This window comes from Amycolatopsis sp. TRM77291 (genome assembly GCF_054166285.1).
In genome coordinates, this window is the sequence record NZ_JBSZHF010000001.1 from 1,034,290 (window position 1) to 1,091,960 (window position 57,671).

Below are 57,671 nucleotides of genomic sequence, written 5' to 3' on the forward strand. Positions count from 1 at the left end.
ACCTACACGATGGTGGCGCGACGTGGAAAAGATCCTTCACTGTCAGTACTTTTCCCTCGGCGCAGGGCAAACCCACCGGTACCGCCCTGCTGTCCGACGAGAACGTCGAATCAAGGAGCTCACAAATGTTGAAGAAGATCGGTTTCGTCGCGGCCACGGTCGCCGCCGGAGCCTTCATCGGTGGCGGTGTCGCCTCCGCCGACTCCCCGGACGACTACGACCACGGCTACGGCTACGACCACAGCGGTCAGGTCGGTCTGGTCAACTTGAACAACATCGACGCGCTGCACAACGTCAACGGCACGCTCGGTGTGTGCGGCAACGACGTGAACGTGCTGGGTGTCCAGGTGCCGATCCGCGACTCGCTCAACGGCATCGGCGTGCCGATCCTGTCGCCGGGTTCGCACGAGGCCGAGGGAGACTCGCCGTACAACTGCGCCGCGGGTGCCATCACCGACGGTGGCACGGTCCAGGACAACTGACCTTCCCGTCGTCAGCACGACCGACACCACCGGACGCGGCGAGCAAGGTGCCGCCGGTCCGCAACACTCACCCGCCGGCCCGTCCGGCGAGGTATTCCTAGGAGTCTTTTCAGTGATCAAGCAACTCGGATTCGTCGCCACCGCTCTCGCCGCCGGCATGGCGATCGCCGGCGGATCCGCTTCCGCCGCCGTCGCCGACCAGCCGGTCGACCACAACGGCCAGCTCGGGCTCGGCAACATCCAGAACGTCGACGCGGTCCACAACCTCAACCTGGTCGGCGGCGTCTGCGACAACAACGTCAACGTGCTCGGCGTCCAGGTTCCCGTCCGTGACGTCGCCGAGGGCATCGCCGTCCCCGTGCTTTCGCCCGGCGAAACCGAGGCCGAGGGTGCCACCCCCGACAACTGCGCCGGCGGCATCATCGAAGACGGCGGGACCGTCCAAGGAAACTGACCGACCCCGTCGTACGGCCGCCGCGCGGAAACCTCTCCGCGCGGCGGCTTTCGTCGTGCCTCGGTCCGCTGTGGCGTGGGATGAGGCCGGGCGCCCGGCACGGTCCGGGTAGCCCGGCCCCATCGTCTCGCCGCCCCGATCGGCGACTGGAATCGATCTTGTCAGAGATCGTGATCGCCGCCAGTCGGTGACGTTCCCGCCTCAGTCGCAGTGTGCCTGCCCGGGGCAACTCCGGAGGAACTTGACGACGGGACCGCGAGGGAGAACTCCCGTCAGGCCGGGTGAGCCGTCCGGCCATTCGATCGACAACGCCACCGACGAGGAATTGTTGGCGTAGTCCTTCTCCGCCAGCGTGCGATCCCCGTTCACCGTGTTCACCAAGGTGTAACGGCCGGACGGCACATGGGTGATGTCCAGCCACTGGAAATCGACGTCGTACTTGTAGTCGTCGCCGTATCCGACGGAGATCCCTTCGAGGACGTCGAGCGCGTCCGGTTCGTGGTGGCGGCAGTTGTTCGCGCGCAGCCGCCGGGCCAGTTCCGCGTCCGGGCCGCCTGCCCCCGGGACCCGCGCCGGTTTGACCGTGTCGGCGATGGGGAACCGATCCCCGAGACAGAAGCCGTTCTTGCGGTCGGTGACGACGACGTCGCCTTGTTTCGAGATCAGCGAGAAGTGTTCGAAGTTCATCAGGTGCCAATGCTGATGAGCCATCGCCGGTTCGTAGTAGGTGAAGGTCCGGGTCGGTCGCTGCGCGGCGGCGTAGTCGGCCGGGATGGAGCCGTCCTTGGCGTCGCGCAAGGCCTGCCGGACCGACATGCGAGGCTGCTTCACATCGTTCCGCCGTCCGTAAAGAAGCAAGGGGCCGTCGCCGATGTTCTCCTCCGAGCTGGTGAACCGGATCCTGAAGGCTTTCGCCGCGGTGGGAGGAACACAGCGCCCGTTCGGCGCCGCGGGGTCGACCACCGGGCACACGTCCCAGGCGGCGCAATCGGGCAAGGCGCCGGCGAATCCGCCCGGGCATCCCGGTGGCGCTTGGCGCAGATCGGGCAGCAGGAGGTTCGGCGACGCGTCGGAGCGGGGGACGGGCATGGTCGTGGCGGCGGCGAGTGCCACCGCCGCGAGAGCGAAGTACTTCTTGAACAAGAGAACCTCATTCCGGGTGAGCCTTGGGCCTGCTCGCCCTGTTCGAGTGGGCCGTTTCCGGTGGACGGTGCGACGGGGTCACACAATGGATTGATCGTGGCGACGCCGATGGCGACGATGGGTAGCGTGCGTGCAGGCCGAGCTGAAAGGACTTCCGTATGTCGATCGCCATCGGTGTGGGCACGCCATCCGAAGAACGCACGGACGTGCCCCGCCGGTCGTCGCGGCGAGGGGTGGCAGGCAGCGTGGTACTCGTCTGCGGCACACGGCCGGAACTCATCAAACTGTCGCCGTTGACCCGATATCTCGGTGACGACTGCGCGATCGTCTACACAGGACAGCACTACGACGACTCCTTGTACGCGCGTATCCGGGCGGATCTGCCGTCGTGCGGGCGATTCCGGGAACTCGGCGTCACCGCCGACGGCCGGGGCGCGCAACTCGGCAAGGCGATCGGTGCCGTCGATGAAGCCCTGGCCGACTTTTCGAGTCCGGTGGTCCTGGTCCAGGGGGACACCACCTCCGCACTCGCCGGGGCGCTGGCGGCGAACGCGCGCGAAATCCCTCTCGTGCACATCGAAGCCGGGTTGCGCAGCCACGACCGCGCGATGCCCGAAGAGCACAACCGGGTCCTCATCGACCACCTCGCCGATCTCTGCTGTGCTCCGACCCGGCTCAATCATCGGAACCTCCTCGCCGAAAACGTGTCGCCTTCCCGGATCACGGTCACCGGCAACACCGTCGTCGAGGCGTTGTCCGCGGGTCTTCCACCCGCCACGGCCCGCGCCGAGCTCCTGAACGCTCGCGGCCTGCGGCGGGACGAGTACGTTCTCGCGACCTTCCACCGGCCGGAGAACGTCGACGACCCCGACAGGCTGGCGGAGATCCTGCGCGAACTCGGCAGGCTTCCGCTCCCGGTAGTGCTCCCTCTGCATCCCCGTACGAGCCGGTGCGTGCAGCGGTTCGGTCTGTCCCGGCTTCTGATTCCCCTTCTGGTACTCGAACCTCAGGCTTATCCCTCCTTTCTCGCGCTCGCCGCCGAGTCGGCGCTCCTGATCTCCGATTCAGGCGGCATCCAGGAAGAAGCGAGTGTGCTGAAGCGGCCGGTGGTCGTGGTCCGCCGGAGCACCGAGCGGCCGGAGATCTCGGGGGTCTTCGGCACGCTCGTACCGCCCGGCCCGAGGATCGGCACGGAGACCGACCGGTGGCTGGACGACGTGGCGGGACACCGCGAACGGCTGCGGGGCCTTCCGTCGCCGTACGGGGACGGTTCCGCTTGCCGGCGGATCGTGGAGGCGGTCGAGGCGATGTTCCCAGCGGAACGTGGCTTCACGGCACCGGTTCACCGGCCCTCCGGCGGCTGAGCTCGCCGAGAAGCCCGTCGGCCACGTGGTTCGCGAGTTTGACGCTCGAGTTCCAGCTCGTGACATCCGGGTACACGTGGGCGGTGGTCGCCAGGAGCAGGCGCGTGCCGGGTACCGCGACCGGCGGCCGGGCGGACAGGTATCCGAGGGGATACACCGGTTCGACGAACGGTGCCTTGAACACCCGCACGGACTCGATGTCCTCCGCGCGAAGTTCGGGGAACAGTTCCCTGAGCTGAACCGTCCACCGGGTGGCGATCCGGTCCGGCTCGTCGCGGTAGAGGCGCGAAGAACGGCCGGTGTAGCGCATGACGTAGACGAGATGCGCACCTCCGTGTACTTCGGTACCCGTGAGCGAGGACATCTCCACCACGCCGTCGAATTCCGTACCCGAGCGCAGGATCGGCGTCCAATAGTGCCCGCTCAGCCGTCGGCGCAGGAAGTACACGCCGGTGACCACACCCTGGTAGCGGAGGTCGCCCGGCGGCAGGCACGGCGCGAGGTCGGCGTCGGCGAGCCGGCGCAGTTGCGGCAGCGGCACGGTCGACACCACGTCGTCCACTTCGAGCACGGTATTGTCCGCCAAGGTGAGAGAGCATCCCTCGGCGGTGCTGCGCAACCGATGGACCGGCGACGACGTACGGATCGTCGCCCCCGCGTCCTCGATCGCCACCCGCAGCGCGTCGATGATCGCCTTGTAACCGCCTTCCGGGTAACCGCGCGTCGCGACATTGCGTTCACGCCCGAGCCGCTGCCACAGATACAGGGCGGGGACGTCGCCGAAGGACGGCCCGAACTTCGAACCGAACATCGGAGCGAAGAACTCTTCCCAGATGTGGCTGCCGTAGAGCCTGCGGAGCCAGTCCTCGGTGCGGAGCACGTCGAGGTCCCGTCCTGCTCCCAAGTGCCGTAAGAGCAAGGACACGGCGCCGAAACGGAGTCGCTCGTGAACGCGCAACGGCGTGAACCGCAACAGGTCGAGAGGGGAGTTGAACCGGTGACGGCGGGAGCCGACGATCATGCCCATCGTCGTTTTCCGCCAGCGCACGGCGTCACCCAGGCCGACGTCGTCCAGCAGGGCGAGGAGATCGTCGTCCGTCGGCATGACACAGTGGTAGAACCGTTCCACCGCCTGATCTCCGTAGGTGAAGAAGGTCCCAAGGCCGCCGAGCTGCTCACCGGCTTCCAGCAGGGTGACGCGGACCCCGTTCCGGGCGAGCCGGTGCGCCGTGGCCAGACCGCAGATCCCGCCCCCGATCACCGCGGTGTGCGGGGAATACGTGGTCGTCACCGGCGGATCACAGCTTCCGGTACGGGGCCGGGCTGAGCCGGTCGCGGACGAGTAGTTTGAGGTACTGCACGAGGGTGCGCCGGAGTTTCAGCTTGCTCGGCCCCTGCTTGCGGTCGTAGCACAGCACGAGCGGGATCTCCTTGATCACCGGGCCGCAGTGGCGGAGCTTCAGCAGAAGTTCCACCATGCAAGCGAAACCCTGCTCTTCGATGAGCCGGTCGCCCCAGTGCGCCGAAGCCCTCGCCAACAGCGAGGCGCGATACGCGCGATAGCCACTGGTGAAGTCGCGGACCCCCTCGACGGCCAGCGCGTGCTGGAACAGCCGGGCGGCGCCGCGGGAAAGCAGCCGCCTGACCGGCGGCGCGGTCCGGTCGTCGCCGCCCGGCACGAAACGTGAGCAGATCGCGACATCCGCCCCGGCAGCGATCTCTTCGCGCAATCGGCGGATCAGGCCGGGATCGTGCGTGTCGTCGGCGTCCATCACGACGACGATGTCGTCGGTGCCGGATTCCTCCAGTGCGGCGCGGAGACCGGATTGCACGGCGCGCCCCAGGCCCAGATTGACGTCGTGCCGGACGACGCGTACCTCGAGCCCGCCGTAGCCGGATTCGGCCACCGTCGCGGAGCGGTCGGACGAACCGTCGTCGACCACCCAGACGGTGAGCCGCTCGGTGAGCGCGGTCTCGGCGAGGCGTTCCAGTAATACCGGCAAGGCCTTCTCTTCGTTGAACGCGGGCAGGACCACATGCGCCCGGCCGCCCGTCCGCACCTCTCCGCGGTCAGGGTCCGCCCTCGTGGCCAGGACGGTTTCATTCACTGCCACGTTTCCCCTTCGACTCCTTGAAATGGTCGCGGGCCGTAAACCTCGGTTCGGCCGCCTGCTCATTTTCGGCTATGTTGATCCCTTTCTTTAGTGGCGTCCCACGTCCCCCGAAAGGAGGGGTGGTCCTGAAAACACAATGCGCTCACCGGTATCCCCTGAAAGGTGCATTCGCGGCGTTCGTCCGATCGGGTCGGCCGCGCGGAAAGCAGGGAAGAAGGCAGCGGACCGAATCGGACTTGGTTCGATCGGCTGGTTTGTGATGAAGGTGGAAAATATCGTGATGACGAAATCGTCCCGTGGCGTTCACCGGGGAGAGTCGGCGCGGTGACCGAGCTGAGAACTCCGTCGCTTCCCCGGCCGGCCCGTGCCCGGTCGTACCGGCGACTCGCCGCCACACGCCGGAGACGGCCACTGCTGGCGCGGGTCAATGCCGTCATGGTGCTGCTCGTCGCCGTCGACGTCGTCGCCTGGCTGGTGGCCGCGCGGACGGCGGACGTGACCGTGCCGGAAGCGTTGCTGGCCGGAGGGATTCTCGGCGGCGCACGGGTCGCCGGACGGGTGCACCGGCGCCGGTTGTGGTTGTCCTGGCTACAGGATCTGCCGCGATCGGTGGCCACTTCGGGGATCGCGTTCCTGGTGGTCTCGTGTCTCGAGCCCGCGACCCGGCCGGAGATCTCGGGAATGCACGGACTGGTGGTGGGGTTCGCGGTGCTGAGCGAATGCGCCCGGCCGTGGGTCTTCGCCTTCGGACGGTGGGGGCGCAGACGGTTCCGCCGCTGCGACCGCGCCATCGTGGTAGGTGACGGCGACAGCGGCGGCGAACTGGTCCGCACCATGTCACGGCATCCGGAATTCGGCCTCGTGCCGGTGGGATTCGTTCCCACGGGCCCGGTCACGGAACCGTTTCCCTTTCCGGTGGAGCTGATCCGCGACGGACTGGCCGAAGCCATCATCCGCCACGGCGCGGGCACGGTCGTGCTCGCGCACGACGGGGAGGGCGACGGTTCCACCGTCGACGCGGCCGTCACCGCGCATCGGCTCGGCTGCGTCACCCTCGTGCTTCCCCGGTTGTTCGCGCTCTGCCCGGACCGGTTCGGAGTGGACCGGCTTCGCAGCTATCCGTTGATGCGATTGACGGGCTCGCCGACGCGCCGGCCGAGCTGGCTGGTCAAGCGGGTGATCGAGACGGTCCTGGCCGCCTTCGCGCTCGTGGCACTGGCGCCGCTCATCGCGCTGTGCGCGTTGGCGGTCGTGGTGGAAAGCGGGTTCCCGGTCATCTTCCGTCAGGTACGCGTCGGCGTGGACGGCCGTACCTTTCTGCTCTACAAACTCCGCAGTGTCCGGCAGGAGTCGGTCGACGACTCGGCGACGCGCTGGTCGGTGGCGGGAGATCACCGCGTCGGGCCGGTCGGCCGCTTCCTGCGGAAGTCCTCTTTGGACGAACTTCCCCAGCTGTGGAACGTGGTGCGCGGCGACATGGCGCTGGTCGGTCCGCGTCCGGAGCGGCCGGTGTTCGTCGAAGAGTTCTCCGCCGTCCACGATCTCTACTGGGCCCGCCATCGGGTACCGACCGGGTTGACCGGTCTCGCCCAGGTCCACGGCCTGCGCGGTGACACCTCGATCGCGGACAGGGCCCGCTACGACAACTACTACATCGCCAACTGGTCACTCTGGCTCGACCTCAAGATCGTCATTCTCACGGTGGGAGAACTGTTTTGCCGAAGGCAGCGCTGAGGCGCGCACATCCGGTCGCCGTCCGGCTCGCCGTCGGATGCGCCACGCTGGTACTGACCGCGGGATGCGTGACCAGCTCGGCCGGAGAAAAGGCGGCTCCACCGCCGAAACCACTGGCACCGTGCGCCTGGTGGTACGGGATCGGGCAACCGCCGACCGCGCGCGAACTGGAACTGGCCGCCAAACGATACGACGTGGTGGTGCTCAACGCGGACCAAGGCGCGGCGATGCGGAAGCTGCGCGAGCTCAATCCGCGCATCAAGGTGCTGGTGTACAAGGACTTGTCCAGTACACGCAACTACGCGGGAGCGGTGATCGGCGGCGAGGACGCCGAGTTCCTGCCGAGCGGGATCGGGTACGTCGCGGCCCAGCGCACCCATCCCGAATGGTTCGCGACCGACACGCGCGGACGGCGGATCGAGTGGCAGGGCTACCCGAAGCACTGGCAGATGACGGTCTGGGATCCGGCCTACCAGAAGGCCTGGGTCGACGCCGTGGTGGCCGAGGTGACCAGGGAGGGCTGGGACGGGATACTGGCGGACAACGATTTCAACTCCTTGAGCCACTACTCGGCGGCGCTCCTCGCCGGCACCACGACCGCGGCGGAAACCGACCGGAAGCTGCGTGACGGGCTCGACGCCTTCCTGTCGCTGATCGGGGAAGCCGTGCAGAAGACGGGGAAGTTGTTCGTGCCGAACGTTTCGGAGACTCATCTCATGCCGGGACGGTGGACGGCGCATTCCCGCTTCGGTGGCGCGATGGAGGAGAACTTCGGCTTCCGCGAAGACGGGGGGACCGGCGGCCTGCTCACCTTCCGCGGTAACGAGTTCCAGGAGCTGCGTGCCCAAGCCGCGCTCGGGGAGTCGTTGCTGCTGCTGGTCACCCGGACGAGATCCGCCCAGCAGGCCCGGGCAGGGTACGCGAGTGCCGCTCTGCTGGCGGGTCCCCGGACGTGCTGGACCCCGGCCACCACGGACGACTACCGCGACCCCGAGTGGTCCGCCCTGCAGGACAGCGGCCTCGGCGAAGCCGTCGACGCCGCGGGGCGGCAGCCCAACGGGGTGTGGACCCGGACGTTCACCAACGGCTGGGTGGCGGTGAACCCGACGGCGGCGACACAGACCGTGACGCCTCCCGAAGGTCTCGTGGTGGTGGGTCCGCGGACCGCCGCGACTTCTCCGGCCAAGGCTTCGTCGACCGCGCCACCTTCGTCCCCGGCACCGCCCGCTCCGATCTCACTGGCCGCCGCCGACGCGGTGGTGATGGTCGAACCCGGTGAGGGATAGGGCGGATCGGTGGAGCAGCGACGCGTACAGGTCGAGGTGCCGTCGCGCGCAGACCTCCGGCGTGTACCGCCGGGCCCGGGCGGCGAGAAGCACGCCGGTCCGGGCCGGATCCGGATCGGCGAACAACGCGCGCAGCCGTTCGGCGAGCGCGGGGACGTCACCCGGTGGCGCCAGCGGTGCCGAGCCGAGCATGTCGGCCACCCCGCCGGTGTCCGTGGCGACGACGGGCTTTCCGGCGGTCATGGCCTCGGCCACGACCAGCGGCTGCTGTTCCATGGCCGAGGGCAGCACCAGTGCGTCCGCCTTCGCCAGCAGCGCGGGGACGTCCGGGCGGAATCCGAGGAAGGTGACCCGTCCCCGCAACGAAGGCGCTTGGGCCGCGCGCTCGGCGTCCGCCCGTTGCGGGCCGTCACCCACCACCGTCAGCCCGGTGCCGGGCGGGAAGGCGCCCGGCTCGGACAATGCGGCGAGCAGGTTCAGGATTCCCTTCCGCTCCACCAAAAGGCCCACGAAGATCAAGTGCCGGACCGGACCCCGCGGGGGTTTCGCTTCGGCAGGCTCGACACAGTTGTCGATCCGCGCCAAACGGCTCTCGGGGATCCTCAGCCGGTCACGGAGGAACCGCCCCATCGGCTCGGCGGGCACGACGGTGTGGTCGAGCACGCGGGCCACGGTCGCGTCGCCCGCCAGAACCGCCCGGGTGTAGGCGGACGGCCCGGCCGCTCCGCGCTCGCCGCGGAACCACGGCTCGGTCACGTCGTCCGGAACGCCGTGGTAGGTCTGCACGAGAAGTGGCCGTGGCCCGCGGGAGAAACGCATACCCGCGAGGATGAGGCCCGAGCGGCGATCCTGGGCGTGCACCACGTCCGGCCGCCACGCGCGGATCGCCGCTCGCGCGCGACCGGCGGCCGCGAGATCCCGCTTGTCCGCGACGAGAAGCCGTTCATGGTCGCCTCCCAGCAGGCCGGCGTCCCTGGCGGGGACGGGGCCGAAGACCCGCACCTGGACATCCTGGCGGGGCATCGTCGCGGCGAGCCGCACGGTGACGTCGACCGGGCCGCCCCGGTCCTGGGTCAGCAGATAAGCGACGCGTTTCACCGGATTCGCTCCTTCGAGGCGAGTTTTTCGACGAGGACGGAGATCTGGTCGGTCATCCGGCCGCGGTCGAAGGCCAGTTCGGCCCGCCGTCTCCCGCGTTCGCCTTCGAGCCGGGCGGGTCCGGGTTCGGTGAGCCGGACGGCCACCGCGTCGGCGAGCAGGCTCAGGTCGCCCGGAGGCAGCACGACTCCGGCGCCGTCGACGCTTTGGCGCATTCCGCCGACGTCGAAGGCCACCACCGGCCGTGCGCAGGCCATGGCCTCCAGGGAGACGAGTGCCATACCTTCGGCACGGGAGGGGAGCACGACGACGTTCGCGGACGCGTAGAACGCCGCGGGGTCGTCGGTATGGCCCGCCCACCGCACCGATCGGTGGGACGCGACGGGGTGACGGTCGCGCCACACGGCACCCATCGGCCCGTCCCCGGCGAGGACGAGCAGCGCGTCGGGCACGCGGCGCAGCACTTCCGGCCAGGCCGACAGCAATTGGTCCTGTCCCTTGAGTTCGGCCAACCGGCCGAGGCAGACCGCGATCGGGGCCCGGTCGGGCAGACCGAGCCGTCTTCTCGCGGCGACCCGATCGCGTGGAGCGAACTTCGCCGTGTCGACGCCATTGCAGACGACTTCCGCGTCCGCGGTGATCCCCGCTTCCCGGCCGGCGGCGAGTTCGTCGTCGCTGACGCACACGACGAGGTCGGTCCAGCGGGCGGCGAGCCGTTCCCACGCGGTGGACGCCTTCCGCAGGGGCCCGCGGACGGTTTCGAAGGACCACAGGTGGGGTTGGAACACCGTGGGCCGCGACCCGCGCAGGGCCAGCCTTCCCGCCAGCCCGGCCTTCGAACTGTGCAGGTGCACGACATCCGGCCGCAGTTCGGCGAGAACGCGACGCAAGCTCGCCGTTTCGTCGATCACTCGCGGGCCGGGAGAACGGGTCGCCTCCCAGGCGCGTACCGCGATCCGGTGCGACCGCGAGTGTTCGGCGAGCCAGCCCGACGGCGGGCAGACCACGGTCACCGACCAGCCGCGATCCCGTTGGGCCACCGAGAGTTCGAGGACCACCGCCGCCACTCCCGCGGTCACCGGCTGGGAAACATGCACGATCCTCACCGCGGCCGTCCCCGGCGCAGCGCGAGAAGTTCATGGCGGTGGAAGGCCAGCGTCGCCGCCGTGTACCCGGCCATGAGCACCAGTCCCTCGCCCAGCGCGCCCGGCACCGAGTCCGCGGGTCCGAACGATCCCGCCTGGTCCAGGAGAACGGCGGGCAGCGCGCCGAGCACGCACGCGGTCAGGACACGCGACACGATCCCGGTGAGTTCCTGCACCGGCGGCGCGGCTTCGAGCCGCGCCAGGACGTGCCAGGCGATGGGGAGCATGAGCCAGGCCGCGGCGAACTGGACCGCGGCCACCGCTTCGATTCCGAAGGGGGTCAGCAGGGCCAGCCCGGCGACCAGCAGCCCCAGATGAGCGCTCTCCAGCGCCAGGTACCGCCGGGCGTGGCCGGTCGCCTTGACCGCCTGGTACCAGATCTGCAGCAGGCAGATCCCCAGGCCGTAGCCGCAGAGCAGGACCAGCGGCCCCGCCGCGTCCGCCCATCGCGCGCCCAGCAGCACGACACGGTCGGCGAGCACGGCGAGGGCGAGATACAGACCGCCGGTGAGCACGAGGACGGCGCGGGTGAACCGGGAGACCATCTCCCGCAGCGGACCGTCTCGACGGCACAACCGCGTGAACACCGGGAAGGCCACCGCCCCCAGAACGATCGCCACGGTGATGTAAGGAACCCAAGCCAGCCGGTAGGCCAGGGAGTAGACGCCGACCGCTTCCGGCCCGAGGAGACGTCCCACCGCGAGGTAATCGAGGTTCACGAGCAGTGCCGCCACGACGGCGGCCGGTCCCACGACCGCCACCCAGCGCAGCGCTTCCACCGCCGCGCGGGAGTCCCAGCACGGCCGGATCCCGCCACCCATCAGCGTGCCGAGCAGGGGCTGGGCGACCGAGGCACAGACGAAACCGGCCACGAGCGACATCGGCCCCGCGCCGCCGAGGGCGAACACGATCGTCACGGCCGCCCCCAGCACCGCGCTCCCGCCGTCGGGCACCATCCGCCGCCGGAAGTCCAGCTCCCGGTGCAGCAGAGCCAGCTGGACCCCGCCCGCCGCCGCGAACGGCAGGCCGAGCGCGGCCAGGCGGACCGGACCGGCCGCGTCCGGGACGCCGAGCGCCTCCGTGACAGGACCCGCGACGGCGACGAGGAGGACCCCCAGTAGCAGGCCGGCGCCCACGCTCAGCGTCAGCACGGTCCCCGCCATCCGGCGGGAATCCCGTTCGGTACGGCTGATCACGTCGTACACGCCGATCGACTGCACCACCTGGCCGAGGTTGACCAGCGACACCGCCAGCGCCACGACACCGAGTTCGCCCTCCGTCAGCAGCGCCGCCAGTACCAGGGTGACCAGCATCTGACTGCCCTTGCTGACCAGGTTGACCGCGCCGAGCCACAGCGAGCCGCGGGCGGCCTTCGTACCGAGCCCTCCGGTCATCGGCCGCCACCGGCCGCGATCGGCGGGGCGAGGCGCGACCGGGACAGCCGCGCCGCCGCGCAACTCGACGCGCACCACGCGAACACCACGGCGAGACCGTCGACCGTGACCGCCACTCGCGGTCCGAACAGCGTCACCAACGCGGAGTCCACTGTGTACAGATGCGCGAACGGAACCGCCACCGCGAGCACCGCGAGCCCGGCCGTGCCCCACCCCGGCTCGGACCGATGGCGCCACCACAGCACGGCCACCGCCGCCGTCGCGGGTACGGCGATCAGCACGTCCCCTGGCTGGTGCACCACGCAGACCACCACGGCCAGACACGTCAGAAGATCCGCGACCGGCGACGCCCGGTCGAGTCGCCGTACGAGCAGCACGCTCGTGACGAGCACTACCGCCAGAACCGCCAATTCGATGCCCGCGGGCGCCCAGCCGGTGACCCGGAACAGCACCGCCGCGACGTCGATCCGTTGCGCGGTCGGGGAATCCACCGCGCCGTAGGCGGTACCCCTGGCATGGGTGAGGTTCGCGGCGACGACGTCGGCGAACGCGCCGATCCCGCCGGCCCTGGCCACCAGCAGCACCACGACCGGCAGGCTCGCGACCGCCGCGATCGCGGTCCCGGCCAGCGCCACCCGCCGAGAGCCACGGGCGAACAGCAGGATGGCGAGTGGAAACCCGAACTGCGGTTTGAGCCAGGCGAGCGCGAGCGCCGCCGCCGCCCAGCCCGGACGGTCCCGGCAGAAGAGCAAAGCCCCTGCCACACCGACGGCGATCAGCGGATTCACCTGGCCGACGTAGAGCTGGGCCTTCCCGACCTGACTGGCCACCAGCAGGGCCGCGACCACCACCGTCGTGACCACGAACGGGACGGTGACGAGCCGCCGGACGGCGTACGCGGTCAGCGCGGCCAGCGCCACCAGCAACAGCAACGAGAACACCGAGAAGGCCACCGCGCCAACCCGGTAACCGGGCAGCGCGAACGGTAGGTGCGCCACGAGGTGGTAGGGCTGGTAGAGGTTGAAATCCTGCCGCACCGGCCAATGCGCGAACATCGCGGCGGGGTCGTAGGGGACGCCGCCCGCGAGGAACTCCCGGATCGGGTAGTACAGCGCGTCGCGGAAGTCTTGCGTGCGTTGCTCGGCGGGATCCGCTCGCCCCGGCACCGGCACCTGCCACGACGGCGCGAGCGCGTGCCAGGCGCACAGCGACCCGGCGATCGCGGCGACGATGAGGACCGACCGCTCTCTCGCGGTCACGTCAGCACCACCGCGACGAGTACGGCGTCGGCGGGCAGTACACCGGCCACCGAGGTCAGCTCGTCGTGCCGTCGTCGTCCGGCGACGGCCACCACCGAGGTGCCGTCGCGGTCCGCCGAAAGCGTGGCCGCCAGCTTGGCGGCCGCCTCACTGAATTCCGGGGCGACCGGGACCACGCGGAGCGGCCGGCCCGTCGCGAGACCGAGAACGGCCAGCCGGTCGGCGGCCGCCGGATCGTCACCGCGCAGCACCGCCACCGGCCGGTGGATCCCCGCGGCGAGCAGCGCGCGGCGGACGGACCCCCGTCCACCACCGAACCGCGGCGAAGGAAGCCGGCAGAGCGCGGCCACCGCGAGTCCGGCCGCCACGGCGGCGACCAGGGCGAGCCCGGTCACCAGCGAACCGTCGGGCGAGACCGCGGCCACGTCGGCCTTGGCGTCCAGTGGCCGCAGCCTGCCGGCCGGAGCGAGCAGGCGCGCTTCGGCCAGCGCCTTGCCCAGCGCCGTGACCGTGGCACCGGCCTGCTCCGGTGACGCCGCCCGCACCGACAAGCGCGCCAGACCGGACGCGGGCACCAGTTCGACCGAGACACGCCGGCCGAGTTCCTCCGGCGAGTGACCGGAGAGCGGCGCCACCGCCTGAAGCACCGAGGGACTACGGGCGAGTTCGACGAGTGCGGGCAGGGTCAGTGAGACGACTTCGCCGTACTGCGCGGCCGAGCCCTCCGCCTCGATCGCCGGTTCGGCCAGCAGGCTCATACGTCCCTGGTACTGCTCGCCGCGCGACAAGCCCACCGTCAAGACCAACGAGCCGATCAACAACCCCGCTGCGGCGCTGAAGGCCACGGTACGCGGGATCCTGGTCAGAAGCTGTTTCACCGCTTGCCTTCCAGCGTCGTGCGGAGCAGTTCGTCGTAGGCCTTCATCACCGTGTGCGGGTCGTACTCCCGCTGGATCTTCCGTTGGCCTTCGGCGCCCAGGGAATCCCGAGTGGACTTGTCGCGCAGCAGCGGCCGCAGAGCCTCCGCGACGGCTTGCGGATCACCGGGCGGCACCACCACCCCGGCCCCGCCCGACAGCACGTCGCGGACGCCGCCGACGTCGGTCGCGACCACCGGGCGACCGGAGGCCATCGATTCGAGCACGGCCAGTGGCAGGCCTTCCCAGTCGCTGGTCAGCACCGTCAGATCGGCCGCCGCGAGAAGATCGGGAACGTCTTCGCGGGTGCCCAGGAACCTGACCTTTCCGCCCACCCTCTCGTGGTGCTCCTCCAGCGCGGCGCGAAGTTTCCCGTCTCCGGCCAGCCACAGCACCGCGTCACCGTCGAGCCGTGCCCAAGCGTCCAGCAGCACGTCGTGACGTTTCTGCGACTCCAGCCGGGCGAGGCAGAGCGCCACCGGAGTCCCGTTCGTGACGCCGAGCGAGGCCCGCACCTCCGCCCGGCCGAAGTGGGGACGCCTGGTGAACACGGCGTTGCGGATCACCACCGGCCGCCTCACCCCCGCTCCGGCCAGCTGGTCGGCCGTCGCCGGGGAAACGGCGACCACCCGGTCCGAGGTGCGCCGGACGATCCGCGCGGCCACCGCCACTTCGTCGTCCGCGACGCCGTGGAAGACGGTCACCAGCGGCCGCCGCCGTCCAGGGGCGAGGGCGAGGCGGGCGACCAGGCTCGCGCCGACGTTGTGCGCCACCACTATGTCCGGGCGGAACCGGGCGATGGCCCGCCGGACCGCCCATGCCGCCCGCAGCACACCTCGCCTGCTGCGCAGGGCGAGCGGAATCGGGAAAACCGCCACGCCCTGCGCGGCCAGCTCGTCGGCCCGGAACCCGCCACCGCTGGCGACCGCGGACGTCCAGCCGTACCCGGTACCGCGGCCCGCCATTTCCGCCACCAGGGTTTCGGCCCCGCCGGCGCCCATCTCACTGATCACGTGCAGGATCCGCATCGGAACCGCCTTTCCTTCCGTGAACCCGGTTCTCGGCCGCCACGGCACACGCGGCCAGTGCCCACAACGGCAGGTAGTACTGCTCGGAGAGGAAGGTCGAGGTGACCAGCACGGCCAGCAGCGACGCCTGGATCACGACCGCTTCCGTCCGGGCGGAGGGGGTGCCCGTCCGGACGGTCCGTTCGCTCGCCGTCACGGCGATCCCGATCACCGCGGCGAACAGCGCGAAACCCGGCAGGCCCAGCTCGGCGGCCACCTCGAGATACATGTTGTGCGCCACCGGTGTCTGCTCGTCGAGCTCCGCGTTGTGCGACGCCGCGGCGTACTCTTCACGGAACCCGCCGGGGCCGACACCCAGCACCGGATGGGAGGCCACCAGCCGGGCGGCGGCCTGCCAGCGCAGCTCTCGCGTGTCTACATTGGACGCCGCGATATGGGTCTTCTCCTGGAACGCCCGCTCGATCCGCGGTCCGGCGAACAGTGTCGCCGCCAGGCACAGCACGCCGGCCGCGATGGCCGCGACGGCGAGTAACCGCCAGGACAGGACGCGGCGCAGGAACAGCCAGCCTGCCGCCGCCGCCAAACCCAAGGCGCCGCCGCGCGAGAACGTCGCCGTCGCGCCGGCCACCACCACCGCGCACACGAGGGGCACGGCGACCATTCGCCGGGGAGTGTCCCGGCGGACGAGGCAGAGCAGCGGTACCGCGGCGACGAGGAAGTAGGCGAGATCGTTCGGATCCTCCAACGGGCCGCTGGCGCGTGCCTGCCCGTCGACGAAAAGGCTGTACAACGCGCCAAGCCCGGCCACGGCGGCTCCCGCGGCCATGGCCAGCAGCACGCCGCGGATCGGCACCTCCCGGCGGGCGACATCCGCCAGCACCACCGTGAGAACGAGGAACGGCAGCCAGCGTGCGGTGTACTCCGCGGTGAACGCGCCCGAAGAATGGGCCGCCGCGGTGATCGTCACCACCGTGCCCAGCAGTGCCACCACGACGTGCAGCGGTGCCGGTCCTGGGGTTCGCCGTTCCTGGACGCGGACCGCCAGCCACGTGGCGACGAACAGCGCGGGCAAGACCTTGCCGAGATGCGGATTCGCGGCTGTCAGATAGCCCTCGAGGGGAGCAGACGCCACCGTGGCATACGCGAGAGCGCGCAGCGCCGCCGCCCGCGTGTCCTTTCCGGGCACCGTGGAGACGATCATCTTCCGGCGTCCAGCCGGGTCACCGAGCGCTCTCTGCGCGGATCGGTCCGATGCACGTGTTCGCCGGTGCCGACGACGTCGAAATGCTCGCGCAGCGTCCGCAGGACCCACGCCAGCCAAGCCACCTTCCGGCTGCCCGGTGTGGCCATTCCGGGGAAGAACTCCATGCCGGGGGCCTCGGCGCCGCCGAGGACGTCGGTGGGATGCAGCAGAAGGGACGGTGAAACCCCCCGGAACAGGCACAACCGCAGGGCCGTCTTGAAATACCCGCGAGCGAGCCGTGGGGAGACCTCATGGAGCCGCAGAAGGTACGAGCCGTGGATCGGGGTCCGTACCAGCGGCATCGTCGTCACCGGGAGTTCCACGAGGGAACAGCCGTCGATCGTCCGCCACCGATACGCGTGCACTGGAGCCAGCACCCGCGCCACACCACCGAACAGCTCGTCGCGACCGTCGCCGTCGTCGTTTCGGGAAGCCGTCCGATTGTGATAGGCACGGGCCAGGGGGCCGACCCAGGTAGGGAGTGTGCTGGCGTCGTAGGCGTATCCCCGTTCGGCCAGGACTTCGACGAGTTCGCGGGTGAGGCTGAAGCCCGGACCGCGGAAGCCGAGGGGAAGCGGGCCCCCGGCGGCGACGATCGCGTCGTCGGTAAGCCGCAGTTCCTCTTCGAGACGGGCTCGCGAATAGCGGTGGAGCCAAGGCTCGTGACCGAACGAATGATTGCCGATCTCGTGGCCCGCCGCGACGATCTCGTTGACGGCCTTGGCGCCGTCCTCACGGACGACGTCGGCGCCGACGGCGAACACGGTCGTCGTCAACCGCAGATCCCCGAAGATTTCGAGCAACCGCGGCACCGCCGAGGGCAGAAAACTGGGGTACCGGTCCCACTCGGGATCGCCATGGGTCTTGAGGTACGCCCACAGGTTGTCGAGATCGATCGAAACGCTGGCGAGCGGGCGCGCGGTCATGCGGTCTTCCCCGTCACGCCGGGCGCGAACGTCGTCGACCGCGCGTGCGAGCCGAGAACCAGTACACCGGCCACGACGGCGGCCAGCCCGAGGACGACCCAAGACCCGCTCCCGGCGGCGACTCGGTCGCCGAGCACGGTGAGCCCGGCGACGGAGGACAGGGCGATGGTCGTGGCCTCGGCGATCGCCACGACCGTCGTCGCGAGACCACGCTGCAGTGCGGCCGCCATCGAGGCCTGTCCGACGACGGCGGCGGCCAGCATCATCCAGGTCAACGGATTCGCGGGCAGCGAAAGGATTTCCTGGTGGGCCAGCGCCCGGCTGATGATCGCCACCACCGCGAACGAGACGCCGGAAACGACGGCGGGGACGAGGAAGGTGTCCAGCCGGCTCGTCCGTGTCGTCGCCACCACGGCGCCGATCAGCACGGCCGACAAGACCAGGACGGTGCCCGGCGACAGATCTTCCGCGACTGAGGGCTGGGACGAACCGGCGAGGACGATCAGCCCGGCCGCCATCACCGTCAGCGCCGCCCCCTCGATCATCCGTATCCGCCACTTCAAGGCCACGACACCGAACACGGTGGCCAGCCCGATCGCCGAACACGACGCCGTTTGGACCAGATACAGCGGCAAGGACTCGCGAGCGAAGAAGGCGAACGCGAAACCGCCCGCCTGTCCGGCGAAACCCAGTACGTAGATCCGGTCGGTGGCCAGCCTGGCGAGCAGCCCCAGACTCGTTCCCGGCCGGTGTTCGGCCCGTCGGGCGGCGACACTCTGGGCGACGATTCCCATCGCGTACAGCGCCGCGGAAATGACGAGTATCCCGTAAGCGACCACGAACGGCTCCTTCTCGCCACAGCACGAACAGGCCGGATTCGGCCACCTCATAGAGATGTCCGGAAGCGTAGAGACGTGAAGAACTCGCCACGTTCGAAGGACCGAACCGGGAAAGTGGTCACTCAAAGGAATTCTTCGTATCCGTTGTTGTGGTTCACAAGGGGAGTGGCACGAGACTCATGCGCGCCTTTGGGCACCGTGTGTAGCCGAATCCGGGGCGTGGGGCGGCTTGGCGGGCTCTGGAGTCGTTCGTGTGCACCGTTTGCGAAGGGCGCGGACGGCGGCCGATTCCCCGTTCGGGCTACAACAATCTCGGTCAGGCAGGGTTTCGAACCACACGATGATGGCACGAGCTGGTGATCCGCTCGCCGTTGTCGGTAGCTTTTGCGTCGCGGCACGCCGGTGTCCTTTTCGGCGTCGATGCCGTCTCATTTCCTATTCGAGGAGTGTTCATGCTGAAGAAGATCGGGTTCGTGACCGCCGCCGTGGCGGCCGGGGCGTTCCTGACAGGCGGGATCGCGGCCGCCGGAACACCGGACGACGAAGGTCACGGTCACCCCGTCCACGACGTGAGCGAGCAGGTCGGTTTGGCCAACCTGAACAACATCGACGTGCTGCACAACGTCAACGCCGTGGTCGGTGCGTGCGATAACAACGTCAACGTCCTGGGTGTCCAGGTCCCGATCCGTGACTCGCTCAACGGCATCGGCGTGCCGATCCTCTCGCCGGGGTCGCACGAGGCCAGCGGTGAATCGCCCTACAACTGCGCCGCGGGCGGCGTGCTGGACGGCGGGACGAACCAGCACAACTGAGTCCGGGTTCCCGTGGGTGTGCGGGAACCAGGACCAGAGACGGGTTCTCGACGATTCGCGATCGACAGACGTGCCCGGTGCGCCGCTCGGCGGTGGCGCACCGGGCTCTTCGTCGTTGCCGCGTATTTCCGCCGGCAGCGTGGGTCATCCGCTGCCGGAGCCGGGAAACGACAGCCGCTTCCTAGCCGGACGACGGCTTCGTACCGGGCCCGGGTGCCGTCGCGCCCGGATGTGACGGGTCTTGATCCCGCCGCGAATCATTTGCTCAAAGAACTAAGGAGTATCTCTAATGCAGAACTGGGTCAAATTCGTCGTCCGGACCACGCTGGTCAGTGGCGGTTTGCTGATGGTGGGGCCGGGTGTCGCGTCGGCGACGGAGAACGTGGACCCCGACTTGCCTGCGTCACTGGTGGACCAGCAGGTCGTCACCCCCGCGGTAGTGGTCCTTGGCGACTCTCTGCGTGAAGCGAAACCGTTGCAGCAGCTGGAAACCGGGGGCCGACGCGCGATTCAGCCGGTCGCCGACACCGCCAAGGGAGCGCCTGGCGCGGCGACACCGGCCGGGCCGGTCCACCCGGCACAGGTGACGTCGTTGCGGTCCAAGCCGCTCGCAGTCACCGAGGACGTGCTGGAGACAGAGACGCCTTCCCTTCCGCTCAGCGGCACTGTGGTCACCGATCCGCTCGACCCCGGCGCGGGCACCCGCGTGACCGCTGTCAACGCCGACGCTCCGGAATTGGGGAGCAGCCACAAGGTACGGGGAAGGTCCGCCACCTCGCGAAGCGCCGGTCTCGGGCAGGAGTCCGTCATTTCTCCGGCGAGTGTGTTGCGGGCGCCGAGCGCTTCCACGCTTCCGGTCGATATGCCCGTGAGCGGCCAGCTGCCCACGATCGAGCAGATCGCCTCGGTGGTACCGGATGCGTCCGCGCTCGACACGACGCTGGCTCCGCTCGGCTCGACCCTGCTCTCTCCGAAAACGCAGACGGGCCAGTAATCTTCTTCGAGCCAGGGGCCTGAATCCGAGCCGGCTCAGGCCCCTGGCCGGGCCCGGGCGGAAAGCGGGCCGAGGAGTCCGCGGTACAGAGCGGATTCACAACTGCATCGCGAACCAGATCGCCATCCATGCCAGGCAGCCCAGTGCCCCGCCGACTCCGAAGGCGAGCAACATCCTTCGCAAGGCGGCGATCTGGCCGGGCCGTCCGGCTGTCTCGGTCATGCCGGCGTGAATGTTCGTCATGCCCGTGTTTTCCCGGTGTCACCGCGTTTTACACCTCGTTTGCGCCAGGCCTTCGAGCAGCTCGCCGCGACGTCCACGCGGACCAGGGATGGAAGTGGCCGGTTCACGGTGTACGTCGCACCGTGAATGAAGCCGGTTCACGGTGTACGTCGCACCGTGAACCGGCCACGGCGGCCAGGCGGCGTGAACAAGGGGGAGGGTCGCGCCGCGGCCAGGTAACCCCATCCTGGGATCGCTGTGGGTATACCCCTGCGTCCAAGGGCGAGAAACCACCCGTCCGGGTTTCCCTCTGTTATCGGTGACATCGATGCCTGCGTTCAGGGCGGCCAGCGGAACGTTCGATGAAGACCTGTGGACGCATCCGTTTAACCGGCCCGAAAATGGACATTCATGGCGCACGGTGCCGTTCAGAGAAGAGCGGCGCCCGGTCCCGCCGGTCCAGTCCCTGTGTCCGGCGGGACGCGGTCACTCACTCTCCGAAGGATGAGCCCAGCACAGATCTTCGGGTCTCGTCCAGCACCGCCCGCACCGCCTCGCGATCGGGCAGGGACGGCTCGGCGTGGCCTCCCGAGGCGACGATCACCGTCGCCACGTCGTGCAGCTTGACGTTGGTGTGCTGGGATATCGACTTCAGCGCCGCGAAAGCCTGCTCGGCCGACCATCCGCGTAACAACATGAGCATTCCCTTGGCCTGTTCGATCACCGGCAGGGTCTCCATCGCCCGGCGCAGCTGGTCCCGCTCGACCGAGGGGTCCTTGATGTCCTCGTGTGCCGTCATGTCCTCTATTTCACCGCACTCCTTTGTGCGGGCTACCACCGCGCTGGCCGTCGGCGGGCGAACGCTCAATCTCGACGAAGGAACTTTTTGGCCCTGAGCAAGGCAGGCTGGAGTACGCGCCGGGGGTCGAGTCGCTGTCGATGTGCCGAGAAGATGTTCGCGAGCTTCGCGCGCGGGGAGTCGCCCGTCTGCCTCCGCTCAGGGGCGGGAGACGGAGTCGCCAGTTCTCCGGTGATCGATCCTGATTCCTTCGCGCCCTGGGCGGGTCGAACGGAATCCTCGGCCGACGACGGCACGTGTCCCTCTGACTCCGCGACCGGCACGGAGCTCGGAGCGGGGGCCGGTTCCGGGGTGGCGTGGGTCATCGCGGGTCGCCGGCGGGGCTGCGTGAGATTCTTCCGAGGCGGCACCCTCGATGGAGGGGGAGTGCGCTTGCCTCGTCCGCCGTCTGAGCGAGCGGCTCGCCGAGGCCTTCGCCGGCCGCGGTCGAGCATGTCGGGTGTGATCGCCGGGTTCATGAGCGGGGTGTGGGCGGCATCGGCGTTCGGCACAGCGGGCTCGTTCGCCACGGGATAGCGCGCGAACGCGTCGCCGGCCGGAGGACTGCTTCGGTGCCGAATTCGCAGAAGGCCATAGCCGCCGAGCAGTCCGAGAAGGCCGAGAAGTCCCCACCACGTCGTCATCGTCGTCCTCTTTCCCTGCGTAACCGGTGGAAAACGGGTGTCCCCTCCGCCGGCTTTCAATCGAGGAGGCCCCCGATCGTGCGGCTCATTCACTCGTACCGGGCAGGAAAGCCAGGGTGTATCGGCATGGTGCACGCTGAGCAAACGTTACGTCACACCGTCGTGACCTGCGTTTATCCGGCGCTGTTAGGCCAAGCGGGTTACGGTCGAACCGCGAATGGCGGGGTGACGGGAGCTCGTGATGGCGCGGAAGGCGGTGCGGGGTCCGGCGGGAGGCGGTGTTCCGGGGTGGGTGAGCCCGATGCTGGCCGGCCCGGACGGCGGCCGATTGCGGGAGGGGCCGGAGTGGGCCTATGAGTACAAGCTCGACGGTTACCGGGCGTGCATGAGGGTCGCCGCCGACGGAACCACGGTGTTGACCAGCCGCAACGAGGTCGACTTCACCCACGAGTTCGCGGACCTGGCCGGCGTCCTGACCGAGGCGCTCGACGGCCGGAGCGCGGTGCTGGACGGTGAGATCGTCGTCTACAACGACGCGGGCCAGATCGACTTCGGGCTACTGCAAGAACGGCGCGGCCGCTATCAGACTCATCGCAGCTCTGCTCGCCGTGATGAGCCGTTCGACGACGTCCCGGTCCGGTTTCTTGCGTTCGACCTGCTGCACCTTGATGGCACCTCACTGCTGCGCGAGCCGTATGACGAGCGTCGGCGGCAGCTGACCGCGCTGCCGATGCCGGATCCGTACCGGGTGGAGGTGGTGCGCGGGTTCACCTTCACCGATCTGGCCGCCGATCGCCGGACCCCGCGGCATTTGCTCGAGCATGTCGAGGCCAGCGGTCATGAGGGTCTGGTCGCGAAGCTCCGCACCGCGGCGTACACCCCGGGACGTCGCGGCAACGCCTGGCTGAAGCACCCGCTGATCCAGACGACGGAGGTGATCGTCTGCGGTTACCGGCCCGGGCAGGGACGGCTGAACGGGGTGATGGGCGGACTGTTGCTGGGTGCTCACGACCCCGGCACCGGCGACCTGGTCTACGTCGGTGATGTCGGCACCGGCTTCACCGAGGCCGAACGGAGCCGCCTGCAGGCCCGGCTCGACGTCCTCGAGCGGAAGCGGCACCCGTTCGCGGTGACGCCACCCAGGGCCGACACCGCGCGGGCGCATTGGGTGAAACCGGAGCTGGTGGGCGAGGTGGTGTACCGGCAGTTCACCCGCGGCGCCGGCCGCCTGCGGCATACCGCGTGGCGTGGACTGCGAGACGACAAGGAGCCCGGCGAAGTCCTGGCCCCGCAACGACGAGAGCCCGTCTCCGCCGAGGCTCGAACGGAGACACCTTCTCGGGATGCCGCGCGTCCGCGTGGGCAGGCACAAGGTGAACCGGTGATCGAGGACCGGCCCGCGGCCTCACCGGTGGCCGGGACCAAGATCACCGTCCAGGCAGGTGGCAGGCGGCTCACGTTGTCCAATTTGGACAAGGCCTTGTATCCGGATGGGTTCACCAAGGGTGAGGTCATCAACTACTACTCCCGCGTCGCCCCGGTCCTGTTGTCCCATCTGGCCGGGCGGCCGGTGACGAAGGGTGAGGTCATCAACTACTACTCCCGCGTCGCCCCGGTCCTGTTGTCCCATCTGGCCGGGCGGCCGGTGACGTTCATCCGCTTCCCGAACTACTACTCCCGCGTCGCCCCGGTCCTGTTGTCCCATCTGGCCGGGCGGCCGGTGACGTTCATCCGCTTCCCGGATGGTGTCGGCGGCGAGCAGTTCTTCGAGAAGAACGTTCCGCACGGTGCGCCCTCGTGGTTGCCCACCGTCCGGATCGCTCGCAGCGGGGCCCGCGGTTCGGGAGAGCCGATCACGTACGCCTTGTTGGACGAACTCGCGGCCGTGGTGTGGGCGGCGAACATGGCCGCGCTCGAACTCCACGTTCCCCAATGGACAGTCGATGGCGATGGGATACGCCTCCCACCGGACCGGCTGGTGTTCGATCTCGATCCCGGCCCGGGAACCTCGATCGTGCACTGCTGCCGTGTCGCCGAACGCCTCCGCGACGCACTGACCGAGGACGGACTGACGCCGCTGGCGAAGACCTCCGGCTCGAAAGGCATGCAGCTCTACTGCGCCATCACCACCGGCGACTCCACGGCACCGTCGGCGTATGCCAAGAAACTCGCGCAACGCCTGGCCCGGGAGACACCGGACCGGGTGACCGCGGTGATGGCCAAGGCCCAGCGGACCGGGCGGGTGTTCATCGACTGGTCCCAGAACAACCCCGCCAAGACCACCGTGGCCCCGTACTCCCTGCGCGGCCGCGACCACCCCACCGTGTCCACCCCGATCACCTGGGACGAAGTCCGCGCCTGCCGCCGCCCGGCGCAACTGGTGTTCACCGCGGACGACGTCCTCGACCGCGTCGACGACCACGGAGACCTGCTCGCCGGCCTGGACACCACGCGAGCGGCTCTGCCTTAGTGCGACCGATGCCGCCAACGCCGGGTGGCTGGAGTGCCTGCCGCTCCAAGAGGGTTCCCCGCGAACGCGTCAAACGGCGTGGGCCGGGCCGGCTGAGCGGCCCGGCCCACCGGTTCATCGGCGATCGTGTGCGTGGTGGTGTCCTCGCCGGTCGATCGCGTCGGCCACCGCGCTCACTTCGTGGGTGACGGCGCCGTCTTCGCCTGCCGCGGTGTACCACTTGTGGTAGTGCGCGTGCTGGGGGACGGCCGCCGCCTGCACGCCTTCGGACACGGCGCCTTCCGGACCCGCCGAAAGGTCGGCGGCTTCGTACAGGGCGTAGTCGTCACCGGCCTGGCTGGCAACGTGTGACGAGGTCGCGCCCGTGACGTCCGCGGTCTTCGTCGAGGCGGTGTAAGCCACCTGGGCGTGGTGGGGCTTATGGTCGTGGTGGGCTTTCGAAGGGCGGTGCAGGGAGGGACTCCTGTCCCCGTCGGTGTGGGCGACCGGTCGTTTCCCGTGCGTCGTGGACGGGCGGCCGGGTTTGTCTTCGACGGGCAGGACTTCCGCCTCGTCGTCGGAGCCGGACTCTTCGGTGTGCAGCACGGCGGCTCCGGTGGGGCCCGCCAGCACCGCGCTTTCCTCGGCCCACCAATGGCCGTCGTGATCGTGGCCCGAGACGGAGACGGTGTCGATCGTTCCGGCGCCGCCGATTCCGGCGAAGGTCGCGGAGGTCTCGACGAAGTCGGCGGTGCCGGGTCCGTCACCGGGGTCGGCGGAGGCGAGGCCCGCGGAAACCAGGGATAGCGGGACGACGGCTGCCGCCGCGAGCGCCCATCGACGCAATTCAGTCATGATTGTTCGTGATCCTTTCGAGTTGGTGATACCTGACGCGAATATGGTCACTTGAATCGACCTCGGGTGGATCCCCACCCGCTTCGGGACAGTACTCTTGATCAACGCGAAGAAAAGTGTGTCACGGCCATCGCACCCTTTCGATACCTCTGTCCATTGGGTTGCCTTGGCGGGCTTGACCCGTTGTGGTGCAACGTGTTCATGGCTTCGGTGACCGCGGGGCGGAAAGGGTGGATAGCGGGGAGTCGATGGCGAAACCGGCGCCGTGAGAACGTGCTTCGGCACTTGATTTCATCAACGTCTTCAATGCCGGTATGCGGCAAAAGGAAACTGGTGCGGCGTCGACGGCGATCGCGTCGGGCCTCGTGTGCGGGTTCACGAGAGATGGGCGCCTGCCGCTCGGCGGTGGCGGCATCGAGTTCCCCCTCTGCGCGGAGGACCGTGTACGCGGAGCCGGCACTGAACTTCGTCGCTGAATACCGCGACGCATCAGTCGGCTCGGCGGCTGGGGTGTTCGAGGGGTGCCCCGGCGCTTCGGCCTCCGGGGCGCCCCTCTGGCTGATGTCGTCGAACCGGTGCCTTCGTGTCAGGTCCCAGCGCCGGGCGATATCGGACTTTCAGCGTGTGGCCAGATTAACGACGCTTCGCCCCGGCAAGAAGTGATCGATGCCGATGCCATTCTTAAGAGTGTCTTTTCTGCCGATGTGAAACGCCACGGTTACCCAAGAGCGTTCGAAGGCAAACGGCACTGTCGGGTGAATCGGCTGTGGCCGATACGGGCGATGGTGATCGCACCTTGGGTGAGAAGAAAGCGGAAAAGTGAGCCGATCGGTGGCCGGTGGCAGCTCGACCAGGTGAGGCGGCTACGCAGCGTTCCCTCCGGCGGTGGTTCATCGGGATGCGTTTCACGCGAACTCGACGTTTGTGTCGCCGATTCCGGAATGGCCGTGCACTGAGTGGAATTGAAGCCCGCCTTCCGCGTTGCCCGCACATTCGCGTTATTCGCGGAGAAGGTTCACGATGAGCGGAGTCGGCAGTCGGAAATCCGGAGGAGTTGCGAAATGAGAAGTAAACTGACGCGGGCGTTCACGGTGCTCGCCACCGCGGCCTCGGTGGCGCTGGCGGGCGTGGGCGTGGCGCAGGCGACTGGCCCCGGCGGGAACGGTTCGTCCAGTACCACCAGTGCGGCGGCAGTGGTTCAGACCATGCGTGACGCGCTGGTCTCTCGGGTGGACAAGGGAGACGTGCCGGGCGCCCAGGCGAGCCTTGGGGAACTCACGCCGGTGCTCACCGACCTGGCGCGTGGCGAGCGTTACGTGATCCAGGCGCAGGCGAAGGAAACCGCGGTCACCGCTCGGCAGGAGAACGCCGAAGCGCGTCAAGGAGTGGACGAACTGGCCGCTCGCATGGAGACCGAGGCGGGGCTGCCGCCGGTGACGGCGTTGCTCAACGCTCTGGTGCAGCGGCTCCTGATCAGCCTGTCCTCGCTGGTGAACGATCTCCTTGGCGGGCTTCCCGTACCGGCCGGATAGTCCGGCCGGGCCCCGGACGGGCGGCCCCTGCGAAGGCCCGGCGCGGGATCCGCGCCGGGCCTTCGCAGGCTCGTGTACCGCTCAAGCGAGCTGGGGCAGGTCGTTCAATACCGCCGCTCTTGCGGAGCATGTAACGATTTGCGTCGGTGTTCACGAGGTCCCGCGACGCGGATCTTCGCGTACAAGGGAAAGCCGCCGCGCGGTGGGGCGACCGCGCGGCGGCTCGGCTGAGGAGACGGTTCAGTTTTCCTGGACGGTCCCGCCGTCTTGGATGACACCCGCGGCGCAGTTGTCCGGGGTGGCGCCTTCGGCTTCCGTCTCACCGGGGGAGAGGACGGGCACGGCGATACCTTCGGCCACGTCCCGGACCGGGACCTGGACGCCGAGCACGTTGACGTTGTTGTCGCAGACGCCGCCCACGACGTTGAGGTTGTGGACCGCGTCGACATTCTGGATGTTGCCGAGCCCGAGCTGGTCGTTGTGGTCGACCGGGTGGCCCGCGACGGTGACGCCGGCCGCGGAGGCGGTTCCGCCGGCGATCGCCATTCCGGCGGCAAGGGCGGTGGCGACGAAGCCGAGCTGCTTGATCACTGAAGAAACTCCTAATGAAGCCCGCCGGCAGGTGCCGGCGGGCGGGATGTCCGGGACGTCGCGGTCTGCGATGGCCGCGCCCGGTGGTCTCGGTTATCGTGCGTATACCTCGGGTGGGGCCGGCTTCCCCTGGGCTTGGTGACCGGCCCCACCCGCGCCGGCGTCGCCGTGCGTCGCGGCGTGTCCGGAGACGGAGCAGGAGTGCGACCTCTCTCCGTGCTCCGGGCACGCACTACGACGTCGACGCGATCGCCGGACCCTTACCCGGCCGTCTTCCGTGCACGTCGGGCGGTCCCGGGCAAGGAGACCTTTCTAGTTGTCCTGGACCGTGCCACCGTCGGTGATGGCACCCGCGGCGCAGTTGTACGGCGAGTCTCCCTCGGCCTCGTGCGAACCCGGCGACAGGATCGGCACGCCGATGCCGTTGAGCGAGTCGCGGATCGGCACCTGGACGCCGAGCACGTTCACGTCGTTGCCGCACAGGCCGAGGGTGCCGTTGACGTTGTGCAGCGCGTCGATGTTGTTCAAGTTGACCAGACCGACCTGGCCGCTGTGGTCGTAGCCGTCGTGGTCGTCCGGGGTGTCGGCGGAAGCGATGCCGCCGCTCAGGATCGCTCCGGCGGCCATGGTGGCCGCGACGAAACCGATTTTCTTCAACATTCGTGAACTCCTTGATTCGACGATTACGTCGGACCGGACGGCAGGAAAGGTGTGCTTCCGTCCGGTGGGGAAAACGTACTGACGATCGGAGGCGCTTTCCAGGCGGGACCACCCATCGTGTGGGTACCGCGGCCCGCTGACCGCGCATCGTGTGGCCCGATCGGGTTAGGCGGGACCCCCTTGGCCGATAAGCACTTCAGTCGATCCTCGAATCAGGAGTGCCTATGTGTCAAGGAAATCGGACACGACAAATTGCCCTGTGCCGTCGTTTTCGCGGTGGCACAGGGCTCTTTTGCCGTCGGTGTCAGTCGGGCCAGGCCTCGGCTTCGGCGGTGAGGGCGGTCGTGACGTCGATCGCTCCCGTCCGGACCCGCCAGGCGAGCGAATCCGGCCGGGGCTGGATGAGCAGCCAGCCGACGACGTTTTCGTCGGTATAGCGCGGGTTTTCGTCGTCGCCGATACCGAGCGCGGTGAAGTATTGCCTGGCGGGCCAGGTTTCCGGAACCCAGGCTCGTGACCAGCGCGTCACGATACGGGCCAGTTCGTTGTGGTTGTCGGCCGGATGGATCAGCCGATCCCCGGCCGTGCAGATCATCCGGGTCGAGAAGGGCGCGCCCAAGGGCGCTATCAGGTGTTGTTCGGGCAAGTTTCCCCCAGGCCACTGGCGTGTACCACATGCGTCGATGACGGGTACTCGGACGCGAGTACGAAGAAAAGGAGGGGAGCCGGTGGCGAATCGAAGGGCCACGCCTGCACTCCCGCGGCTCTTGGCTGAACCGCTGACCATGATAGTGAACCGGTCTCCTCCGGGAAAACCGGGGTGATCCAAGGGAAATCCACACTTTCCCGTGAAGCGACGCGTGAACGGCGCAATCGCGGGTACGCCGAAAATGATCGAACATCCACCAACGAAGCGAAAGAAGGCGCGACGTGAATCGGAAAACACGGCTGGCGATCAGTTCGTGCGCGGTATGGGCGTTCGTCATGCTGCCGGGAGTGGCCTCGGCGCAGAACGCTACGACTCCCACGACCACGGTGACCCAGGAAGCTCCCGACCGCGACGGAGTCTCCCGCGACGACGGGGAGAATTCCAGTGGTGACAGCGGTTTGTGGGGTTTGCTGGGCCTGCTCGGCCTTGTCGGTCTCGGCGGACTGGCCCGTCGGGGCCCGAAGGCGGGTGCGATGGCGGGCTATCCGGCTTCGGGTGCGGAAACCCCGCCCGTCAACACGTATCCGCCGGCGGAACCGCGGCGACGTCCTCCGGGTGAATGAGCGCGATTTCCCAGAGGCGGTCTGATCTCCCCTCGAACGGCTGCCTGGTGCGATACGCGCCGGGCAGCCGTTTTCGTTCTGGCTCTTTGCTTGCGCGAACCAGATTAGCGAGATTTTCGCCCCAGGAGAAGTTCCCGGGTGGAGTGCCCATCTTAAGGGTGTATTTCCGGCGGAAGGAAACCTGAATGGTTACCCTTGGATCGGTGAGGTCAAACATCACTAACGGGTGGTTCGGTCGCGGCGCGACCGGCTTCGTTGTCGCGCCCTGTGACGTACTTGTGCAACAAGGACACTTTCCGGTGAGGCGAACGCCGGGAAATCGTCACCAGGAGTGTCGGCCCCGGGGTGGCGTGGAGTTATTCTCGTTGCCCGGAAAACGTCGGCAGAAGCCTTCTCTTCTACGTTTTCCTCGGTGGATTATTCGTAAAGCACGTATGACGGAGTCGGCGTGAGGGCGAGGACTTCGGCGGGGTTCATGAGCGGCGCGCCGTTCCGGGTGTCCTCTTCGAAGAAAAGCTTGAATCCAGCCCGGACGTGAGCCGGCTTCGTCGGCATCAACGTCCTCCACGTCGCTTTCTTGGCCGCGGCCGAACCGATCCCGTCCACGACCTTCACCGGCGATACTCCCGGATGGGCGAGCAGCAGCTGTTCGTCGCGGACCACCTTGGCGGCCACCTGGTGGTAGACCATGACCTTCGCGGGCAGCCGGTGCGCCTTGGCGAGTCCTCCGAGATATCGGGCGACCTCGTCGAGTTCGGCTCCGGTGGTCCGGCCGAACTTCCGGCCGGGGATCACGCCCGGCTCGACGGCCCACTCCGGGTCCAGCGCGACACCGACGTCGGGCTCCTTCAGCCAGTGCTCGTACGCCCGTACTTCGGGCAGGAAGTCCGCCCGGCCCGGCTGGATGTCGAGTAACAGCAAGCCGTTCAGCGCGCGGGCGGCGGCGAGATAGGCCCGCACGGTTTCGTCGCCGCACCGGCTGCGGTACATACCGTCCGCGCCGGGGGAGCGATGCACGGTGGTGGCGATCAGTTCCACGACCGGGGTGATCGGCCTGATCGCGGGGAAGGTCCCGATCTGCTGACGGAGCGCGCGGCTCGCCGCGTCCAGGTCGCCCGTCATCCTGCCCAGTGCCTTCGACCCGGGCGCTCCGCAGAAGCCGACGAGCAGGTTCTGGGCCAAGGGATCAGCCGGTGGTGGGGCAGGCGCGGCTTCGACGGCGGGCGCCAGTGCCAGCGGAGCGACGAGTGGTTCGGGGCGTTTGGGCGCTCCGCACGCACCGGCCGCGAGTCCAGCGAGTCCCGCGGTGAGGACAAGGCGGCGGCTGAGATGAGGCATCCGAGCTCCTTCGTGGCTGCGACACAGGCCGGTTTTTCTTGCCAGAGCGGGAAAATACCCGTGTTGATCTTGGGGTAAACCGGTTTTTCCGTGATCACCGGATCGTGCCGGAGGCGGTTTCCCGCCCAGCGCCTCCAGCAGGAAAGATGTCGATTTTCCCGGATGGGCAAAGCTGTTCGCCCTCACCCGACCTGGTGGATCCTGGTTCGTACCACCGGTTCCGGCAGCACACTGCCCGCATGAGTTCCTTCCCGCGACTCGGCGCCGGACTGGCCGTCGTACTGGTGTCGGCCTGTGGAACACCCGCGCCCGCGGCGCCCGCCGCACCCGCCGCACCGGTTACGAGCCCGGCGCCCGTGCCCGCGCGTGTCACGGCGGACGATGCGCGGCGCGTGGGTGCCGACGAACTGGGCCGGATACCGATCCTGATGTACCACCGCGTCGTCGCGGAGCCCCGATCGGCCTACGACCGCACTCCCGCTGATTTCCGGGCGGAACTGGAGCGGCTCGCGGCCGAGGACTACGTACCCGTGACGACCGCCGACCTGGTGTCCGGGAAACTCGACCTGCCCGCGGGCACGCATCCGGTCGTGCTGACCTTCGACGACGGTGATCCGTCCGTCCTCGCGCTCACTCCGGAAGGCGCCCCGGCCCCGGGTACGGCCGTGCGGATCCTTCTGGACGTCGCGGCCGCGCATCCCCGGTTCCGGCCGGTCGCCAGCGTCTACGTCAACGAACATCCGTTCGGCGGCGACGAGCGTGCCCTGCGGTGGCTGGCCGAGCATCGGTTCGAGATCGGCAACCACACCGCGCGGCACACGAACCTGCGGCGTGCCGCGGAATCGGCGGCGTCGGCGGCGATCGTGGAGGGGGACACCCTGATCAGGCGGGCGGTCCCCGGATACCGGCCGAGTACGCTCGCGCTGCCATACGGAGCGCGACCGCGACGGGCGGAGACGGCGCTACGGGGACCGGGGTATTCCTACGCGGGCGTGTTGCTCGTCGGAGCCGGCCCGGCGCCTTCCCCCTGTTCTCGCGAATTCGATCCCGCGTCGATTCCCCGGATCCGCTCGCAGGCCACGGGCACCGGGGCGGAATACGGTTCCGCGCGGTGGCTCGACGAACTCGGTTCCGCCGCCGGCCGCCGGTACACGGCGGACGGTGATCCGGCGACGGTCTCTTACCCGCGGACGGCACCGGCGCCCGCGGCAGGCTGTGCGGGCGTGAGCCTTGCGTACTGAACCGCGGCACGTACGCCGCGACGGTGTCGTCGTCGACTGGCTGCCGCAACCACGATCCCTGCCACCGGCGGTCACCGGTGGGCGCAAACCGCCGTCGCACGCGGCTCCGGTGAAAAAGCATCTTTCCGTTCCGCGCCGGATCCGCCGGACGTGGTGGCCGTCGATCGTGATCTCGCTGGCCTTGGCGCTGTGCCTGACCCTGTTCGTGACGCCGTTCGCCCTCGAAACACGCGTTCTGCGCGGCACGCCGGCACCCGGATCGCCGCCGCCCCGGCCGGCCGTGGCGGCGCACCCGGTCGCCCGGCCCGCTGAATCCGCCGCCCTGCCGGACGGTGCGCCGGTCATCCCCGCGGGTTCGGGGAACTGGCGGGTGGTGTCGGGCTCAGGTGAGCGCACGACACCGGGCTCCGCACGTGAACTGTCGTACACGGTGGAAATCGAAGAAGGTGTCGACGACCCTTCGTTCGCCGCGGAGGTGGAGTCGATCCTCGCGGATCCGCGAGGCTGGAGCGGGCTCGGGCAGGTGTCGTTCCGCCGGGTCGACGGTATCGGCGCCGCGCCGTCGTTCCGGATCAGCTTGACCAGCCCCGCCACGAGCCATCGCCCCGACCGTTGCGGTTTCGCCATCCCGTACGAGTCGTCCTGCTATCTCACTCGCGACCGCAGGGTCGTGATCAATCTCGCCCGCTGGGTCCGTGGCGCCCACGCCTACCAAGGCGATCTCGCGGGCTACCACCGTTACGCGATCAACCACGAAGTCGGCCACGCGCTCGGCCACGGCCACGTCGGCTGCCCGGCCACCGGGGCGGCGGCGCCGGTGATGATGCAGCAGACGTTCGGACTGTCCAACACCTACGTCGCGGAGCTCAACCGCGCCGAGCCGGGAGCGGCGGCCAACGTCGCCGCGGACGGCGCGGTCTGCCGCCCGAATCCGTGGGTCGTCCCGGAACGCTGAACCACCGCCCCGGTGGTCAGGAGTGCCCGATCTCCAGCAGGGTGTGCGCGAGGTCGGGCAGATCCATCCCGAGCTCGCGTGCCCACCGGCGCAGCATGCCGTTCGCCACCTCCGCGGTGCAGCCATGCCGGTTCATCAGGATTCCCGCCGCCTGGCCGATGATGTCGCGGATCTCGAGTTCGCCGAGCAGCCGGCTCCGTCGCCGTTCGGCTTCTTCGGAGGTGTGGAGACGCGCGAGCGTCAGCGACGCTTGAGAGGCGAGCACCAAGGCCGTTCTGCGGTCTTGCCCGGTCAGGCCGCCGGAACGGTGCGAATAGGCGGTCAGCGAGCCGGAGGGGCGACCGGAAGCGGACTTCCGGCATTCCACCGACACGACCGCATGGAGACCGTGGCCGCCGGCCAGTGCGGCGAAGGCGGGCCAGCGCGTGTCGTGAAGAAGATCGTCGCTCACGGCGAAACCGGGACCACGCGGGTCGATGGCGGCCGCGGCCGGACCGCCGTCGCGGTGCTGTGCCAGGTCGAGCGCGGCGGCCAGTGGCCGCCGCCAGCCGGGGACGGACGCCACCGCGTCACGATCGCACAAGGCGACGGTGATCAGGTCGGCGGAGGTGATCAGGCGCCCGGCGGTTTCGGCGATGACGCGCACCGCGTCGGGGATCGTCTTCACGGCGAGCAGTTCGCGGGTGATGGCCGTCCACTCCGGCTTCTCCCGGCACTGGGTGGCCCCTGGGAACGTCACGCGCCGCCTCTCCGTCCGGCCGAATGAGCTCCCGGTCAGCTCACCGGCAGGGCGGTCATGGCGCTAGCCGCCGAAACGAAGACTTATGCGCCGAAAACGAAGATCGCGTCAGCATGAGCGCAGGGTGTGGGACGGGAGTTCCCCGTAGGCCGCGCGATACTGGGCGGCGAACACACTGGGACGGCCATAGCCCCAGCGAGCGGCGACCCGCGTGACCGTGGTGTCGTCCGGGGACGCCGCCTTGAGTTCCGCGCGTGCGTGGTCGAGGCGGACCCGCCGGACGTAGGCCATCGGTGTCAGGTCCAGATGGAGGCGGAAGGCCAGTTGGATAGCGCGCACGGACACGTGGGCCGCGCCGGCGATTTCCGCGGCGCCGATGTCGCCCTGCGCGTTCGCTTCGATGAAAGCGATTGCCCGGCGCAGCGCCGCCGGATGGCTGTCCCGGCGGTGCGGTGCCGACTCACCCGGGAGAGTTCTGTGCGGGAAGGCGTTGAGGACGGCGGCCGCGAGATTCCGCGACGCGGCCGAAACGACCAAGGCGTTCTCGCTGATCTCCGGGACCGCGAGCACGTCACGGCGCAGGTGCCCGATCGCGGCCCGCAGATGACGGGCGGCCGGGCCGTCGACCGGACGATGATCGAGCAGTTCCACCGGCCGGTCGCTCCCCGCGGTCCGCGCCAGCAACGCCGGATCGAACATGGTGATGCTGTAACCGGCCTGGCAGACGCGCCCGGAGTAGGGCCGGTCCGGCGGGGACAACGAAAAGATCTCCCCGGCACCGAAGGCTTCGGCTTCCCCGCCGTCCACCCGGTGGTCCCGGATGGTCCCGGAGGTGATGTCGCACAGGCAGACCTTGCCCAGCGGCTGGACGTCGTAGGTCATTTCGAGGTCCAGGTCGAGAAGATCGACGCTCGACGTGCCCGCCGCCACCCGACGGATACGCGTCCCCGTGCCACCCGGGGCGCGCACGATCCGCATCGGCGCGTACGACGAAGTCAGGAACTGTTCGGTACGGCCGAGGTCGTTACTGGCGAACGACGTCGTCTTCGCCTCGATCATCAGCAGCCTCCTCGACCGGCGAAGTCGATCGACACGGGGTTTACGCCGGGCGGACGATCCTACGCGGTCCGCGGGCGCGGATTCGTTCAGCGCGCGAAGATCCGGTTCGAGAATTCGCCGGCGAGGTGCATCCGGTGCTGGGTGACCATCGCGGGCATCGTGAGTCGCGGGAACTCATCGTCGGGGAGGGACACCGACCGTTCTCACGACATGTCGTCTCGCGACAACCCGTGCGCGACGTCCAGCACCGTCAAGGCGGAACGGGCCTCCAACGCGGTGGCCGGGTCGCGCAGATCCAACCCCGTCAGCGTCTCGATCCGGCGTAGCCGCTGGCTGATCGTGTTGGGGTGCAGCACGAGTGCCTTGGCGGTGGCCTGGCGGTCCAGCCGGTGGGCCACATGCGCGCGGAGGGTTCGCACCAGCGCGGTTCCGTGGTCCTCGTCGTGCCGGATGAGCGGGCCGAGGACCCGGTTCGTGTAATCCCAGAGCGGTGCCGGATCGTCGAGCTGAAGCAGGAGGCCGGCGACGCCGAGCCCTTCGAGGGTGACGATGCCGTCGGCGCGCTCGTCCCGTCGGGCGACGGCGAGCGCGCCTCGGGCGATCCGGTATGCCTCGGCGAACTCGTGCTCGGTGGGCTCGGAGACCGCGACCGTCACCGCGGTGACGCCGACGGCCGCGGACAGGGCTTTGCGCAATGCTTCGGCGATATGCGGTCCGGTGGAGTATCCGGTCGCCGACACCGGCCAGAGCGCGACGACGGCGTCCCGGTGTTGCGCCACCAGAGGCCGTGGGCTGACGGTGGACGCGAGCCGGTTCGCCTCTTCGGTCGCGCGCCGGCGGGCGTGCGCGCTCTGGCCGCTGGTGCTGATTTCGCCGACCAGCGCGTAGTGCGGGCACGCCAGGTCGTGGCCGAGCAACCGGGCGCGGTGTCGCAGCGCGTCCGCTCGTGGATCGGCGCCGCCGAGCAGCTCGGCGAGCAACTCCCCACGCAGGTTCTGCTCGACCTCGAGCGCGGTACGGCGGCGCAGCAATTCCAGCGACAGCACCACCGACGCGTGTTCGAGCGCTCTTCGGTCCAAAGTGGATAGACGTCCGGCGTGGCCGGGCAGCCAGACCCGGGCGGGGACCTCGCCGGAGAGGACGACGTCGGCGACGACGTGCCCGGCCTCCTCTCGGACCAGCCCGGCGTCCGGTGGCGGTTCGGCGCGCGGCCAGCCGCCGCCGGGTGGCTCGGCCACCGGCCCGGCAGCGGCCAGTATTTCGCCCCGCGAGTCCTGCAACACCACCGCGGTGTCGAGCAGGTCGTGCAGGGCGGTGGCGATGCCCGCCATCCCGCCGGAGCGGGCCGATACCCGGAGCAGTCGTTCGTGGATCCGTTCCGAACGTGTCACCAGCTCGTGCTGTTCGCGCAGGTCCGCCACGAGCCGGGCCGAAGTGATCGCGATCGCGGCGTGTTCGGCGAGCAACTGCAGGTGCCCGGTCTCCTCGGCGTCGAACTCGTGCACCGCCGAGCGGTAGCTGTTCAGGGTGCCGATCACGCCGGACGCCGTGACGAGCGGGACCGACAGCATCGACCGGTAGTTCTGGTCGTGGGCGACGCCGCCCCAGATGAAGCCCGGTTCGCGGGAGATGTCGCTGACGGCGGCCGGACGGCCGGAACGGTAGGCACGGCTGGACGGCGCGCCGCTGTCCGCGCCGGGTTCCAGCGGGACGGGGTGATCGGAGTTGACCCTGGCCACGTAGGTGGCGGAGAGGCCGTCCCAGCCGGCGATCACGAGGTTGCGTTCTTCCGCGTCGGGTACCAGGACGCCGCAGAAGTCCAGGCCGAGTAGTTCCCGGGCGGTCGAGGCGACGAGGTCGAGCACCTCGCGCAGCCCGCGACCGGAGTTCACCGCCGACGTCAATGTGCCGATCGCGCTCAACCAGGCGCGCAGCTCGGATTCATCGTCCACGAGTGCGGAGTGTTTCATGAGACACATCATCCGTCGATTTGTGTATCCCGCGACATGGTTTCACGTGTCGGCGTGGATCAGACTCGTGAGCACTCTGCCGCCGGATCAGTTCAGGAAGGGCCGGAATGCCGACGACGACCGCCACGTCCCCCACTCACTCGCCCGAGGTCACCGGCGACGGCCGCCCGGTGATCGACCCCGCCACCGGTGCCGTCATCCGCGCCGTCGCCGACAGCTCGCTCGCCGAGGTCGACGCGGCCGTCGCCAGGGCACGCGCGGCCTTCCTCGACGGCGCGTGGCCCGCGCTGACCCGCACCGCGCGGGGGAGGTTGCTGCTGCGCGCGGCGGACGTCATCGAGGAGGCCGCGGACGACCTCTACCGGCTCGAGACCCGCAACAACGGCCGGCCGGTCACCGAGACCCGCGCCCAGCTGTCCCGGGTGCCGGAGTGGTTCCGCTACAACGCGGGACTGCTCACCGCCCAGCGGGACGCGGTGCTGCCCTCCGACGGCCCCTACCTGACCTACCAGCGGCGGTCTCCGCTCGGTGTCTGCGGCATCATCACCCCGTTCAATCACCCGCTGCTCATCCTGGCCCGCAGCCTGTCCGCGGCACTGGCCACCGGAAACACCGTGGTGGTGAAGCCGTCCGAGACCACCCCGCTGTCCACTCTGGCCTTCGCTGAATTGCTCGCGAAGGCAGGGATCCCCGACGGCGTGGTGAACGTGGTGACCGGTGGCCGCGAGGTAGGCGAGCGGCTCACCGGGCATCCGGACATCGCCAAGATCACTTTGACCGGCGGTACCGAGGCCGGACGGGCGGCGGCCGTCGCGACCGCGCATCGGTTCGCCCGGGTGACCGCCGAGCTGGGCGGCAAGACCCCGATCGTCGTCTTCGACGACATCGACCCTGCCGTCGCCGCCGAAGGCGCCGCGTTCGCCGCGTTCGTCGCGGCCGGGCAGTCCTGTGTGGCCGGGTCGCGATTCCTGGTGCACCGCGCCAACTACGAACGTTTCGTCGCCGCGCTCGGCCGCCGGGCCGAGGCGATCCGGATCGGCGACCCGTCGGATCCGGCCACCCAGATCGGCCCACTGGTCAGTGCGGCACAACGCGACAAGGTGCTCGCCCTGATCGAGGCCGGCCGCGCCGAAGGAGTACGGGTCGTGGCGGGCGGCGGCGTCCCGGAGTTGCCCGCGCCGCTGGATCGCGGATTCTTCGTCCGCCCCACCGTGCTCGCGGACGCCACGATGGACATGCGGGTGGCGCGTGAAGAGATCTTCGGCCCGGTCGCCGTCGTCGTCCCTTTCGACGACGAAGCCGACGCGATCGCCAAGGCCAACGACAACCGGTTCGGACTCGGCGCGGGCGTCTGGACCCGTGACCTCGCCCGCGGGCACCGTGTGGCCGATCGGATCCAGGCGGGAATGGTCTGGGTGAACGACCATCACCGGCTCGAGCCGTCGCTGCCCTGGGGCGGCATCAAGGAATCCGGGGCCGGCCGAGACGCCGGCATCGAATCGTTCGACGACTTCACCTGGCTCAAGACCGTCGTGGTGCGCACCGCGGACGACGACGTCGACTGGTACGGCTCCGACACCCCCGGCCGCCTCAACTGACACCCCGAGCACGTTCGACCTCCGGCAAAGGAGCCGTTCATGTCGAATCCCCCCACCCCCGCGCCGGGGAACTGGCGCACCGAGATCACCCGCACCCAATGGCTCGTCTTGGCTGGCACCACCCTTGGCTGGGCGCTGGACGGGTTCGCGGGCAGCCTGTACGCGCTGATCCTCGGCCCGGCGATGACCGAATTGCTGCCACACAGCGGAATCCTGCCGGACTCCGGCTCCATCGGGCTCTACGGCGGCCTGACCGTCGCGCTCTTCCTGTTCGGCTGGGGCACCGGCGGAATCCTGTTCGGAATCCTGGCCGACTACTTCGGACGGGTCCGGGTGTTGTCGGCGGGCATCGTGACCTACGCGGTGTTCACCGCGTTGGCGGCGTTCGCGGACACCTGGTGGCAGCTGGGTGTGCTGCGCTTCATCGCGGGTCTCGGTTCCGGCGTCGAGGCGCCGGTTGGCGCCGCCCTCGTCGCCGAGGTATGGCGCAACCGCTACCGGGCGCGCGCCTGCGGCGTGATGATGTCCGGCTACGCCCTCGGATTCTTCCTCGCCGCGCTGTCCTACGCCGTTCTCGGCGCCTACGGCTGGCGGCTGATGATGGGCATCGCCGTCCTCCCGGCGCTGCTCGTGTACTTCCTCCGGCGGCACGTGCCTGAGCCGCCCGAGATCCGCGGCACGATCGCCGCCCGACGCGCCCGCCGGGCCAGCGGCCACCGCACCGAACAGGACCGATTCGTACTGGCCAGGTTACTCACCCCGCCGTTGCTGCGTCCCACGCTGATCGGCACCGCCTTGGCGACCGGCTCACTGGTCTCGTTCTGGAGTGTCTCGTCCTGGTATCCGCAAGTGATCCGGCAGGCCACCGCGGCCGCGCAGCTGAGCCCGGACGTGGCGAACTCCCGCGTCGCGCTCGCTTCCATGCTGTTCAACGCCGGAGGTGTCGCAGGTTACGCCACCTGGGGCTTCCTCGCCGACGCGATCGGCCGCCGCCGAGCGTTCCTCACCAGTTTCGCGATCTCCGCGGTGAGCGTGGCGTTCCTCTTCCCGTTCCAGCCCGGCTGGGGTGCCTTCCTGGCGATCATCCCGATCGCCGGATTCGGCCTCTACGGCGCGCTCTCCGGAATCCTGGTCTACGGGCCGGAGCTGTTCCCGCCGTCGGTCCGGGCCACCGGAATGGCGCTCTACAACGGAATCGGTCGCTATCTCACCGCGGCGGGCCCGCTGGTCGCCGGAGTGATCGCCGTTTCGTGGTTCGGCGGCGATCTGGGCCTGGCGACCAGCTGCGTCGTCGCGGTCGGCCTGCTCGGCGCCGTCGGCCTGCTGTTCGCGCCCGAGACGCGCGGCCTGCCCCTTCCGTCCGATCCGGACCCCGTCCCGGTCCCCGCCCCGGGGACCGCGGCCCGTTCCGAGGAGAATCTCTGATGTCCCAGTACACCCACGCCCGCGCCGCCGTGATCGGTGGCTCGATCGGCGGGCTCACCACGGCCTTGTTGTTGCGAGACCTCGGTTTCGCGGTCGACGTCTACGAGCGCACCCCGACACCGCTCGACGGCCGCGGCGGCGGCATCGTCCTGCAGCCCGACACCGTCCGCTGGTTCGCCGAGCGCAGCGAGCAGCACCCCGAGGCGTTGTCCACCGCCACCGAGTACGTCCAGTATCTGGGGCAGGACAACGAGATCCTGCACCGCGAACGGCGCCGATGGACCTACACCTCCTGGGGCACCTTCTACCGCGCGCTGCTCGCCGACTTCGGCACCGAGCACTACCACCTCGGCGAGTTCGCCTGCGGTGTTTCCCAGGAAGCCGACCACGCGACCGTCCGGTTCGTCAGCGGCAAGCGGGCACGGGCCGAACTGGTGGTGTTCGCCGACGGGATCACCTCGATCGGCAGGCGGGCGCTCGACCCGGACGCCGAGCTGGAGTACTCCGGCTACGTCGGCTGGCGCGGCACCGTGCCCGAGCACCTGCTGCCCGGCGCGACCAGGGCGGTGCTGGGGAACGCGATCTCCTACAGCGTCGTACCGCACTCGCACATCACGCTGTACCCGATCCCCGGCGAGACCGGCACCGGCCCGCAGGACCGGCTGCTGAACTACGTCTGGTACCGCAACGTCCCGTCCGGCGCCGAGCTGGCCGAGATGCTGATCGACAAACGCGGCTTCACCGGCGCCGTTTCCCTGCATCCGGGCCAGGTCCAAGACCGGTACGTCGACGAGATGCGCGCGACCGCCGCGGAACTGCTCGCCCCGGCGGCGGCCGAGGTCGTCACCGCCACCGAGCAGCCCTACGTCCAGGTGGTCTCCGACGTCCGGTCGGCGAAAATGGCGGACGGCCGGATCGCCCTGCTCGGCGACGCCGCCTCCGCCGCCCGCCCCCACGCCGCCGCCGGTACCGCCAAGGCCGCCGCCGACGCCTGGGCGCTGGCGGACGCGCTGACCGCGGCCGACGGCGACATTCCCGCCGCACTGAGGAAATGGGAACCCGGGCAGCTCGAACTCGGCGCCCGTCTCTTGGCGCGGGTGAAGGAGATGGGGGAGCGCTCGCAGTTCCACAACACCTGGACGCCCGGCGACCCGAACCTGCGCTTCGGCCTTTACGGCCCCGTCCGCTGAGCACCGATCCGAAGGGAAACCCTCAGATGACCGACACCGGATTTCTGTCCGACCTGCCGCTGGCCGGCGACCTGGCCGGCACCGATTACGCGGGCTGGAGCCCCGGGCTGCGCGCCGAATTCGAAGCCCACGCACACGACGGAGAGGTCGGTTCGCGACTGCTCAGTGCGAACGACCGCGTCCGGGTCTGGGAGATCCGGCTCTCACCGGGCGAACGCTGGCACGCCCACCGGCACGTCCTCGACTACTTCTGGACCGCCGTCAACGCCGGGCGCAGCCGCCAGCACACCAGCGACGGAACCACCCGCGAGGTCTCCTACGAAGCAGGTGACACCCGGCACTTCACCTTCACGAAAGGGCAGTATCTGTTGCACGACATCGAGAACATCGGCGACACGGAGCTGGTCTTCACCACCGTCGAGCACCTCGACAGCGCCAACGCGCCGCTCCCGCTGGACCGGCGATGAACGCCGCGGGACCGGTGGACGTGCACGCCCATTGGCTGCCCGAGGACCTGTTCGGACTCCCGTCAGGCGCGCCGTATGGACCCTTGCGGGACCGGGACGGGCAGCTGCACCTGGGTGACGTGCCACTGTCGATCGCCACCCGGGCGATGAGCGACGTCCCGGCGATCCTGGCCGACATGGCCGAAGCCGGGATCGCGGTCCGAGTGCTTTCCGCGCCGCCGTTCGCCTTTCCGGTGGCGGGTCCCGCCCCGGAGTACGTCGATGCTTTCAACGACGCGCTCGCGACGGTCGTCGCCGACTCCGCCGGCGCGCTGCTCGGGCTCGGGCTGGTTCCCCTGGACGATGCCGCGGCGGCCACCACGAGGCTGGAGCGGCTGGTGTCGGTACCCGGGATCGCCGGAGTCGCGATCCCGCCGTTGCTCGGCGGTGAGTCACTGGACGGCGGGGTCCTGCGGCACGTGCTCGGCGAGTGTGCCCGGCTCGGGCTTTCCGTGCTGGTGCACCCGATGCAGTTGCCCCGGCCCGAGTGGAGCGGTCACTATCTGGCCAACCTGATCGGAAACCCGGTGGAGACCGCGACCGCGGTGGCGTCACTGCTCCTCGGTGGGGTACTCGACGCCCTGCCGGGACTGAGGATCTGCTTCGTCCACGGCGGCGGCTGCACACCGGGACTGATCGGTCGCTGGGACCACGGCTGGCGCACCCGGCCGGACGTCCGCCGCGACTCGGCCAGGCCACCCGGCGAGGCGGTGCGCGACCTGTGGTTCGACACCGTCACGCACGATCCGGCGCTGCTCGGGCTGCTCACCGAGCACGCCGGGAAGGACGCGATCGTCTGCGGCAGCGACTATCCGTTCGACATGGCCCAGCGTGACCCGGTCGGCTTCGCCACCAGCGGCGGCTTGGACGTCGCGACCTTGGGCGCGAACGCCCGCGCCTTCCTCGGATCGCGGTCGTGAGCGCCCTGTTCGAACCGCTGCGGCTGCGCGGGCTCGAGCTGCCGAACCGCGCCTGGCTGTCGCCGATGTGCCAGTACAGCGCCGGGGCCGACGGCGTCCCCACCGACTGGCACCTGGTACACCTCGGCGCCCGGATCACCGGCGGGTTCGGACTGGTGCTGACCGAATCGACAGCGGTGTCCCCGCAGGGACGGATCAGCGCGGCGGACGTCGGACTGTGGTCGGCGGAGCAGATCGAGGGCTGGCGGCGGATCACCGATTTCGCCCACGCCCACGGCACCGCGATCGGAGTCCAGCTCGGGCACGCCGGTCGCAAGGCCTCGACCATGGTGCCAGGCCACGGGCGAGGATCGCTGCCGCCCGGGCAGGGCGGCTGGTCCGCGCTGGCCCCGTCCGCCACGGCGTACCGCGGGTTCGCCACACCGGTCGCGGCGTCGTCCACCGAACTGGACCGGATCGTCGCCGACTTCGCCAGTGCCACCGAACGCGCGGTGGAGGCCGGATTCGACGCCGTCGAGATCCACGCCGGACACGGCTACCTCCTGCACCAATTCCTTTCCCCGCTGGCCAACCACCGCACCGACGCCTACGGCGGCCCGTTCGAGAACCGGATCCGCCTGCTGACGCGGGTGGTCGACGCCGTCCGTGCCACCTGGCCGGACGACCGGCCACTGCTGGTGCGGATCCCGGCCACCGACTGGGTGGACGGCGGCTGGACCCCGGAGGAATCGGTCGAGCTCGCGGTGCGGCTGGCCGGGAGCGGCGTCGATTTGCTCGACGTCACCACCGGCGGCCTCGATCCCGACCAGCGGATCCCGGTGGGTCCCGGCTACCAGGTGCCGTTCGCGCGCCGCGTCCGCGCCGCCGTACCCGGCGTAGCGGTGTCCGCGGTCGGGCTGATCACCGATCCGGAACAGGCCGAAGCGATCGTCGGCGACGGTGACGCCGACGTCGTGCTGCTCGCCCGCGAAGCGCTGCGCGACCCGTCGTGGCCGTTGCGGGCGATGGCGCGGCTGGCCCCGCGGCGGCTGACGGAGAGCTATCCCTGGCAGTACGGCAGGGCCGTGCCCGCACCATCCACAGTGGACATGACGAAATGACAGGAGCACGCCGTGATCAGACTGGACCACATAGCCGTCTGGTCGGACAACCTCTACCGGACCACCGCCGACCTCAGCCGGGCCACTGGACTCGGTAGCGCCGACGGCGGCTACTTTCCCGGACTGGGACTCGGCCAGAAGGTGCTTTCCCTCGGCGGTTACGTCTACATCGAGGTCGAGAGCATCGTCGAACACCGGATGATCACCAGGCGTTCCCCGATGGCGCTGGAGCTGGAACGCCAGACCGCGAACGGGGACTGCTTCGCCGGGCTGTGCCTGCGCAGCGACGACCTCGACGAGATCGCCGCCTTCGCCCGGCACCACGGGATCGCGCCGACGGAAGACATCGATGGCGGGAAGGTCCGGATGGTCCCGGCGCAGGGGACCGCACCGTCGGTGCACGCACCGGACTTCCGGAACTCGTGGCGGCTGGGCAAACCCAACATCTACCACGTCCCCGATCTGACGGCGCACTCCAGCCTGCTCCCGTGCCAGCCCGGCACCGGCGACGTGCGGGGCACCGGCGTCGTCTCGATCGAGATCGGCGGTACCGAGGCGGGCCTCCGGTCCTGGCTCGGCGAGGTCGCCGAGCCCACGGACCTGGGAGTAGAGATCACCTACAACGGCGGCCCGGACGGGTTGTACGCGGTCGCCTTCGACTCCACGGATGGTCCCCGCACCATCCGCCTCGATCCCATCACCCTCTGATCCCCCGCAGGAGCCACGAATGTCCACGATCGTTTCCGGCACGACCGCGGTGGAGAGAACCAGGAACGCGCGCCGCGCCGCGATTTCCGGGTTCTTCGGCAGCGCGTTGGAGTACTACGACTTCCTGATCTACGGCTCGGCCGCGGCCCTGGTCTTCACCAAGGTCTTCTTCCCGGACAGCGGTGCGGCGGGCACGCTGCTGTCGATCGGCACGTTCGGCGTCGCCTACATCGCGCGGCCCTTCGGCGCCGTGCTGTGGGGACACGTCGGCGACAAGCTGGGGCGACGGACGGCGCTGGTCCTCACGATCGGGTTGATGGGCGTCGCCACCTTCGCGATCGGATTGCTGCCGTCGTACGCGACGATCGGTGTCGCGGCGCCGATCCTGCTGGTCCTGCTCCGGCTGGTGCAGGGGCTCTCGGCGGGCGGGGAGTCACCGGGATCGAGTTCACTGACCGTGGAACACGCGCCGGACGGCAAGCGCGCGTACTACGCCGGCTTCTCCATGAGCGGGATGCAACTGGGGATGGCGCTGGGCAGCCTCGTGTTCGTGCCGGTCGCCGCCCTGCCCCAGGAACAGTTGCTGTCCTGGGGCTGGAGGCTGCCGTTCCTGCTCAGCGGGCCGTTGACGCTCATCGCGTATCTGCTCCGGCGCAAGCTCGAGGAACCGAACGTGTTCACCGGGATGCGGCAGCGTGACGAGCGCGCCTCATTGCCCATCGCGACCCTCCTGCGTGAGCACTGGGCGACCACCCTGCGGGTGGCGGTCTGCAGCGGGATCAACGTCGTCGGCACGATCTTCAACGTCTTCGCCCTGACCTACGCGACCGGCGCGGCGGACGTGCCCAAGCCGGTGATGCTTGCCGTGGTGTCGCTGGGAAACCTCGGCGCTGTGGTGATGGCGCCGCTGGCCGGCCGGCTGTCGGACCGGATCGGGCGGAAGCCGGTGTTCGTGCTCGGCGCGCTCGGCTCCAGCCTGTCCCTGTTCGTGTTGTTCAGCGCGATCGACGCCGGAAACATCACGCTCGTGTTCGTCGCCGGAGTCGTCGGGATCAGCGTCTTCTACATCATGCCGGTCGGGGTGGGCGCCGCTTACTATCCGGAGCAGTTCCCGGCCCAGGTCCGCTACACCGGAATGGCGGTGGGCCTGATGCTCGGACTGCTGGCGTCCGGTTTCGCCCCGGCTCTCGCACAAGCGATCAGCACGGGATCGAGCACCTGGCTCCCTTCGGTCTGGATCTGCGTCGGAATCGCCGTCCTGGCGTCGATCGCCGCGCTAGCCGGACCCGAGACCCACCGGACCCCCACGGCCCACCTCGGCCGGCGCCGTTGAGTGCAGGCTTGCCCCACGCCGTCGTCCGCTGGCGAGTTGGCGATGACCTGCCCGGATCGGTCTACTTCACGGTGTTGATTCGCTGCGACCTTCCTGAGTACGGCTCGACGACGGACTCAGGAGGCTTTCGGCCTCTATCGGCCCTGGCCCCGCAGCCCATGGTGGACTTCCTGACCGGACCTGAACCCGTTGACCTTTCGGCCTTGCAGTCAAGAACCGATGAGCTTGACAGCCGGCGAGTCTCATAGGTTTACAATGACTGTGAAATTCGAGTTTTTGGGGCGGTGGCAAAGCCAGGAATTTATCGCTCCACCGAGCGAGACTCGGCACCTCGTGTGGCAGCGATACGTCCGTTCGCAACAATTAGCGGAGGACAACATCGGCAATCCCGACCTGTGCTTTCTTCGGCTGGAATACTGGGCCCGTGACCTTGGGGTCGACGTGCGGAATACGTTCCGCTTCAGAAGTGTCGCCGCGCCTATATGAACGAATGGAATCGGCTAAGCCGAGCAGTCATTAGGCCGGTGGTTGAGGTCATTCCGCGGCCGCGGAACGACCTCAACCACCGGCCTAATGAATCAGTGAGCCTCTTCAAACCTCACTCTGAACAGGTTGGGAGGAGTGCTCATGGCGTTCCGGGACGATGCTGTGAGCGGAGCAGACCGTAGACGAGCACATCGACATACTCGCCGTGTTGGAAGGACCTGCCGCGCATGACCCCTTCCCGGCGGAACCCGAGGCGTTCGAGGGCTTTCTGCTCGCCGAGGTTACCGCCATTGGTGAGGGCTTCGATTCTGTTCGCGGTCGTGCGGCCGAACAGGTAGTCCACGAGCAGCCTCTGCGCCACCGTGCCCACCCCCTGTCCACGATGCTCGGGTAGCACCCCCACGCCGATCTCGTAGGTGACACCCGAGGGGAAGCCGCGGGGCTTCCAGGAGACGATGCCGATAGCCGTGTCGTCGGCCCGCGCGATCGCGACCGCCGCGGACTCGGCGGAGATATACCCGTCGATCTCCCATCGCTTGCGGCGTGCCCTCGGATCACCGAATCCGGGCCACTCGAACTCGCCGAGCGCATCGGGATCCGTGCAGAGGCGGTCGAGAAAGGCGAGGTCGGCCTCGGTGAACGCCCTCAAGTGGACTTTGTCCGGGCGGTTCGCTGGAGTCATGAAGGCCAGTATCGCTGTCCGGCCCCTTCTATTTCCAGGTCTTGATCGCCCGGCAACCGCTGACCCACGACTACGTCGACCGCGTGATCGAGGCGGTCTTCGCCGGGATCGGATCGAAGCCTCCCGCGACTGCCGGCGGCTAGGCCACGGCGTCGTCGCCGGTGGCGTCAACGCCAGGCGCGCTGCTTGCCGCTCGAGGTCTACGTACGCCTGTGGGGCCCGCGGACGCGTCATCTGGTGCACCGGCTTCCGCCCAGCGCCGGGCCACCTCGCTCCGTTGCGGTTGCGTACCACCGCGGCCGCATCCCACCGAAGGCACCCTCGGGTCCCGCCTCGGCCACGCTGATCGGTGCCGGTACGACCGCGCGTGCCCCGGTCGCCGACATCAAGGCCGTGCTGGACACCGACGGCGTCGCCAAGATCGACCAGACACGAACGGCGAGAACCCACAGCGACTGTGCCGGTTCACGTTCGGCTTCCAGACCGCACAGCGGAGCCGGTGACCAGCCGGCGGCGAGGTCAGAGCCCGTGCTTCTTCGCGATGTCCTTGCCGTGCGGTGTCCACCAGTCGACTTTCGGGTCCCCGCCCTTGGGGACGTCCGGATTGCAGTGGTAGGTCGTGACCCAGTTGCCACCGCCGTTTCCGTCCGGTTTCCAGTGGGAGGTCATGTCGTACTGGACACCATCGGGTTTCGCGGCCTTGTCGTACTGGATCGACTTCCGGTTGCCGTCGTAGCTTTCGCGGTCCGCTTTGGCCGAGTCGTAGTCGGCTTGTGCCTTGTCACGATCGGCCTGGGCCTGTTTGTACTCTTTGTTGAGTTGTTTTCCCTCTTCGATGAGCGCGGGCCTGTCCTGCTCCGGGGCGTTCTTGACGGCCGCCTTCTTCGCATGGAGTTCCGACTCGAGTTCGTCGACCCTGTCTTGCCTCGAGTCGAGATCCTTCTTCTTCGAGTCGATGCCTTGGTCGATCGAGCCAGGGTTCTTGCCTTCGGTGCCGTGCTTGGCGTGCTGGGGGTCGTTCGAGTACTTCGCGACCTCCTTGGAGAAATACTCCTTGTGCCACTTGTCGTCGACGGTGGGCGGGAACTTCGTCCCGGAGCCGCCGGTGTACTTCATGCCGAAGCTCGTATTGCCCGCCTGGTGCTTGCCCTGGTGTGAATCGACCTGCACCTCGACGCCGTCGTGCTTGCCGAACGAGTGCGTGTCGCCCTTGCCGGAGGAACCGCTGGTTTGCGTGTTCTCGTTCTTGCCCTTGCCCTTGCCGCCACCGGGGATGTTGCCCGCGTTGTCGCCGCCACCGGGCTGGTCGTTCGTCTTCTTCCCCTTGCCCTTGCCCTTCTTGTCGCACACGAGACCCAGCGGGTCGCGGTACGCCAACGGGTTGTCGACGTAGGCCGCCGGGTTCGGAGCCGGACCGAGCCCGAGCGGGTCCTGGCTCAGGTAACGGCCGGTCGACGGGTCGTAGTAACGGAAGACGTTGTAATGAAGCCCCGATTCAGCGTCGGCGTACTGTCCAGGGAACCGGAGCGGAGTCGCGGCCTGATCGGCCTCCCGGCCCCAGAGACCCGCGTTCCCGCGCCACACCGGCGATCCCGTCGCGTCGACGAGCTCGGTCGGCCTGCCGATCAGGTCGGTGACGATCGCGAAGAACCGCTCGTGCAGCGTCGCCGACCGTTCGAGCTGGACGACCGGCCGGTCGTCATCGGGATGGTAGGCCCAGATCGTGACGCGCCGGTTGCCCGCCACGTCCACGTGGACCTGCTCCACCAGCAGCGCGCCGCTCCAAGTGAACTCGTAGGACTCGGCGACCACGAGTGCCCCCGTGGCCGAGGTGACCACACGCTGCTTGGCGATCCGGCGGCCGATCGGGTCGTACCGGTACCGCCACTGGTCGCCTTCGGGGGTCACGACCGCGAGCAGCCGGTCCTGGCCGTCCCAACGGTATTGCCAGACCCGGCCGCCCTCGTTCCGGGTGATCACCCGGCCCTGGAGGTCGTGCTCGAAGAAGACGGCGCCCGCGGAGATCAGCCGGTTGTTCACGTAGCGGCGCGGGCCCGCACTCGGCACGAAGCCGGCTTCACGGGTCTCCAGCACGTTTCCGTTCGCGTCGTACCGGAAGATCTCGGTGCCGGCGGCGCTATGCGTCTCGACCACCCGTCCGGTGGCGTCGAGCACGAGCCGGGTCTGCCCGGCCACGTCGTCGTCGATCCTGGTGAGCAGCCCGTCCTGCCGGTAGGTGAACCGGCGGTGCCGCGGCGGCATCCCCGCGGCGAGCACCGACTGGCCCGCCAGGTTCTCGTCGATGTCGAAGACCTGCGTGAGCGTGGCGCCACCATCGACGGTGCGGGCGACCTCCCGGCCGCCGGTGTCGTGTTCGAAGCGCACGGTGTGGCCGGCGATGACGAGCGACACGGGCCGTCCGCTCCCGTCGAACCTCCACACACTGTCCACTCCGGACGGTGCGCGCCACCGCACGGTGCCGTCGGCCTCGTGGGCGCAGGTCAAGGTTCTGCCGTCCACGGATTCGCTGAGCACATTGCCTTCGCCGTCGTAGACGACACGGAGTTCCACGTCGGCCATGACAGCGGCGGTCATCCTGCCGACCGCGTCGTAGGTGAACCTGGTCGTCCCGGCGGGGGAGCGGCGTTCGACGACGTTGCCGAGTACGTCGTGGACGTACTCGGTCGTCTCGCCCGCTCCGTTCGACGACCGGACGAGCCGCCCGGCCGCATCGTAGCCGAACCGGAGCGTGCGTCCGTCGAAGTCCGTCTGCTCGATCAGCCGTCCGGCCGGGTCGTAGCGGTAGGTCCAAGTCTGCCCGAGCGGGTTGGTGACCGTGAGGGGGCGCAGCTCGGTGTCGTAGGTGTGGTTCGTCCTGGCACCCGACGGGTCGATCGTCGCGGTCACCAGATTGAACGGGCCGTATTCCGTCCTTTCGGTCAGCCCCGCGCCGTTGACGTGTTCGACCTCGTTGCCCTCCGCGTCGTAGGCGCGTGTCTCGTGCACCCCGGAGGGCCGCACCCGTAACCGTTCGTGGCCGTCGACCGTCCAGCCGAGCGCGACGTTCCGCCCGGACCGGTTGAGCACCGAACGCGGTCGCCCGAACATGTCCCGGTCCGTCGGTGTCGGGTCCTCTTCGTCTCGCGTCCAGGCGGCTTGCTCGGAAGTCAGCGGTTTCGCGACGCCGAGCATCTCGGTGAACGGGTCCGGCGCCTCGTCCCGCGGGTAGAAGCGGGAAAGCACGGTGCCATCGGCCGCGTCGGTCTCGATGGTCAGCCCGGCGGCATCCTCCGTGACACGCAGCACCGAGCCGTCGGGCCGCGTCACGGATTCGAGCCCGCCTCGCTCGTCGTAGGCGAACGAGGTCGTGCGCCCGAGCGGGTCGGTACGGGAGAGCAGCTGGTCGTGGCGGTCCCATGTGGACAGTGTGGCGTTGCCGAGCGGGTCGACGGCGCGGACGACCTGGCCTTGTTCGTTCAACTGGTATTCGCTGGTGTGACCCAGGGAATCGGTGTAGGTGTTGACCCGCCGCACGCGGTCGTAGGCGAAGGTGCTGTCGTGGAACCCCTGGTCTCCAATGCTGCGTATGCAGCGTCCCTCAGCGTCGTAGACGTAGCGGTACCAGACCCCGTTCCGATCCCGCCAGCCGGTGATCCGGCCGTCGGCGTCGTAGCTGTACAGATAAGGCGCCCCGGAAGAATTGACCACCTGGGTCAGGCGGCCCCGCTCGTCGTAGCCGAATCGCCGGACCTGTACCTCGGCGAGCTGTCCGGGATCGAGGACCCGGATCGCCGTGATCCGGCCGACGCCGGTCTCCAGCGCCACCTGGTAGCCGGCCGAGTGCCTCATCAGCCGGGGCGCCCCGAGCGGGTCGTAGTCGATGTCGACGCGTTCGCCGCCGGACGCGGTGATCGCCCGCAGCGCGAGTTCGGTGCGGCCTTGGTCGCCAAGGGAGCCGAAGTGCAGTCGCCGGTCCCGGACGGGGTCGGTCAGGAGATAGCCGTCGCTCCCGGCGTTGGTCAGCAGCAGGCCGGGCCCGTCCACCGGCGGCACCGGCACCCCGGCGTTGGCGTGCGGGTACACCAGGACCATGCCGTCCGCCGCGTAGTAACAGACCCGGTCGCCATCGAGCTCCAGCCGCTGGTCGATCGTGGAGGCCCAACTCGGACCGAACCACTTCCCCGCCCGGTAGGACGAAATATGCGTGCGGTCGAACACCAAGTCGAGTGCCCCGGTCAGCTCCAGATCACGCTCTTCCACGATGACATCGCCGGTGGCTATGTCGACCGGGTCGCCGACACGGGTGCACTTCGACGTGTCACGGGGATTGCCGGGGTTGTTCGATTTGGGGTCGGCTTTCCCTTTCCCTCCGCCATTGCCGCCGGGTGCGCCGTTGCCGTCGTTGCCGGGGCCGCTCCTCGGCGAGCCACCCGGGGCATCCGTCTCGCTCCTCGGTGGCGGGTTGCGGTCGCCGGAGGGGGTGGTGTGCTCGTTGTTGTTCTTCGACGGTCCGGAGTTGTCACTCGAGGCGGAGGTTCCGCCGTCGTGGGAACCGGATTTCGGGGTGTTCTCGATGTCCTTGGGTTTACCGGACGGCTTGACGGCGCCGCCCTTGAGGCCCTTCAAGGCCTTCCCCACGTCGTCGAAGAGCGAGTCGGCGCGTTTCAACAGGGGCATCAGGGCTTTGAGCGCCTTGACCAGTTTGGTGGTGAGCCCGGCGATCTTCGACGCCGTCTTGGCCACCGCGGCGACGACCTGCGGGACCACCCAGGTCAGCCCGATACCGAGGGTGAACACGACCTGCAGTGCCCAGGAGATCAGATGACCGATCAGTTCGGCGATGATGTCGCGGACCAGGGTGCGGACCGCGGCGACCACCTCGCCGGCGGTCTTGACCCCGCTGCCCGCGCCTTCGGAGCCTTTTTGCGCCGCGGTCAGCAGGACGGAGACGTCCTCGGCGCGTTCGCGGTAGGCGTCGGCGGCCTCGCCTTTCCATTCCTGGAGGTCCTTTTTGACCAGATCGGTCAGCTCGACCGAGACGTCGCCGAGCTCTTTGGCGATATTGCTCCAGGTCTGAGCCTGAGCCGCGATCGCATCCGCGTCACCGGTCAGGGCGTTCAAAGCCTCTTTCAGCGGACCGACGTGTTCGATCAGCCAGCCGACCCCTGCCGCGAGGATCGAGCCGAAGGGGTCCATCGCCATCGACAGCGCGTCGAGCGCGGTGCCGACCGCGCCCATCGCGACCGACGCCCAGTCACCGCTCTCGATGGCGGACTTGAGGTCCATCGCACTCTCGGCCAACGGCACACCGGAATACGCCGTCGTCGAATCCTGCACCGGCGCGACCAATGGATTACTCAAACCGACCAACCCCGACAATCAAACCCGGAAACCTCTGTGGAGATCAACGGGGGAAGGATAGTGACGCATCGGGATGCCACGGGTGCCACTGCGCGAACTTGCCCGAACGGATCCTTCCGGCTACCCGAACGTTCCACGAATGCGCGGTATCCGCGTGACGCGCGACACCATTCGATGAGGGCGGCCCGGAAAGGGGGGAGCCGGGAGACGCTTGAGGACGCGGCGTGAGTGACTTTCGGAAAAGCCCGCCAGGCGTGAACAATGTCGAGGTCAGCTTCGAGCCCGGACAGCGATCTCCCCTGCGAAGGCACGCGCGCGGCCGCCGTCGTCCGCATTCCAGACCACGCCGAGCACCGACTCCGGAAGTCCGGTGAGCGGCACGAAGACGACCGAATCCCGCTGTCCTTGGTATTCGGCCGTCGAGCGGCACAGCAGCATGCCGCCCTGGCCCGCCGCGGCGAGACCCATGCCTTCCTGCAGTGTGCCGACGGTCGGTCCGCGCGGTATCCGGCGGCCTCCGGGGGTGGTTTCAGGGGCTTGGGCGTGGCGCCAGTATTCAGGCGCCGGGCCGCGGATCCCGATCAGTGGGCATTCCGCCAGCTCCTCGACGGTGACGGACTCTCTGCGGGCGAACGGATGCCGAGGCGAGACGGCGAGCATCTGCGGTTGACGAGAGAAAACCGGTCCGAGTACGAGATCCGGCTCTTCCACCGGAAGCAGCACCACCGCGGCATCGATCTCCCGACGGCGGAGCGAGCCGAACGGATCGGCCAGGGGGATTTCGGTGAGCTCCACCGCGCAGTCCGGGTGGTGCTTCTCGAAACCGCCGATGGCGTTCGCGAGGTGGTCGTCGATGATGCCCTGGAAACCGATTCGCAGCACGCCGCCGATCCCTCGCGCGGCGGCGCGCGTGTGCTCGACGGCTGCCCGCAGCGCCTCGTAGGCCGGACGCAGCTCCGCGAGGAACTTCTCGCCCAGCGGTGTCAATCCCACCCTGCGGCTCGTGCGCTCGACGAGCGTCGCGCCGATCCGTCCCTCCAGTGAGCGGAGCAGCTGACTGACCCGGCTCTGGGAGACGTACAGGCGTTCGCCTGCCCGGCCGAAGTGCAACTCCTCGGCGAGCACCAGGAACGCCTCCAGCTCACGGATCTCCAGGCCGCTCATCGGGTCTCCTCCATCCCGTGGATCCAGTAATCCCGCTCATAGAAGGATGAGCCATCGGCCGTTGTTCCCGGCAGCGGACGACGGTTGCCTGGAACACATGGCGTTGAAGGAATCCAGACAGAGGAAAAACGGCTGGCCGGCGGTGAGCTCTCTCGCCGGGGCGACCTTCACCGTGGTCACCTCGGAAATGCTGCCGGTGGGTCTGCTGACCCCGATCAGCCGTGACCTGCGGGTCACCGAAGGCGCGGCGGGCCTGACGCTCACGGTCACCGGTCTGGTCGCCGCCGTCTCCGCTCCACTGCTGATCCCGGTGCTCAGGAATCTCGACCGGCGGGCCGTGCTGTTCGCATTGATGGCTCTGCTGGTGGCAGGGAATCTCCTGGCGGCGTGGTCGCCCGGGTTCAGCGTCATGCTGGTCGCCCGGGTCCTCGTCGGGATCGGCATGGGCGGAGTGTGGGCGATCGCGGCGAGCCTGGCCGTGCGGCTGGTTCCACCGCGGTCGGTCGGCTCCGCGACCTCGCTGATCTTCAGCGGAATCGCCGTGGCGTCCGTGCTGGGCGTGCCGGCGGGCACCTACCTCGGGGAATTGGTCGGCTGGCGGGCCGCTTTCCTCGGCGCCGGTGGTCTTTCACTGGTGGTACTGGCCGCGCTGGCGATGTCGCTGCCGCCCCTGCCCGGGGAAGGGGCCGTCCGGCTGGGCGAGATGCTGCGGCTGGCGGGTGTGCCGCGGGTGCGCCTCGGGCTGACCGTGGTGGCGCTGATCGTCATCGGACATTTCGCCGCGTACACCTATGTCCGGCCGGTATTGGAAGAGGTGTCCGGGGTGAGTGCGGGACAGATCGGAACGCTTCTCCTGGTCTACGGGCTCTTCGGGGTCGCGGGCAATTTCGCCTCGGGCGCCGGAGCGGCGCGATCGCCGCGGGCGACCCTGCTGGTGCTCGGGGTGACTTTGTCGGCGACGATGGCGCTGGTTCCGATCCTGGGCCTGACCATGCCGCCGGCGGCGGCGCTGTTGGTGGCCTGGGGCCTGGCGTACGGCGGTGTCTCGGTGGCCTCGCAATCATGGATGCTGGTGGCCGCTCCGGAGGCTCGTGAAGCGGCGTCGGCTCTGTTCGCTGGAGTGTTCAACGCGGCGATCGCGGCTGGGGCACTGGTCGGCGGGCTGGCCACGGACGCGGCCGGGACCACCGCGGTGATGTGGCTCGGTGGGGCCTTCGCGGCCGGGGCGGTGCTGGTTCTCGCTATCGCCGGTGGCCGGACCGCCTAGCCGGCACGACCAGGGAGCCGGTCGACCGTCGTTCACTATGCGCCTTCGGCCTCGGGAAGTCGGTCAGCCATTCGTCGCCCGGTGATCGAGATATTCGATGCTGCATCCGTCCAGTCGCTGTGCGGCGTCCGAGGCGTGGGCCGAGCAGAGCGAGCCCGTCGCCCCGTCGCGATCGGTGGCGATCGCCGCGGCCGGTTCCGTGCAGGGGGTGTGCAGCCGGTCGTAATTCCAGGAGTTGCCGCAGTCCGCGGTGGTGCACCAAGCCCGGTCTCCGAGCGAGTGCAGGGTGACGCCGTGGGTGGGGCAGATGCCCCAGGGAACGTCGCACAGATGGGGATCGCGGGCCACTCGGACGCGGGTCAGGTATGCGGCGGTCCTGGCGATCTCGCCGGTGTAGTCGGCCAGATCGTCCGTGGCTTTGTTCATCGGCTGCGCGAGCCGTTGCAAGTGCCCGTCGCCCGAGGCCTCCAGTCGAGCGGCCATTTCCGCGGTCCGCTCGGCGAGAGCGTCGGCCTCGGCGGCCATGGCCCGTAGTTCGGCCGGGACGGGTTCCGGCGTCGTCGGCTCAGGCATCGTGGTCCTCGCAGGTGCGGTGAACAAGAAGTGTCATGGGGAAAGACCGTGGCCCCGGTCCGGGTCGAACGTGGACCGGGGCCGACGGTTGGAACGTCTGGCGGCTCAGAACCAGTGGGCGCGGCCGCCCACCTTGCGTCCCGTGCCGCCGAGAATCGCGAGAACCACGCCCACGACGGCGAGAACGGCGCCGATGGTGGTCAGCACGGGAATGTCGACGACCAGGCCGATCACGAGAATGATGACTCCGAGCACGATCATGGTGACTCACTTTCCTGGAGCGGCCGAAACGAATCTTCGGCCACGATGGGGACTGGTCGGTAGTGCCCGCATTGGCGTCCCGGCAAACGCCGATGAGCCGGATTCTTGTTCGTGCGGGGGAATCGAGGCCGCGGTCGTCAGGTTCCACGATTGAAGTCCGCGGCTCGTGGGTAGACCCCTTGAGTCGTCGTGAAGTGCTGCCGGAGGAACGTAGTGTTGTTTCGCAGGAAAGCGATCGTGCCCGTTGGTGATGTCGAGCGGGCGGAGGCCGTTCTGGTCGGTCGGGGTGTCAGCCGTGAGCGGGCTGGTGGCGAGCTGAGGGAGATGGCGCGTCGTCGGCACATTTCGCTGTCACGCTGCGCGGCTTTGGTGGCTTCGACCGGTCAAGTATCGCGGTCGATGTGACTTCGCCTCGGAAGGATGCCGGCAGGCCGCACACTGGAGCAGCGTAGAGTTTGGCTCGGTCAAGCTTTGCTTCCCCGTGTGCGGAGGTATCGGCCCGTTCTTTCGGCACCTGTCAGCGGAATGCTGTGGGAGCTGAGCGCCGACGAGCCTAGCTTGGAGCGGTGTTCCCGTTCGAGTTAGTGGTTTGCGTGCTTGGTCATGATGCTTCTGGCCGCGCGCCATTGTTGCCTCACCGTCGAGTCCGGGCGCATGGACCTCGCGTCCCCCGTGGGCGAGGCGAGAACTACCAGCGATTCGACATCAAGCATTGGCGATCACCGCCGCGAGGCACGTGCTCTGGAACAGCTCGGCAAACGGTTAGGGACGAAGGGGACCTGATGCAGGCCCGCGATCGGCGGCTCGACGACGATGGCCGCGACACGGCTTCGTGGGTCGCGGCCGTCGTCTGCGGCTCAGCGCCGGTAGTGGATCTCACCGTGCAGTGCTGGTGAGGTGGGGCTGCCGCAGCGCTGTTCGAACGTCGCGTCGAGTGCGACGAGTCCGTCGGTGCCACGTTCGATGTGGTCGATGGTGAATGTCGAATAGTCGTCGGCGCAGCCTAGGCCGTTGGAGATGGCCAGGATGTGCGCTCCCTCCGTGTGGCTGTAGGTTCCAGCTCGCAGGGGTCCGGATGGTGCGGTGAAGTCGAGCGCGATGTGGTCGAATCCGTGGTCGGTCTCGGCGTCTACCCGCAGGGTTGTGCCGTTCTCCCGGAATCGCACTTCGTTCTCCGGTGAGGCGGTCCAATGACCGCTTCTGTCGCTGACGGGGTGGGCGCCCCTGTTCAGCGGTGAAGTCGAGGGTCGCGATGGTTTCGGCGGCCGCGGTCGGCGTCAGCGCGGTGGCCAGGCCGGTGGCAATGGCGAGTGTGGTGATGGCACGAGGAAACTTCATGGAACCCCCAGTGTCGGCCGCTCTCGGCGGAGCGGGTCCTTACCGATATTGCCGCTGCTTCTCGCTGCTTGCCACGGGTAGAACTACTCAACCGGGCCGCACGCGACCCGCCGAGGCGGCGCCCGGATGCGGCGTCAGTGCACGTTGATCGAAAGTGCGTACCGCGTCGGTTGAGGGTCCGGGCTGGTCGCAGGCTTGCGCACGACGGCACGGTTGGGACCTTCGTCTGTTTCGGGATGCGCCGGAGCCCGTTGTCTTTGGGCTCTCGTAAGAGTATTCGCCGGGGATTCTCTTCGGTGTGGGTGAGGGCGGGAAGGTCAGGTCAGGCGTGTCTTGCGCCTCGCGGATATGAACCGCGACGTCGTGAACACTGGTTTCTGCGATTCGACGAGGATGTCTCGGCTGGTGTGGCACCCCAGGCGATTGCGATGTAGTTGACCGATGTTTCGCCGAGGAGGTTTCCGTTCGTATCGGTTGCGAGGGTCATCGCGGCAGGTGTCGATGATCGGCTGAGGCGGAGCGGGGCTCGAACGACAGCGAACCGCCGCTGGACGCGGAAAAGGTGATGAAGGCGGTCGCCGCCGACGACCCGTCTGTGCGACTGCCGCTGGACACCATGGTCTACGACACCTGGGGAGGGTGGGAACCTGTGGGTTGTGCCGCCGAGAAAGCCGTCCCAGCATTTCGCTGATCTTTGCGCCGCGTCCTCGCTGAGGACGGCTTCCTCGTCGTCACACGCCACAGAGGGCTGGTCCGATCTCGCTCCTGTCCGGCACAAAGCGTGCCGGGTCGTGCGGAGAACTATGGGCGGACGGCGATGGCGTCCACTTCGAAGAGCATCTCGGGCAGGGCCAGCGCCGCCACGCCGAGGAGCGTCTGCGTGGGTGGCCGTGCACCCCAGATCCGGCCGATGGCCTTGCCGATGGTTTCCAGTTTGGCGGCGTCATGTCCGACGATGTAGGTGCGGAGCTGTACCACGTGGCTGAAGTCGAGCCCCACCTCCGCGAGCGCGATCTTCAAGTTCTCCAACGATTGTTCGACCTGTTCGGCGAAATCGCCGGACGTGACCTGGCCGCTGCCATCGGAGGCGTACTGGCCGGCGATGAAGACGAGTTCCCCGGCCGTGGTTGCGATGTGGCTGTAGCCGAAGCCCACCGGATCG

General features: G+C 68.9%; 50 protein-coding genes (1 of these 50 running past the window's edge). 21 read left to right on the forward strand and 29 right to left on the reverse strand.

Features of this window, described 5'->3' with window-relative positions; translation table 11 throughout:
• Nucleotides 1-125: 125 nt before the first annotated feature.
• Together ACXIZN_RS04970 and ACXIZN_RS04975 are read left to right on the forward strand one after the other, a co-directional pair.
• On the forward strand, nucleotides 126-482 hold the full coding sequence (locus ACXIZN_RS04970; protein ID WP_457952775.1) for a hypothetical protein: 357 nt from the start codon (nucleotides 126-128) through the stop codon (nucleotides 480-482).
• 112 nt (nucleotides 483-594) lie between these two features.
• Nucleotides 595-936, forward strand: a complete 342-nt coding sequence (locus ACXIZN_RS04975; protein ID WP_457952776.1) for a hypothetical protein — start codon at nucleotides 595-597, stop codon at nucleotides 934-936.
• A gap of 201 nt (nucleotides 937-1,137) precedes the next feature.
• On the opposite strand, the gene ACXIZN_RS04980 is transcribed toward ACXIZN_RS04975, so the two are convergent.
• On the reverse strand, nucleotides 1,138-2,079 hold the full coding sequence (locus ACXIZN_RS04980) for a lysyl oxidase family protein (protein WP_457952777.1): 942 nt from the start codon (nucleotides 2,077-2,079) through the stop codon (nucleotides 1,138-1,140).
• 158 nt (nucleotides 2,080-2,237) lie between these two features.
• Here ACXIZN_RS04980 and wecB point away from each other — a divergent pair, with 158 nt between their 5' ends.
• Complete coding sequence (wecB, locus tag ACXIZN_RS04985) at nucleotides 2,238-3,443, forward strand: non-hydrolyzing UDP-N-acetylglucosamine 2-epimerase (RefSeq protein ID WP_457952778.1); 1,206 nt, start codon at nucleotides 2,238-2,240, stop codon at nucleotides 3,441-3,443.
• Here wecB and ACXIZN_RS04990 read toward each other — a convergent pair.
• A complete protein-coding gene (locus tag ACXIZN_RS04990; protein ID WP_457952779.1) occupies nucleotides 3,409-4,734 on the reverse strand; it encodes an FAD-dependent oxidoreductase in 1,326 nt (441 codons plus the stop codon). The genes wecB and ACXIZN_RS04990 overlap by 35 nt on opposite strands.
• A 7-nt stretch (nucleotides 4,735-4,741) precedes the next feature.
• Nucleotides 4,742-5,557 (reverse strand): glycosyltransferase, encoded by an 816-nt coding sequence (locus ACXIZN_RS04995; RefSeq protein WP_457952780.1) that lies wholly within the window; start codon nucleotides 5,555-5,557, stop codon nucleotides 4,742-4,744.
• 324 nt (nucleotides 5,558-5,881) lie between these two features.
• On the opposite strand from ACXIZN_RS04995, the gene ACXIZN_RS05000 reads away from it, so the two are divergent.
• Both ACXIZN_RS05000 and ACXIZN_RS05005 read left to right on the forward strand, forming a co-directional pair.
• Nucleotides 5,882-7,291 carry an exopolysaccharide biosynthesis polyprenyl glycosylphosphotransferase gene (locus tag ACXIZN_RS05000; protein ID WP_457952781.1) on the forward strand — a complete coding sequence of 470 codons (1,410 nt, stop codon included), beginning with the start codon at nucleotides 5,882-5,884 and terminating at the stop codon, nucleotides 7,289-7,291.
• A complete protein-coding gene (locus tag ACXIZN_RS05005) occupies nucleotides 7,273-8,577 on the forward strand; it encodes a putative glycoside hydrolase family 15 protein (RefSeq protein WP_457952782.1) in 1,305 nt (434 codons plus the stop codon). The genes ACXIZN_RS05000 and ACXIZN_RS05005 overlap by 19 nt, the downstream gene beginning before the upstream one ends.
• On the opposite strand, the gene ACXIZN_RS05010 is transcribed toward ACXIZN_RS05005, so the two are convergent.
• The 9 genes from ACXIZN_RS05010 to ACXIZN_RS05050 are packed head-to-tail and all read right to left on the reverse strand — an operon-like array spanning nucleotide 8,527 to nucleotide 18,426.
• On the reverse strand, nucleotides 8,527-9,675 hold the full coding sequence (locus tag ACXIZN_RS05010) for a glycosyltransferase family 4 protein (RefSeq protein WP_457952783.1): 1,149 nt from the start codon (nucleotides 9,673-9,675) through the stop codon (nucleotides 8,527-8,529). The two genes, ACXIZN_RS05005 and ACXIZN_RS05010, sit on opposite strands and share 51 nt — an antisense overlap.
• Nucleotides 9,672-10,781 (reverse strand): glycosyltransferase, encoded by a 1,110-nt coding sequence (locus tag ACXIZN_RS05015; protein WP_457952784.1) that lies wholly within the window; start codon nucleotides 10,779-10,781, stop codon nucleotides 9,672-9,674. The genes ACXIZN_RS05010 and ACXIZN_RS05015 overlap by 4 nt, the downstream gene beginning before the upstream one ends.
• Nucleotides 10,778-12,292: an oligosaccharide flippase family protein gene (locus ACXIZN_RS05020; protein WP_457952785.1), complete on the reverse strand. Its 1,515-nt coding sequence runs from the start codon at nucleotides 12,290-12,292 to the stop codon at nucleotides 10,778-10,780. Before ACXIZN_RS05020 ends, ACXIZN_RS05015 begins: the two co-directional genes overlap by 4 nt.
• On the reverse strand, nucleotides 12,211-13,473 hold the full coding sequence (locus ACXIZN_RS05025; protein ID WP_457952786.1) for a glycosyltransferase 87 family protein: 1,263 nt from the start codon (nucleotides 13,471-13,473) through the stop codon (nucleotides 12,211-12,213). The genes ACXIZN_RS05020 and ACXIZN_RS05025 overlap by 82 nt, the downstream gene beginning before the upstream one ends.
• Nucleotides 13,470-14,351 carry a hypothetical protein gene (locus ACXIZN_RS05030; RefSeq protein ID WP_457952787.1) on the reverse strand — a complete coding sequence of 294 codons (882 nt, stop codon included), beginning with the start codon at nucleotides 14,349-14,351 and terminating at the stop codon, nucleotides 13,470-13,472. Before ACXIZN_RS05030 ends, ACXIZN_RS05025 begins: the two co-directional genes overlap by 4 nt.
• Entirely contained in the window at nucleotides 14,348-15,418 is a 1,071-nt protein-coding gene (locus ACXIZN_RS05035; RefSeq protein ID WP_457952788.1) for a glycosyltransferase, read from the reverse strand. The genes ACXIZN_RS05030 and ACXIZN_RS05035 overlap by 4 nt, the downstream gene beginning before the upstream one ends.
• Nucleotides 15,393-16,604, reverse strand: a complete 1,212-nt coding sequence (locus tag ACXIZN_RS05040; RefSeq protein ID WP_457952789.1) for an O-antigen ligase family protein — start codon at nucleotides 16,602-16,604, stop codon at nucleotides 15,393-15,395. Before ACXIZN_RS05040 ends, ACXIZN_RS05035 begins: the two co-directional genes overlap by 26 nt.
• An 11-nt stretch (nucleotides 16,605-16,615) precedes the next feature.
• On the reverse strand, nucleotides 16,616-17,587 hold the full coding sequence (locus ACXIZN_RS05045) for a polysaccharide deacetylase family protein (protein ID WP_457952790.1): 972 nt from the start codon (nucleotides 17,585-17,587) through the stop codon (nucleotides 16,616-16,618).
• Nucleotides 17,584-18,426, reverse strand: coding sequence for a hypothetical protein (locus ACXIZN_RS05050; protein WP_457952791.1), 843 nt, complete (start codon nucleotides 18,424-18,426; stop codon nucleotides 17,584-17,586). The genes ACXIZN_RS05045 and ACXIZN_RS05050 overlap by 4 nt, the downstream gene beginning before the upstream one ends.
• A gap of 452 nt (nucleotides 18,427-18,878) precedes the next feature.
• On the opposite strand from ACXIZN_RS05050, the gene ACXIZN_RS05055 reads away from it, so the two are divergent.
• Both ACXIZN_RS05055 and ACXIZN_RS05060 read left to right on the forward strand, forming a co-directional pair.
• A complete protein-coding gene (locus ACXIZN_RS05055) occupies nucleotides 18,879-19,238 on the forward strand; it encodes a hypothetical protein (protein ID WP_457952792.1) in 360 nt (119 codons plus the stop codon).
• 289 nt (nucleotides 19,239-19,527) lie between these two features.
• Complete coding sequence (locus ACXIZN_RS05060; protein ID WP_457952793.1) at nucleotides 19,528-20,232, forward strand: hypothetical protein; 705 nt, start codon at nucleotides 19,528-19,530, stop codon at nucleotides 20,230-20,232.
• Nucleotides 20,233-20,328: 96 nt separating this feature from the next.
• On the opposite strand, the gene ACXIZN_RS05065 is transcribed toward ACXIZN_RS05060, so the two are convergent.
• Nucleotides 20,329-20,454, reverse strand: a complete 126-nt coding sequence (locus tag ACXIZN_RS05065; protein ID WP_457952794.1) for a hypothetical protein — start codon at nucleotides 20,452-20,454, stop codon at nucleotides 20,329-20,331.
• Between the two features lie 490 nt (nucleotides 20,455-20,944).
• Nucleotides 20,945-21,253 carry an ANTAR domain-containing protein gene (locus tag ACXIZN_RS05070; RefSeq protein ID WP_457952795.1) on the reverse strand — a complete coding sequence of 103 codons (309 nt, stop codon included), beginning with the start codon at nucleotides 21,251-21,253 and terminating at the stop codon, nucleotides 20,945-20,947.
• 924 nt (nucleotides 21,254-22,177) lie between these two features.
• Here ACXIZN_RS05070 and ligD point away from each other — a divergent pair.
• Entirely contained in the window at nucleotides 22,178-24,406 is a 2,229-nt protein-coding gene (gene ligD, locus ACXIZN_RS05075; protein WP_457952796.1) for a non-homologous end-joining DNA ligase, read from the forward strand.
• Nucleotides 24,407-24,520: 114 nt separating this feature from the next.
• Here ligD and ACXIZN_RS05080 read toward each other — a convergent pair whose 3' ends face one another.
• On the reverse strand, nucleotides 24,521-25,240 hold the full coding sequence (locus ACXIZN_RS05080; RefSeq protein WP_457952797.1) for a hypothetical protein: 720 nt from the start codon (nucleotides 25,238-25,240) through the stop codon (nucleotides 24,521-24,523).
• A gap of 1,061 nt (nucleotides 25,241-26,301) precedes the next feature.
• Between ACXIZN_RS05080 and ACXIZN_RS05085 the strand changes: the two genes are divergently transcribed.
• Entirely contained in the window at nucleotides 26,302-26,772 is a 471-nt protein-coding gene (locus ACXIZN_RS05085; RefSeq protein ID WP_457952799.1) for a hypothetical protein, read from the forward strand.
• 240 nt (nucleotides 26,773-27,012) lie between these two features.
• Here the strand turns inward: ACXIZN_RS05085 and ACXIZN_RS05090 are convergent, their stop codons facing one another.
• The 3 genes from ACXIZN_RS05090 to ACXIZN_RS05100 all read right to left on the reverse strand — a co-directional run bounded on the left by ACXIZN_RS05090 (nucleotide 27,013) and on the right by ACXIZN_RS05100 (nucleotide 28,642).
• Nucleotides 27,013-27,363 (reverse strand): hypothetical protein, encoded by a 351-nt coding sequence (locus ACXIZN_RS05090; RefSeq protein WP_457952800.1) that lies wholly within the window; start codon nucleotides 27,361-27,363, stop codon nucleotides 27,013-27,015.
• Between the two features lie 312 nt (nucleotides 27,364-27,675).
• The gene (locus tag ACXIZN_RS05095; protein WP_126734452.1) at nucleotides 27,676-28,023 is read right to left on the reverse strand and encodes a hypothetical protein; all 348 of its coding nucleotides are present in this window, start codon (nucleotides 28,021-28,023) and stop codon (nucleotides 27,676-27,678) included.
• Between the two features lie 304 nt (nucleotides 28,024-28,327).
• Entirely contained in the window at nucleotides 28,328-28,642 is a 315-nt protein-coding gene (locus ACXIZN_RS05100; RefSeq protein WP_457952801.1) for a hypothetical protein, read from the reverse strand.
• A gap of 311 nt (nucleotides 28,643-28,953) precedes the next feature.
• Between ACXIZN_RS05100 and ACXIZN_RS05105 the strand changes: the two genes are divergently transcribed.
• Complete coding sequence (locus ACXIZN_RS05105; protein WP_457952802.1) at nucleotides 28,954-29,295, forward strand: WGxxGxxG family protein; 342 nt, start codon at nucleotides 28,954-28,956, stop codon at nucleotides 29,293-29,295.
• Between the two features lie 417 nt (nucleotides 29,296-29,712).
• Here ACXIZN_RS05105 and ACXIZN_RS05110 read toward each other — a convergent pair whose 3' ends face one another.
• Complete coding sequence (locus tag ACXIZN_RS05110; RefSeq protein ID WP_457952803.1) at nucleotides 29,713-30,633, reverse strand: hypothetical protein; 921 nt, start codon at nucleotides 30,631-30,633, stop codon at nucleotides 29,713-29,715.
• A gap of 239 nt (nucleotides 30,634-30,872) precedes the next feature.
• Here ACXIZN_RS05110 and ACXIZN_RS05115 point away from each other — a divergent pair, with 239 nt between their 5' ends.
• Complete coding sequence (locus tag ACXIZN_RS05115; RefSeq protein WP_457952804.1) at nucleotides 30,873-31,874, forward strand: polysaccharide deacetylase family protein; 1,002 nt, start codon at nucleotides 30,873-30,875, stop codon at nucleotides 31,872-31,874.
• A complete protein-coding gene (locus tag ACXIZN_RS05120; RefSeq protein WP_457952805.1) occupies nucleotides 31,864-32,829 on the forward strand; it encodes a DUF3152 domain-containing protein in 966 nt (321 codons plus the stop codon). Before ACXIZN_RS05115 ends, ACXIZN_RS05120 begins: the two co-directional genes overlap by 11 nt.
• Before the next feature lie 16 nt (nucleotides 32,830-32,845).
• Here the strand turns inward: ACXIZN_RS05120 and ACXIZN_RS05125 are convergent, their stop codons facing one another.
• The 3 genes from ACXIZN_RS05125 to ACXIZN_RS05135 form a co-directional block, all read right to left on the reverse strand.
• A complete protein-coding gene (locus tag ACXIZN_RS05125; protein ID WP_457952806.1) occupies nucleotides 32,846-33,568 on the reverse strand; it encodes a GAF and ANTAR domain-containing protein in 723 nt (240 codons plus the stop codon).
• 108 nt (nucleotides 33,569-33,676) lie between these two features.
• A complete protein-coding gene (locus ACXIZN_RS05130) occupies nucleotides 33,677-34,627 on the reverse strand; it encodes a helix-turn-helix domain-containing protein (RefSeq protein WP_457952808.1) in 951 nt (316 codons plus the stop codon).
• Nucleotides 34,628-34,830: 203 nt separating this feature from the next.
• Entirely contained in the window at nucleotides 34,831-36,597 is a 1,767-nt protein-coding gene (locus ACXIZN_RS05135) for a helix-turn-helix domain-containing protein (protein WP_457952809.1), read from the reverse strand.
• Nucleotides 36,598-36,704: 107 nt separating this feature from the next.
• Here ACXIZN_RS05135 and ACXIZN_RS05140 point away from each other — a divergent pair, with 107 nt between their 5' ends.
• The 8 genes from ACXIZN_RS05140 to ACXIZN_RS05175 are packed head-to-tail and all read left to right on the forward strand — an operon-like array spanning nucleotide 36,705 to nucleotide 45,377.
• Nucleotides 36,705-38,195 carry an aldehyde dehydrogenase family protein gene (locus tag ACXIZN_RS05140; RefSeq protein ID WP_457952811.1) on the forward strand — a complete coding sequence of 497 codons (1,491 nt, stop codon included), beginning with the start codon at nucleotides 36,705-36,707 and terminating at the stop codon, nucleotides 38,193-38,195.
• A 39-nt stretch (nucleotides 38,196-38,234) separates the two neighbouring features.
• Nucleotides 38,235-39,620, forward strand: a complete 1,386-nt coding sequence (locus ACXIZN_RS05145; RefSeq protein WP_457952812.1) for an MFS transporter — start codon at nucleotides 38,235-38,237, stop codon at nucleotides 39,618-39,620.
• A complete protein-coding gene (locus tag ACXIZN_RS05150) occupies nucleotides 39,620-40,810 on the forward strand; it encodes an FAD binding domain-containing protein (protein ID WP_457952813.1) in 1,191 nt (396 codons plus the stop codon). The genes ACXIZN_RS05145 and ACXIZN_RS05150 overlap by 1 nt, the downstream gene beginning before the upstream one ends.
• Before the next feature lie 26 nt (nucleotides 40,811-40,836).
• A complete protein-coding gene (locus tag ACXIZN_RS05155) occupies nucleotides 40,837-41,277 on the forward strand; it encodes a hypothetical protein (protein WP_457952814.1) in 441 nt (146 codons plus the stop codon).
• Complete coding sequence (locus ACXIZN_RS05160; protein WP_457952815.1) at nucleotides 41,274-42,236, forward strand: amidohydrolase family protein; 963 nt, start codon at nucleotides 41,274-41,276, stop codon at nucleotides 42,234-42,236. The genes ACXIZN_RS05155 and ACXIZN_RS05160 overlap by 4 nt, the downstream gene beginning before the upstream one ends.
• Nucleotides 42,233-43,336, forward strand: a complete 1,104-nt coding sequence (locus ACXIZN_RS05165) for an NADH:flavin oxidoreductase/NADH oxidase (RefSeq protein ID WP_457952816.1) — start codon at nucleotides 42,233-42,235, stop codon at nucleotides 43,334-43,336. Before ACXIZN_RS05160 ends, ACXIZN_RS05165 begins: the two co-directional genes overlap by 4 nt.
• A 12-nt stretch (nucleotides 43,337-43,348) precedes the next feature.
• Complete coding sequence (locus tag ACXIZN_RS05170; RefSeq protein WP_457952817.1) at nucleotides 43,349-44,044, forward strand: VOC family protein; 696 nt, start codon at nucleotides 43,349-43,351, stop codon at nucleotides 44,042-44,044.
• 19 nt (nucleotides 44,045-44,063) lie between these two features.
• On the forward strand, nucleotides 44,064-45,377 hold the full coding sequence (locus ACXIZN_RS05175) for an MFS transporter (protein ID WP_457952818.1): 1,314 nt from the start codon (nucleotides 44,064-44,066) through the stop codon (nucleotides 45,375-45,377).
• Nucleotides 45,378-46,002: 625 nt separating this feature from the next.
• On the opposite strand, the gene ACXIZN_RS05180 is transcribed toward ACXIZN_RS05175, so the two are convergent.
• The 3 genes from ACXIZN_RS05180 to ACXIZN_RS05190 form a co-directional block, all read right to left on the reverse strand.
• Nucleotides 46,003-46,512, reverse strand: a complete 510-nt coding sequence (locus ACXIZN_RS05180) for a GNAT family N-acetyltransferase (RefSeq protein WP_457952819.1) — start codon at nucleotides 46,510-46,512, stop codon at nucleotides 46,003-46,005.
• 552 nt (nucleotides 46,513-47,064) lie between these two features.
• The gene (locus ACXIZN_RS05185; protein WP_457952820.1) at nucleotides 47,065-51,906 is read right to left on the reverse strand and encodes an RHS repeat-associated core domain-containing protein; all 4,842 of its coding nucleotides are present in this window, start codon (nucleotides 51,904-51,906) and stop codon (nucleotides 47,065-47,067) included.
• 270 nt (nucleotides 51,907-52,176) lie between these two features.
• The gene (locus ACXIZN_RS05190; RefSeq protein WP_457952822.1) at nucleotides 52,177-53,070 is read right to left on the reverse strand and encodes a LysR family transcriptional regulator; all 894 of its coding nucleotides are present in this window, start codon (nucleotides 53,068-53,070) and stop codon (nucleotides 52,177-52,179) included.
• A gap of 142 nt (nucleotides 53,071-53,212) precedes the next feature.
• Here ACXIZN_RS05190 and ACXIZN_RS05195 point away from each other — a divergent pair, with 142 nt between their 5' ends.
• Entirely contained in the window at nucleotides 53,213-54,337 is a 1,125-nt protein-coding gene (locus ACXIZN_RS05195) for an MFS transporter (RefSeq protein ID WP_457952823.1), read from the forward strand.
• Nucleotides 54,338-54,400: 63 nt separating this feature from the next.
• Here ACXIZN_RS05195 and ACXIZN_RS05200 read toward each other — a convergent pair whose 3' ends face one another.
• From ACXIZN_RS05200 to ACXIZN_RS05215, 4 genes are all read right to left on the reverse strand, one after another.
• Nucleotides 54,401-54,910: a hypothetical protein gene (locus tag ACXIZN_RS05200; RefSeq protein WP_457952824.1), complete on the reverse strand. Its 510-nt coding sequence runs from the start codon at nucleotides 54,908-54,910 to the stop codon at nucleotides 54,401-54,403.
• A gap of 105 nt (nucleotides 54,911-55,015) precedes the next feature.
• The gene (locus ACXIZN_RS05205) at nucleotides 55,016-55,171 is read right to left on the reverse strand and encodes a hypothetical protein (RefSeq protein WP_457952825.1); all 156 of its coding nucleotides are present in this window, start codon (nucleotides 55,169-55,171) and stop codon (nucleotides 55,016-55,018) included.
• An 857-nt stretch (nucleotides 55,172-56,028) separates the two neighbouring features.
• On the reverse strand, nucleotides 56,029-56,337 hold the full coding sequence (locus ACXIZN_RS05210; RefSeq protein ID WP_457952826.1) for a hypothetical protein: 309 nt from the start codon (nucleotides 56,335-56,337) through the stop codon (nucleotides 56,029-56,031).
• A gap of 973 nt (nucleotides 56,338-57,310) precedes the next feature.
• Nucleotides 57,311-57,671: the 3' portion of a RidA family protein gene (locus ACXIZN_RS05215; RefSeq protein ID WP_457952827.1), read on the reverse strand. 35 nt of this gene lie beyond the right edge of the window; the window shows 361 of its 396 coding nt (coding positions 36-396); its start codon lies off the right edge, out of view; it ends in the stop codon at nucleotides 57,311-57,313.

Excerpts from the sequence above, each read along its gene's own strand:
- ACXIZN_RS05150 (WP_457952813.1), top strand. The coding sequence starts at position 39,620 with ATGTCCCAGTACACCCACGCCCGCGCCGCCGTGATCGGTGGCTCGATC.
- wecB (WP_457952778.1), top strand. The coding sequence starts at position 2,238 with ATGTCGATCGCCATCGGTGTGGGCACGCCATCCGAAGAACGCACGGAC.
- ACXIZN_RS05140 (WP_457952811.1), top strand. The coding sequence starts at position 36,705 with ATGCCGACGACGACCGCCACGTCCCCCACTCACTCGCCCGAGGTCACC.
- ACXIZN_RS05190 (WP_457952822.1), bottom strand. The coding sequence starts at position 53,070 with ATGAGCGGCCTGGAGATCCGTGAGCTGGAGGCGTTCCTGGTGCTCGCC.
- ACXIZN_RS05110 (WP_457952803.1), bottom strand. The coding sequence starts at position 30,633 with ATGCCTCATCTCAGCCGCCGCCTTGTCCTCACCGCGGGACTCGCTGGA.
- ACXIZN_RS05055 (WP_457952792.1), top strand. The coding sequence starts at position 18,879 with ATGCTGAAGAAGATCGGGTTCGTGACCGCCGCCGTGGCGGCCGGGGCG.
- ACXIZN_RS05175 (WP_457952818.1), top strand. The coding sequence starts at position 44,064 with ATGTCCACGATCGTTTCCGGCACGACCGCGGTGGAGAGAACCAGGAAC.
- ACXIZN_RS05060 (WP_457952793.1), top strand. The coding sequence starts at position 19,528 with ATGCAGAACTGGGTCAAATTCGTCGTCCGGACCACGCTGGTCAGTGGC.
- ligD (WP_457952796.1), top strand. The coding sequence starts at position 22,178 with ATGGCGCGGAAGGCGGTGCGGGGTCCGGCGGGAGGCGGTGTTCCGGGG.
- ACXIZN_RS05070 (WP_457952795.1), bottom strand. The coding sequence starts at position 21,253 with ATGACGGCACACGAGGACATCAAGGACCCCTCGGTCGAGCGGGACCAG.
- ACXIZN_RS05065 (WP_457952794.1), bottom strand. The coding sequence starts at position 20,454 with ATGACCGAGACAGCCGGACGGCCCGGCCAGATCGCCGCCTTGCGAAGG.
- ACXIZN_RS05130 (WP_457952808.1), bottom strand. The coding sequence starts at position 34,627 with ATGATCGAGGCGAAGACGACGTCGTTCGCCAGTAACGACCTCGGCCGT.
- ACXIZN_RS05085 (WP_457952799.1), top strand. The coding sequence starts at position 26,302 with ATGAGAAGTAAACTGACGCGGGCGTTCACGGTGCTCGCCACCGCGGCC.
- ACXIZN_RS05135 (WP_457952809.1), bottom strand. The coding sequence starts at position 36,597 with ATGAAACACTCCGCACTCGTGGACGATGAATCCGAGCTGCGCGCCTGG.
- ACXIZN_RS05145 (WP_457952812.1), top strand. The coding sequence starts at position 38,235 with ATGTCGAATCCCCCCACCCCCGCGCCGGGGAACTGGCGCACCGAGATC.
- ACXIZN_RS05200 (WP_457952824.1), bottom strand. The coding sequence starts at position 54,910 with ATGCCTGAGCCGACGACGCCGGAACCCGTCCCGGCCGAACTACGGGCC.
- ACXIZN_RS05035 (WP_457952788.1), bottom strand. The coding sequence starts at position 15,418 with ATGCGGATCCTGCACGTGATCAGTGAGATGGGCGCCGGCGGGGCCGAA.
- ACXIZN_RS05080 (WP_457952797.1), bottom strand. The coding sequence starts at position 25,240 with ATGACTGAATTGCGTCGATGGGCGCTCGCGGCGGCAGCCGTCGTCCCG.
- ACXIZN_RS05095 (WP_126734452.1), bottom strand. The coding sequence starts at position 28,023 with ATGTTGAAGAAAATCGGTTTCGTCGCGGCCACCATGGCCGCCGGAGCG.
- ACXIZN_RS04970 (WP_457952775.1), top strand. The coding sequence starts at position 126 with ATGTTGAAGAAGATCGGTTTCGTCGCGGCCACGGTCGCCGCCGGAGCC.
- ACXIZN_RS05160 (WP_457952815.1), top strand. The coding sequence starts at position 41,274 with ATGAACGCCGCGGGACCGGTGGACGTGCACGCCCATTGGCTGCCCGAG.
- ACXIZN_RS05045 (WP_457952790.1), bottom strand. The coding sequence starts at position 17,587 with ATGACCGCGCGCCCGCTCGCCAGCGTTTCGATCGATCTCGACAACCTG.
- ACXIZN_RS05155 (WP_457952814.1), top strand. The coding sequence starts at position 40,837 with ATGACCGACACCGGATTTCTGTCCGACCTGCCGCTGGCCGGCGACCTG.
- ACXIZN_RS05115 (WP_457952804.1), top strand. The coding sequence starts at position 30,873 with ATGAGTTCCTTCCCGCGACTCGGCGCCGGACTGGCCGTCGTACTGGTG.
- ACXIZN_RS05205 (WP_457952825.1), bottom strand. The coding sequence starts at position 55,171 with ATGATCGTGCTCGGAGTCATCATTCTCGTGATCGGCCTGGTCGTCGAC.